Source organism: Sarcina sp. DSM 11001 (genome assembly GCF_900101015.1).
Classification (GTDB): domain Bacteria; phylum Bacillota; class Clostridia; order Lachnospirales; family Lachnospiraceae; genus CAG-791.
Genome location: NZ_FNFZ01000031.1, coordinates 1 through 42,294, shown reverse-complemented (window position 1 = coordinate 42,294; position 42,294 = coordinate 1). Strand labels below are relative to the sequence as shown.

Genomic DNA, 42,294 nt, shown 5'->3' with positions numbered 1-42,294 from the left:
AAAAACCAATCAGAAATCAGAGCGGCCGCACATTTTGGGCTTTCTGTCAACCCCCCTAAGGGGAAAATTTTTCGGATTTTTACGATTTTTTTGAAACTGCCGTGGATGGAAAAAGACGGGCATGCGGTGCCGCCGACATTTGAGCAAGGGTGGGACCGCAGCGTAGAGAAAACTGCCGGATTTGGTGGGTGGGCGAAAATGGAGGCGGCATAAGTACGCAGGACGAATAGCAAACTCGTGAATGAAGCCAGAAAATTTGGGGTGGCCCCCCTACGGGAAACCACCCCTATAAACTAACTGATTGACATTGGGTGTGACCTCTGGCAGTGTGACCGGAGGCATGAAGCTGCGCTTTTTGACTGTGGCGACAGATACTGCGGAGAAAAACGAACTAGACCTGCTGCGGGAATCTAAAAACGCTACTATCGTTGTCCTGCCTGACTCTCCTTATTATGAATCCCTGGAGAGCGCTATGAAGATCCGCAAGTATGTGAAACAACGGAATGTGACACAGCTTCCCAAGTCCATGCAGGATATTATCCGGGATCAGCAGGATGAGGCGAGCCGCTATGAAGTCTCTGCTATGGAGGAACTGAAAGCAGCTATTTCAAAGGCTTCCTTCTATGTGGATGGAGAACATCTTGAGATAAAAGGCGGTGATGCAAAGTCCCGCATTGACCAGGCTCTGGAATATCTTGTCACTCATGTTTACAGTGACTTGGATCTGATCGAGAGGAACACCGAGTCGGATACAGATATTATCGCCATCCTGACAGGGGAGGAATCCATGCTTCCCGGGGCAGAGCCGAACAGAAATGCAGCAGCCAAGGTGGAGGAATTCCTGATTATGCAGGACCGCAAAAACCTTCCCACCTCTATGTTTGATGTCCAAAGCCGTTATCAGGGAATCCCTTACGGATGGCGCGAGATTGATATTGCGGCTGTTGTCGCACTATTGATTATCCAACAGAAGGTCACTATTAAATATGGCGGAGCAACAATCCAGCCGACGGATCCTAAGCTTCCTGACATGTTACGTAAGCGTTCAGAGATTGGGAAAACCAGCATCTCTAAGCGGAAAACTCCTTCTCTGGTCAAAATGAAACAGGTCCGAGAACTTCTCAGGGAATACTTCGATGTCATGGATGTCCCTGATGATGAAGACGGACTAGTCGCATTTATAGTAAAGAAATTCGAGGAACAGAAGGAGCACTATGAGGCACTAAATGAGATGACAGACTCACATGCGAAAAGAAAAACGTGTAACTCGCTTGTAACGGGTCAAAAAAATGTCGGTTATCTCGGAGATTCCGATGCACGTGGAGACGGTATGTCTTTTGTCCAAACTCAATGAAACCCATCAGCACATCGAAGTGACAGTCGATATGGACGAAATGGATGTGACCGCAGCGGAGAGCAAGGCTACCTATGACGAGATCAGGGAATGGGTACAGGAGAACTATGGCTTCCATGTCACGAACCTGAATATCGCCCTGGTGAAGCGGAAACACGGCTTTGACCTGAGGGAAAACTTCAACAAGCCTAAGTCCCCGGACAGCCGGCAGCCTGGATGCCCGGAAAAGAAGGTGAGGGCGATTGAAGAGGCGCTGAGGCATTTTCAGATGGTGTGAGTGATAAAGTGCCCTAGTGGCTTTTTCAATTTGCTGTAATTGGCTGCGGGATTGAACAATACTGTTGTATTCAACTGGAACTAACGGGGTTTCCGTCATCAGGAGCAAAAACTGCTTCGAATGATGGGAACCCTTTTTGTATGTTGAATTTGTCCGGAATCTGTCCAGAAGCAGGTTCATGGCTGTGAGCTTATTGACAAACATATAGCTCTGTTGAATGTTATACAGTTTAAAAGGTTATATATTTTGACTAATTTCTGCGAATGCATCTAATTGCCGAAATTAATTGAAATTTTAGATGAATTAATATATACTTCAGGGCAGGAGGTGATGATTGTGATCGCGCTTAATGCAAACCAGAAATATTACACGACCAGCGAACTGAAAGAGATGGGCTGCTCTTATTATAAGATTGGTCAGATGGAAGAAAACGGACAGCTACGCCGCATTAATCGTACCACATATGAAAATCTTTCTTATGAAGGCGATGAAAATGATTTCATTAACGCAGCTGCTTATGTACCGAAAGGTGTGATCTGCCTGATGAGTGCCGCCAGATACTATGAGCTTACTAACTTCCTGCCGGATGTAATTGACGTGGCAATCGATCGGAAGAAAAAAGTCAGTACACTTCCTGACTGGCCGGAAATCAAAGTGTTCTATTTTGATCCTACACGTATGAATACTGGTGTTATAGAAATTACGGAAGGCGGCGACTCCTTCCAGATCTTTGATGTCGAAAAAACCGTTGTTGATATCATTTATTACCGCAATAAGATCGGTATTGAAGAAACGTCGGAAGTGCTGCGTAACTACCTGAAAAGACAGGACCGGCAAATTGACCGGCTTTATACTTATGCAAAAATGCTGCGGTGCGAATCTATTGTCAGAACTTATCTGGAGGTGCTTATTTCATGAACGCAGATTCTGTAAAAGCGAGGCTGAAGAACTTCGCTGTCAGCTCCGGGTGCACATTCCAGGAAGCGCTTGTTTATTATGGACTTGAGCGGACAATATATCGGATCTCAGTATCTCCATATGCTGATCATTTTGTCCTGAAAGGTGGCATTTTTCTGTATGCAATCTTTGATAAAAAGAATGAGCGTGCTAAGGCTTTTGATATCAAAGATATTGTTATAATTTAATTCCTCTTATCGGCGAAGTTCGCCATCCAAGCAGGAAGGGTAACATTTATCCGGACAGTATGGTTTTCAGTAGCAGCACGATATTCAGTGGTATCAACCTGTATTAAGTAAATGACATCTTCTGAATCACGGATGATTATCGCCTGAGGGGTAGGGTCGGAGATGGTAAGCCCTTCATCCTCTGCGACACAAAGCCAGTTACTGGCAGTATCAGTGATTGCGTCGCGCAGGAATTGTTTCTGTGTCTGGAAGGTCGTGTAGCGCGGGATCATTTGGGCGGCTCTGATTTCTGCATTAAGCTTGTCCAGATTTTCCTGTCCTCGTTTCTGTGCCCGGTATTCCTCTTCCGTAATCCTCACAGCTGCAGGGGAGAGGAGATCGACCTGATGAAGGTCTTCCCTCTGGCATAGATCCATGACATCCTTCAGCAGATATTTAAAATATTTTTTGGTCACATGGTGTTTGTAACCCGCACGGCAGTCGGTGTTACGTTCCATAAAGGACTGACGCTCGACATCTTTCATACGAATGCTGTTGAGCACCATATGGACATGGATGTTACCGCTTTTGTTGTGGCCTTCATCATGTGTACAGACGAGTACCTGATGCCCGGGAAAATTTCTGGCGGAAAATTCCATACCGAGTTCCTGTGCCCGTTCCACGGTCAGTCCTCATTCCGGTCCGTCGCGAGGATCGAAGCTCAGGATGTAATGGTGTGATTTGATTTCGTTCTTTATCTGGTTTTTGTGATATGCGGCATTGACCCGCTCACAGGCTTTGTCAAACGAGTATGCGGGTATTTGAAGTCATATAGTTCATCATTTAAGCTGTCACCTCAATTCGAATGAGAAATATGTATTTGCTTTTTCGAATAAAGATTACTACAGTCCGGACCTGTTTCCATCTGGGGCATGTTGAACGAAAGTTGCACGAAAAACATGTAAAAAGAAGGATATGGGGAAGCTGTATAGGTGCAGGAAGAAAAAAGAATGATAAGGAAAGGCCAAGAGCAGTACGCACGCATGATATAACTCTCGACAAAGAATATGTTCAGTGGATACATGATATTAAACAGCGATTCCGTAGTGCCCAGATTAAAGCGGCGGTAAAGGTGAATTCTGAACAACTTCTTTTCAACTGGCAGTTGGGCAGAGACCTCGTGATAAAACGCGCTGAAGAAAAATGGGGGAGGGGAGTTGTCGAACAGGTCAGCCTTGACCTTCAGGCGGCATTTCCAGAGGCAAAGGGATTCTCTGCTCGTAACTTATGGTTCATGAAACAGTGGTATACATTTTACTCATCAGCAGACAATGCAGTTCAGCTGATTTCAAATTTAGAAAATCAAATTGATACTACCAGCATAAAACTAAAGCAAGTTGCTTCAGTAATTCAGAAACAAAAACTGAAGCAGCTTGATTCAGAAATGCTGTTTCCTTTGATATTTGCGTATGTTCCATGGATGCATCATGTCTTAATCATGCAAAAATGTAAGTCAATTGAAGAAGCCTTGTTTTACATTCAAAGGACTGTCGAAGAGAGCTTGAGTCGGAATGCCCTTGATAACATTATTCGCGCTGATTTGTACCATTCATTGGGGACAGCAATTACGAATTATGATCAGCGCCTGCCAGAGCCGCAAGGGAAACTTGCGCAGGAATTGTTGAAAGGGAACTATGACCTGGGTTTCGTCTCTCTTCCTGAAGAATATGATGAGGAAGCTCTGGAAACTGCCATTGAGCAGAGGATGACCAGATTCCTGCTTGAGCTCGGCGAAGGCTGGGCTTTTGTAGGAAGACAGAAAGAAATCATCATCTCCGGGAAAACCAGAAAGATTGATTTGTTGTTTTATCATATCTACCTGCGATGCTATGTTGTGCTGGAACTGAAGGTTAAGCCTTTCGATCCGGAATACGCAGGGAAGTTGAATTTCTATGTAAATGCTGTAAACGAGTTCATCCGAAAGGATAGCGACAATCCGACGATCGGACTTCTGATCTGCAAGGATATGGATCGTACGGAGGTTCAGCTGGCGTTTCAGGGAATCACAACTCCAATGGGCGTGGCGACTTACGATAATGTGAAAATAAAGGAAATTCAGGAATACCTGCCTACTGCGGAGCAGATCCAGCAGCAGATTGAAATTGCAGAAGAGGAATACAGGATAAGTCTTAGCGAAAAGAAAGACAGATAATACTGAAAGGAAGCTATATGGGTCTGATTGAAATAGCCAGTGGGGATTCCGTCTGGCGCGGAATGGATTATTATGAAAACCATAAAGTGGTTTCCTGGAATAAATCCGGGGATTCAACATATGAAGGGGTTGTATCCGGAAGCAACGGGGAAAGCTATAAAGTTTACATTGATAAACTGCATCCCAGGAAATCCATTTGCAATTGTGCGTTTGCCGAAGGACGGCGGGTGGTATGCAAACATATGATTGCACTGTATTTCACCTCTGAACCAGAAGCTGCGAAAGATTTCCTGAAACAAGCAGAAGAATGGGAACGTGAGGAAGAGGAAAGAGTGAAACGGCATTACGAAGATTTGCGAAAGTATGTAAAAAGCCTTTCGAAAGCAGAACTGCAGGAACGTTTATATAACGCCCTTGTTGAACTTGAAGAACGTAGAAATCGATACTGGTAAAGCAGTGCTGCGGTGGATCGTTTTACACCTACTGTTCATGTGGAGTGCGTAGTATTGATGTTAAGGAAAAATACATAAAGCCGACAAGAGTGTTTGAACTGGAAGATGGTGTCGGCATTTATAGAAACAGGAGAAGATGAAGATGTGTACAGCAGCAACTTATTATGCAAAGGATCATTATTTCGGACGCAATCTGGATCTGGAATTTTCTTATCACGAAGAGATCACTATTGTGCCAAGAAACTATCCCTTTATCTTTCGCAAATGCGAGGGCATCAATCATCATTATGCAATGATCGGAACAGCGTTTGTTGTGGAGGGGTATCCGCTCTTCTATGATGCCGTAAATGAGAAAGGCCTTGGAATTGCTGGATTAAATTTTCCCGGGAACGCTGCTTATAAGGCAGAAGTTCCGGATGCGGACAATGTAGCACCATTTGAATTCATACCATGGATCCTCAGTCGCTGTGCCGATGTCGATGAGGCAAAGACACTTATTTCCCGGATGAATCCGGTAAATATAAGTTTTAGCCCGGAGCTTCCGTTAACGCCGTTGCATTGGATGATTGCGGATAAAAAAAGAACGATTGTAGTTGAACCTCTAAAAGATGGCATCAGAGTATACGATGATCCGGTGGGGGTCATGACCAACAATCCAACCTTTGATCAGCAGATGTTTCATCTCAGCAATTATATGCATTTGTCAAATAAACCTGTGACAAATACTTTCACCAAGGGTCTGGAGATTACGGAATACAGCCGTGGAATGGGCGCGATGGGAATGCCCGGTGATCTTTCCTCTGCATCAAGGTTTGTGAAGGCGGCGTTTACCCGCATGAATTCAGTTTCCGGCAATTCGGAGGAGGAAAGTGTAAGCCAGTTTTTCCACATTCTGGGGTCCGTAGAGCAACAAAGAGGCTGTGTTTGTCTAGGCGAAGGAAAATATGAGATAACCGTATATTCTTCCTGCTGTAACATGGATCGGGGAATTTACTATTACAGAACATATGAGAATTCTCAGATTACAGCCGTAGATATGCACAAAGAGGCAACAGACGGAGAAGCATTGATTCGGTATCCGATGATCAAAGAACAGCAGATACGATATCAAAACTGAAATCGAGAGATATTTCAGTTTGTAGACTTGTTCGGTATAACGGATTTTATCATAATCAATTCGGCTTTACCGTTGACATTCATAGCAACGGCTTCAGGCATGTCGAGACGGTCTGTTCGCTACATCGGACGAATGCCTAGAAATCCTTCTTTCCCGCGATGCCGACACGGATAATTCCAAGGGCACAAAGGCTGAAAAAGCCCGAGTTTATGCGGAATTTTACCATTCCGAGCAGAAAGAAAACTACATCGAGATACTCCAATTCACTCATTTTTCAAAGTTCTGGAATTTAAATCCGAGCAAGAAAAAAGGACCCAAAAAAGAGAAAATATCGAGTATCAGAGTTTCGGTAGTTTTGCACCTCGTATGCGGGAACACATCTAAAGGGAGTCCGTAATTTCTTCAACTGAATTATAAAAATGTGAAAAAAGCGTTTGTTTTCAAGGGTTTTTGAAAGCAGACGCTTTTATGTTTACAGGAAATCAGGAGGAGGAAAGGATTGATGACGAACGAAGAGAAGATGTATTCATTAGGAAGTTACGCATCAGGCGCGTGCAGTGGAATGGTCCGGATCTGTGATCTGCAGGAATTTTCCGATCATCCATTTAAGGTTGTAAAGGATGCCGCAATGTATGAACTCATGGAGAGCATCAGACTGGAAGGCGTGCTTGTACCGCTCTTGATCAGGCCGGCAGAACAGGATGGAAAATATGAAATCATAGCGGGACACAGACGTAAAATGGCGGCTGAATGGGCAGGCCTCACAGAAGTGCCGGCAATCGTCCGTAATCTGGATGATGATCAGGCTGTAATCGCAATGATTGACAGCAATCTGCAGAGAGAAAGGATCCTGCCGAGTGAAAAGGCATATGCTTATAAGATGCGTCTGGAAGCCATGAAACATTAGGGAAGTGGTAGCCTTTCCACTTGGCGCGTTTGATTTCTGCTTCCATACCGGATGAGATGCGGCTGCCAAATACCCAGACCTCAGCGCACTTGCTCATTAGGGCATTTCCGAAGAAAAGACTAAGCTCACGTTCATCCGGATTGTCATCATCAAGGAACTGCGGAAATAGCAGGTGCGGTGCGATAGGGATATATCCCTTGTCCACGGCATACCGACTGTAGCGTCTGGCGTTGGCTACGTTTGTCTCCACATCTCCTGAAAATGGAGAGCAGATGTAGACGATAGGCCGGAAAGCACGAAGGGACTGCTTTTCATTTGCAGCAATCCGGGAGTGTGCTTCACCTGCAGTTGGGTCAGGATAGCCTTCGCAATTGCGATAATCGTTGCTCACTCAAAGTCCTCCTTTCCGGGCAGACTTAAAGGCGTCCACCTCCAATTTCCACTGGAGATGAACGCCTGATTTGAGCGGATTAAAATAAAAAAACATCTAAGTTGTTGATATTATGTCGGAACCGACGTACAATAAGTCGGAACCGACACAAAGGAGGGTGTTATGAATTTTGACAGAGTTGCTATATTAGTTAAGAAAGCAGCCCTTGAGGCAGATAAGGTACAGGCTCCAATTTTACAGTCCTATGATCTGACAGTCGCGCAGTACAAATTCTTAAAGAAGCTTTATTATTCACCGAAGGACTCTGTGAGAGTTATGGATCTGGAAAACACTTTTTCCATGACACATTCCACAGCTATTGATATTCTGCAGGTACTTGAGAAAAAAGGTTACACGACGCGCATTGTAAATCCCAAAGATGCCAGAAGCAAAATCGTCTCACTAACGGATAAAGCATATGCCGAACAAAAGGAGCTGGAGGCATTAGGTGAGGAGATGGAGATTGCAGTCACTAAAAATCTGACGGAAAAGGAAAAAGAACAATTGATATTACTACTGAAGAAGCTGATCGGTGAATAAATGGAGGGAATGTCAAATGAAAATTATTACTATAGAAGAACACTACATGTCAGAGAAGGTCAATGACCGTTTTATGGAACTCAATCAGCCCAAGGATGAGGTACAAGCCAATCAGGAGGCATTTGTAAAGCTTTTCATGCAACAGGGCACAATCACAGATATCGGTGAGCGTCGTATCGCTTTTATGGATGAAAACGGTATTGATGCGCAGATCATTGGTTATGGTAACAATCAGCCGATGCACATCCATAAGGAAGATGAGGCAGTAGAGCTGTGCCGCTTAGCGAACGATGAGCTTTATGCAGCAACAAAAAAATATCCCGGACGCTTTTATGGCTATGCAACACTTCCGGTGGATGATGTGGAAGCCTCTGTCATCGAATTGGAAAGGTGCATAAAAGAGCTCGGATTTGTGGGTGTCATGATCAATGGCCCGTTTGATGGACATTTTCTGGACGAGGAACGTTTTTTCCCGATCTTTGAAAAAGCAGCAGAGCTTGATGTACCGGTCTATCTTCATCCGACAGAGGTTCCTGCAGAGCTTCGCAAATACTATTATGAAGGCAGCTGGAACGGCAGGACGGCAAACACCTTTGCGGGCTTTGGTATCGGATGGCATTACCATACTGCCATGCACCTGATGCGTTTTATCCTCTCAGGCATCTTTGATAAGCTGCCGGGGCTTAAGATGATCGTAGGCCACTGGGGCGAGTTACTTCCCTTTTATTTTGATCGCATGAATGCTTCGATGCCTCCGCAGATGACAGGCCTTTTGCATGACATCAAGTACTATTTTCGGAACAATGTCTATACTGATCCAAGCGGTATGTTCTTTAAGGACGATATGGATTTCTGCATGAAGGCCTTTGCACCGGATCACATCCTCTGGGCACAGGATTATCCATACGGCTTGAACGAAGCAAACTATGATACCAAGGCAAGTCTGGTGAAGACTTTCCTTGAGGAGCTTGACCTTGATGAAGAAACAAAAGAAAACATCGCACATCGCAATGCCGAAAAATTATTCAGACTGTAAAGGAGACTACAAACATGACTGAACAGAGCTTAAAGGAAATCAGCAACTTTATTGACGAGGCAAAGATCTACTACCTCGCAACCGTGGACGGCGATCAGCCGAAGAACAGACCTCTTGGCGGACATCACATCTATGATGGCAGGCTGATGTTTACCATCGGTGATCACAAGAACGTGTATAAACAGATGCAGGAAAATCCGAAGGTCGAGATCGTGGCATTTTCTAAGGGAAAGTGGCTGCGCTATATGACTGGTTTCTCAGCAGCAATCATGCATCCGATGTAAAAGAGAATACGGAGATTACGGCAACCGGTGTAGTGACCTATATCGGAACAGACATACACGGACTGCCTTCATTCCGTCTTTCTGATAGCGCAGATGGTAACTGCTATGTTCACGCTTGCCTTGCTTCATCGGGCGGATACGGGAATATCAAAGTCGGTGACGAGATTACTGTCAAAGGGAACTTCCATATACTCAGTGATGAATGGGGCGTCGTGCTGAAAAATTCAGTAGTGCTGTAAGGAGAAAGCATAGCTTAGGAGGGATTTCAAATGACAGATATCAAAAGACTGGGACTTGGCTGCATGGGCATGAATATGTCCAACAAAGAACGTTCCATAGAAACCATTCGTTATGCACTTAGGTCTGGTGTGACACTTCTAAATACCGGTGAATTCTATGGTGGTGGAGAGAGTGAAATGGTGCTTCGTGAAGCGCTCGCTGGTGTTTCAAGAGATCGTTATTTTCTCTCAGTCAAGTTTGGTGTGCTGCCGCAGCCGGGCGGTGGGATCTACGGACTGGATGTGAAGCCGTGGAACGTGAAAGCTCATCTCGCCTATTCCCTGCATCGGCTCGGTCTTGACTATGTGGATTTATATCAGCCTGCCCGGATGGATGAGAGTATTCCTGTGGAAGAGATCATCGGTGCCATTCAGGAATGCGTAGATGCCGGATATGTCAGAAACATCGGACTGACACAGCTCGCGCCGGAAAATCTGGAACGTGCTGCAAAGGTGAATCAGATCCATACGGTTGAACTTGCCTATTCACTTGCCAACCGAAATATCGAGACGAACGGCATTCTGGACGTGGCCAGAAAGCATAATATGAACATACTCGCTTTCAGCGTTCTGCAGCATGGACTCCTGTCGGATAATTCCAGTGCTGGAGCGGGAAGGCCGGGTATGCCGCAGGAAGTGAAAGAAGCTATTCTCTCTGGTATCCGTGAGATTGCAGGTGAGAAAAACACAAGCGTCGAAAATCTTTTGCAAGCGTACGTGTATGCTAAGAATCCCGACATGAGCATTCTGATTGGTACGACGAGAAAAGAGCATCTGCAGGATTCCATAAATGCTCTATCAGTTGAACTCTCTGCAGAGGATATTAAGTGGATAGAAACTGTATTCCCTGCCGAGCAGCTTCAAGGTATGGGGATGCGAAATTTCATTTTCCGAGACGGCAGAATGGAAATGTAATGTATGTAATTTAATAGTGGCAGCGCCTATCACGATGCAGATAGAAATAGACGAGGAGAAAGCGCAATGAAAGCAGCAATTCTGAATGGGTATCATAAAAACGAATGTGATCTTGAAATAAAAGATATTCCTGTTCCTGAAATCGGCAAGCAGGAAGTGCTTGTTAAGATTCATACTGCAGGTGTGAATCCACTGGATAATATGATCATCCACGGCGAGGTAAAGATGATCGTTCCATATAAATTTCCGTTGGTGATGGGAAATGAGTTCGTCGGTGTGATTGAGAAGACAGGAGCGAAAGTCAGCAAGTATTCTGTAGGTGACCGGGTTTACGGAAGGATGCCGCTTCAGAAGATCGGAGCATTTGCGGAATATGCTGCCATTGATCAGAATGCCATTGCGAAAGTGCCGGAGTATCTGAGTGATGAAGAAGCAGCCTGTGTTCCTCTGACGGCACTTACGGCGCTGCAGGCATTTGAACTTATGAAGCCAAAGGCTGGTGAGACTATCTTCATCTCCGGAGGCACCGGAAGCCTTGGTGCAATGGCGATTCCGGTTGCGAAAAGCTATGGATTGACTGTCATCACGAACGGAAGTGCTGCAAACAAAGAGCGTGTGGTTGCATTAGGTGTGGATCGATTTATCGATTATAAGACGGAGGATTATTCCGAAGTTCTGTCAGATGTAGATTATGTCTTAGATACACTTGGTGATCGGGAACTTCCGAAAGAATTCAGCATACTCAAACATGGCGGTAAGCTCGTGTCCCTGCGAGGTATGCCGAATGGAGAATTTGCTGTCCGCACTGGTATGCCTGCTTTCAAGAGACTGCTGCTCAAGGTGGCCGGAAGAAAATACGACCAGATGGCCGCAAAGAAGAATCAGAGCTACTACTTTATCTTTGTACATGAAGATGGCGCAGGATTGGAGCAGATATCTGACATATTTGCAGAGCGGCATATCGAAGCATCGGTTGATGAAGTGTTCTCTCTTGATGAGGTGAACGACGCACTGCAAAAGGTAGCTGCAGGAAAATCAAAGGGAAAGACCATCCTGAAAATAAATGAATAAAACAATTTAAGAAGAACAGCTCCCGGCCACCGGTGAAAAATCCGATGATCGGGAGCTTGCTTTTTGCCGGGATCAGGCTTTGACTTCCTGCCCGTTCTTGAAGGTGATGCGGATGTCATGGCGTAGCCGTTTTCGATGACCTCTTCCTTTGTCTCCAGCAGCTTGTTTGTCGCCCGGAGGAAGGCCGCCTGAATCTCCTCATCCGTCAGGTGGGGCGTGTGGCAGGTCTGGTCGCCATCGTACTTGTGATTGCAGCGCTAGATGACAGGTTGTTCTTCTCCCTCGTTTATTTTGATTTGACTTAGGCTTGATTTCTCAACAGATTCCCACGAACTGCACTGAAAACAGAACGGTATTTCTGCTGTTCAGAAGCCAGACAGGCGATCCAGTAGGTGGCATGGGCTTCCGGGTCGGTGATGGGCAGTGCAACCCTGTCCGGCGGCAGATAGCCGGCTTTCAGCATCTGGTCCGAATTAAAGAAAGGAAGGTTGGAGGCGTCAATCAGTTCCCCCAGGGCGTCCATGCTGTTCTGGATCAGCAGATCTGAGGCATTGAGCTTTTCCAGTGTGACGTCCATCCAGAAGCCCACATAGGCTGTCATCAGGATGCGGAGTCCCTTCAGCTCTTCAAAAGTGACACTGTCCTGCTTTGCCAGCGGATGGTCCTTTGTAATGGAGATATATAATTGTTCATCCAGATATCTCTGGCAGAACAGGTCCTTATCTTCTGGACAGTGATGCAGAACGACCATCTGATAAAGATGGCTTCGAAGACCGGCAAGCAGCTTTTCATCGTTACTCACAAGCTCAGTGGACAGTGTTTTTCCGGGAAGCTGTTCCTGCAGGGTCGGCATCAGGTCATTGATCGGGAACGGTGAACAGGAGCCGATGCTGATGGTCCGGAGGCTCCGGTCAAACGCCGTGACCCTTTCGATCATCTCCTGATTTGCTTCCAGAGCTCTTCTGGCATAGTCTGCCGCCAGTTTTCCCGTCTCATTCAGCGAAATCTTGCTGTTTTCCCTGATAAACAAGGATACTCCAAGCACATCCTCCAGCTTCTTCATGGAACGGCTTAAGGACGGCTGAGATATATGCAGTTCTTCAGATGCTTTTAAAAGCGTGCCGCAGCGGGCAACGGCTTCAAACTGTTCCAGCAGGTAGGATTCGATCAGCATGACATCATTTCCTCTCTTTTTTTATCTGTAGATATATACGTAATACGTATACAATTATAGATACAAAGCAGTGTACTTGCAAGGAAAATCAGGATAAAATGGCATCATCAACAAAGAAACAAGTTATAGCCCTCATGCAATGGGCAGAATCGAAAGGAGATACAGACCATGGAATACATCACACTGAATACCGGAGCAAAGATGCCGCTGGAGGGTTTCGGAGTTTTCCAGATCCCGGATGCTGCCGAATGCGAGCAGGTTGTTTACAATGCAATCAAAACAGGATACCGGCTGTTAGACACCGCTGCTTCCTATGGCAATGAAGAGGCACTTGGAAAAGGCGTGAAACGCGCCATCGCCGATGGTCTGGTGACCCGGGAGGAGCTTTTCATCACCACCAAGGTCTGGATCACCGACATGAAAACCGAAGATTCGGCTTATGAGGCAGTGAAGACATCTCTTCAGAAACTGGACATGCCGTACGTGGACCTGGTCCTGCTTCATCAGGCAATGGGCGATTACTTCGCGGCTTACAGAGGCATTACAAAAGCATATAAGGAAGGTCTCACGAAGGCAATCGGTGTTTACAATTTCTATCCTTTCGTACTGGTGAACCTGTGTGCCAACGTGGAAGTCATCCCCGCCGTCAATCAGGTGGAGCTGCATCCCTTCTTCCAGCAGGAAGATGCGCTGGCTGTCATGAAGGAATACGGCATTGCGCCACAGGCATGGGGTCCGCTCGCCGAAGGAAAGCACGGGATCTTCAAGGATCCGCTGCTGACTGAGATCGGCGCCAGGTACGGCAAGACGGCGGCACAGGTCGTCCTCCGCTGGAATACCCAGCGCGGCGTTTCGATCCTTCCCAAGTCCGTCCATGTGGAGCGCATGGAGCAGAACCTGGATATCTGGGATTTCTCCCTTACGGATGAAGAGATGGAGCAGATCAAGGAAAAAGACCTTGGCCACAGCGAGATCATCAACCATTTTGATCCCCAGCTTGTCAAGTGGCTGCTCAGCTACAAGGCATGATGACCGTACACAGAGAATTAGGAGCAGGATATGGCAAAAGAACTGGTAGTTTACTTCTCCGTCTATGGCACGGCAAAGATCGTGGCCGGGGAGATCGCGAAGCAGACCGGCGCGGATATCGCAGAGATTGAACCGACGGTGCCCTATGACAGCAACCGGGATCACTACAACGCGCTGGCAAGACTCGCAAAGAAAGAACATGACGAGGATCAGCGGCCGGCGATCAAGAACGAGATCGACATCGAAAGCTATGACAGGATCTACATCGGTTACCCTATGTGGTGGTACACCTTCCCGATGATCATCTACACCTTTTTCGATAAGTATGATTTTTCCGGGAAGACCATCATCCCCTTCAACACCCACATGGGATCCGGGGACGGCGGCACTTATGATACGATCCGTAAGCTTGAGCCGAAGGCAAAAGTACTGACAGGCCTTCCGGTAGAGATGCGGGACGCTGAGAACGGCCCGGCAAAGGCAGTTGAGAAGTGGCTGAAGAGTCTGAGTACCTTGAAAGAAACAGCATAAGCAGAGGAATAGAGCAATGAAGAAAAAACTGATTATATCCGCAATTCTCGCTGTGGTACTGCTGGCAGGCTGCGCGCAAAGTACGGCGGCGACTTCCCTGCAGACAGCGTCATCAGAGACCAATGCAGCTGCTTTGGTGAATGAAACGGCAGAAGGAACACAGGATATCCCGAATGCCGAAACTGACACAGCAGCCGCAGCAGAGAATTCTCAGGATGAAGACGGAACACTTCGTATTGCGAAGCAGGGCATGTTTTCCGCAGGTGGAACGGTCACCGATCCTGTGTCCGGCGAGTATGACGAAACAAAGAACTGGCAGGATCCCACCCGGGCCGGGAATACAATGCACGTGGATCACGCGAATGTCTTCTATCAGATACCGGAGAATGACAACGGCAATCCCATCGTTTTTCTGCATGGTGCAGGTCAGTCCCGCATGGGATGGATGACGACCCCGGATGGAAGAGAAGGCTGGTCGGATATCTTTTTGAAAGCAGGCCACAGCATCTTTCTTGTGGATCAGCCTCGCCGCGGAGAGGCAGGGCAGACCGCTGAAGGCCCGGTAGATACACTGGCCGGAGACCAGGCCTGGTATACACATTTCAGGATCGGACGCATTGCTCCGGAACGTTATGAAAACTCACAGTTTCCGGAAGGAGACGAAGCTCAGGATCAGTTCTTCCGTCAGATGACTCCGAATACGGGCGAATACGACCAGGAAATGATCGCTGAAGCGATGGATGCGGTTTTGAAAAAGGTTTACGAGATGACCGGGCATAAGTCCATCCTTGTGACCCACTCGCAGGGCGGACTGGTCGGATGGGATGTTTCCCTGGACTATGTTTCAGCCATTGTCGCCGTCGAACCCGGCATTGCGCCTGCGGAGCAGATGATGCCCGAAGCGTGGAACAAGTTCATGACACTGGAGAGCAAGGTTCCGGTCATCTTCTATTACGGCGATAACATCGATAACGGGCCGGAAGACATTGACTCTACGGCATTCTGGCAGATGTCCAGGAATACCTGCGTCGCATTTTCAGAGGCTTATAATGCCGCAGGCGGCGACGCTGCGGTCATTGACCTTCCGAAGGAAGGAATCTACGGAAACAGTCATTTCCTGTTCCAGGAGCTGAACAACAAAGAGATCGCGGACCATGTGGAAGCCTGGCTTGCAGAACGGGGTCTGACGAATCAGAAAAATTAAATGGAGAAGCCGGATGGTGTGCGGGATCTGTGTACGAGGCCCGCGCCCTTCCGGCTGAGCTAAGTTGTGAGGAAAAGATAATGAACACATTTACCTATAGTTATCCTGTAAAAGTCTATTTTGGTGAAAAGGCGGCGGCGAAAAACCTGGCAGTCGAACTTGCCAAAGTCGGGCCAAATGTTCTTCTGGCCTACGGCGGCGGTTCCATTAAAAAGAACGGCGTCTATGATGAATTGACGGGCATCCTGAAGGACACCGGGAAGACCGTGACAGAGTTCGCGGGAATCATGTCTAACCCGACCTATGCAAAAGTGCAGGAAGGCGCTTTTCTGGCAAAGGAAAAGAACATCGACTTCATCCTGGCTGTGGGAGGCGGCTCCGTCATCGACTGCTGTAAGATCGTCTCTGCCCAGGCAAAGCTGAACAAAGATATCTGGGAACTGGAATATACTGATCACAAGCAGCCGGCAGAGTTCATCTCCATGGGAGCCGTGGTCACGGCCTTCGGCACCGGTGCGGAGATGAACAACGGCGCAGTCATAACCAACGAGGAGAAGATGCTGAAATCCGCTCTCTGGGGCGCATTCTACAGCTTCGCGATCCTGGATCCCGCCTATACCATGACTATGCCGATGAAGCAGGTCATCTCCGGAGCCTTCGATTCCCTCTCTCACAGCATGGAAACTTACATGGGATCACCCAGGGAAGTGAACCTCTCTGACGAGATCAATGAAGCTGCCCAGAGAAACATCATCCGGAACATCCGTGCCACACTGAAGGATCCGCAGGATATCCAGACCAGAAGCGAACTCATCTGGGCTGCGGCCATGGCGGAAAACGGGATCTTCAAGATCGGCAAAGCGACCGACTTCCAGTGCCACATGTTGGAGCACCAGCTCGGTGCCTACACCGATTGCAACCACGGGCAGGGGCTGGCGGTGCTGCACCCGGTGCTTTACAGACATATGATGCCGGAGGCAAATCACCAGTTTGCCAGACTGGCTGTAGAAGTCTGGGGAATCGATCCGGTCGGAAAGACTGAGGAAGAGCTTGCTGAAGCGTTTGTCGAAGCGCTGGCAGACTTTATCAGGGAGATCGGCCTGCCGACGACATTCACTGAGATGAACATCACGGAAGATACAGATTACAGAGCTATCGCGGATTCGACGGTCCTGACTGGCGGATGCGCGAAGAAGTTCACACGGGAAGAATTACTGGAGGTACTTTTGGAATGCAGATAAAGAAGATCACATTCCTGGTTCTGGCGGCTGCGCTTTCGATTTCTCTTGCGGCCTGCGGCAATAGTCAGACAACAGCTGTAACATCGAGCCAGGATAAGCGGCAGGCGGAATCCACACAGATAGCGAACAGTTCAGAAGCGAAAGAAACAGAATCTGCTCAGACTGAAAACAAAACGGAGGACCAGCAGACAGAAACAGCTGCGGAAAATGAAAGCTCTGCGGGCAATAGCATCCTGATCCTTTATTTCTCGGCAGACAACACAAAGGATGTAGATGCCGTCAGCTCTGCAACGCCAATGGCGGACGGGATGGCCTCCGTGGAATGGATTGCAAATATCATCCATGACAATGTGGGCGGTGAACTGATCCCGATCATTCCCTCTGAAGATTATCCGCTTGAGTACGAAGCGCTTGCGGATTACGCAAAGAAAGAGCGCGATAACGGCGGCAGGCCGGCCTTTGAAAATTTAAGCATCGATCCGGCAAGCTATGATGTCGTATTTGTCGGATATCCGATCTGGTGGTATGAAATGCCGATGATCATGGATACCTTCTTTGATACATATGACTTCTCGGGAACAACAATCATTCCGTTCAATACCCATGCTGGAAGCCGTGATGGTGGCACTTACAGTGATATCAAAGAGATGGAGCCGAATGCGGCTGTTCTGGACGGACTTGCAGTTCTCGGAGAGGATGTCGGAAAAGACGGCACAAAAGAAGCTGTGATTTCATGGCTGCAGGGGCTGGACCTGGAATGACGTACTCACGCCGGAGCATTACGTGTTCTACCAGAAGATAGCTTCCAGTTTGTAAAGTCACACCAAGGCTCCCTCACTGCCATCACAGGCGGCGGGGAGCCTTGTTTTATGCTGCGATCTCAATTGTAATACCGGATTTGAAGTCGATACGTGCCTTTTAAGGGCGCATAATCCTGCCGCTGTTGCCATAGTAGATCTGTTCTTGTCCGATTATCTCATCGATCCCATCTTCTGTATTTTTCTGTATGCTATCTCTCTGCCCATTGGCCTCGTCCTTCAAAGCCAACAACCAGGACCATATACACGCAGCAAAACCAGTATGCCATCCATGAGAGCCTGACTGCTCTGAATTCATTATAGAAGGATATGGGCATGGGGGCAATACAGTTTAATCAATTTAGGCTTGTTCATAGCTTACTAGAGTGACTTTGATATGTTTTAAACTCGTGTTATAATTATAATCCACAAATACATCTAGGCTTAATTCATAGATATATCCGTTATTCAAAAGATAGTAAATCTGGGATACGGTGGAGTGCACGGAAAGTAATAATATCCTCAACCCTATAAACTTTTCTCAATACCAGGATTTAATTCAGGAAATCGAGGAAAAAGGACTGGAAAAAGTGGAGGATGAAGGAGTACGCCAAGAAGCAGAGAAGAATTTAAAAGTTCTCATAGAGGGATTTCTTTCTGAATTCTCAGATTATGAAATAATATACATGTAGTAGCTAAACAAAGCGCCTCAATTCTGAGGCGCCTTTTTTCAGATAAGGAGAAATGTGCAGATTATCTGGAACAGGCACAAAAAGAGGTGGAAGAGTTTAACTTGCAGGAAGAATAATGGAAGATTATTGTTACGCGGATCACTGCAATCTCAGCTTTTTTCGGTGTTTCCGGGATACCCGATGCGGGATCCCCTTTTTCACAATATATACTCGCCTTGCCAGCTTCATCAATGCCCGGTCGTTGTAGGAATCTGTGTAGAATTCATCGATCTTCCGGTCACCGTACAGGTCGCGGAAACGGACTGCTTTGTTCTCGCCGAAATTGAACCATGTGATCTTTTTCTCATCGACATCCACTTCAGTGCAAATGATCTGGTCCGTGTTCAGCCGGGAACGGATCCCGTCCAGCAGAAACGAGGGGCTGGCCGTCATGATCACATCCTCCGGCTCGATCAGAACCAGGAGGCGCCGGTTCAGCTTGTTTGCATGCGTTTCCCAGAAGCTGCTGATCAGATCCGATTCGTTTCCGGAATTTGTAAGAACATCGGCAAAAAAGTCGTTCCCCATGTTGTTTCAATGTAATTACTTAATATATGGAAATTTGGTATCATGTTAATAGGCCTTTACGCCTGTACAAAGAGGAAATCAGATAACAAGGTAGGCGCTGCTCTGTGAATGGGGACTAAATACTGTGGCAGTCTGGTAAATGAGGGGAAATGGACGCAGATATGGATATAAAAATTCTTCATCTTCTAGAAGGGGCAGATCAGGCCAAGGGCCTTGCGGTCGTGATCGATGTCTTCCGGGCTTTTTCTCTGGAATGTTATTTGTTTTCCAGAGGTGTGCAGAAAATATATGCTGTCGGCAGAGAAGAAACAGCCTGGGAGCTGAAACGGGAACATCCGGAATATATTATGGCCGGCGAACGGGGAGGTGTCATACTTCCTGGTTTTGACTTTGGCAATTCTCCGTCCCAGACAGAACATGCCGATTTTCTGGACAAGATCCTGATTCATACTACCAGTGCCGGAACGCAGGGACTGGTGCACACCTGTGCCGCAGGTGCCGGCGAAATTCTTACAGGCAGTCTGGTCAACGCCTCCGCGATTGCTTCGTATATAAAGGATAAGAATCCAGAACGTGTTTCGCTGGTCTGTATGGGTAATTCCGGAATCGCTCTGGCTCCGGAAGACGAACTCTGTGCCCGCTATATCAGGAGCCTCCTCCTTGGGGAACCATTTGAAATGGGGCCTGAGATCCTTTCTCTTGTCAATGAGCCTTCTGTTGCCAAGTTTTTTGACACCAGATGGAAAGATGTGTTTCCTGTGAAGGATCTGATTATGTGCCTGGAATATGACAGATTTCCATTTGTTCTGAAAGCTGATCAAATTAGCGAAGATGTTTTTGAGATTACCCGTGTTAATGTGCAGGACTTGAAGTGAGATATACAGTTGGAGTGAAGAATGAAGCAGTACATAGTAGATGCATTTACGAACAAGCCTTTTTCCGGGAATCCGGCAGCTGTCTGTGTGATGGAAAGCTGGCCGTCGGAAGAATCCATGATGAAGCTGGCTATGGAAAATAATCTTTCTGAAACGGCATTCATAGTCAGGGAAGATGCCGGGTATCATCTGCGCTGGTTTACACCGGGTACAGAGGTGGAACTCTGCGGTCATGCAACGTTGGCGTCGTCTTTCGTGATCCTGAATTATTATGAAACTGAAAGCGACACCGTAAGGTTTAACACTCTCAGCGGTGTGCTTACAGTCAGGAGAAAAGGCGGCCTGTATGAGATGAACTTCCCAACATACGAGCTTACTGAGATTCCGGTCACAGATGCGATGGAGCAGGCGTTCGGTTTCCGGCCGGTCAAGGCCGTGCTGGGACTGGATCTAATCTGCGTATTTGAGACGGAAGAGCAGGTAAGGCAGATGAATCCGGATCAGCTGCTCCTTATGGGTATTGAAGGCCGTATCCAGAATGCGACAGCAGCAGGAAAAGAAACTGATTGTGTTTCCCGGAGCTTTTGTCCGAAGCTTTCCGTTGCAGAGGACCCTGTCTGCGGCTCAGCACATTGTCAGATTGCGGATTACTGGTCGAAGGAGTTGAGAAGGAAGCGAATTTATGCATACCAGGCATCAAAGCGGGGTGGATATCTGCACTGTGAATTAATTGGGAATGGCAGGATTTCTATCAGCGGAGAAGCGGCCTTAGTAGCGGTTTCAGATATTATTGCTGAATTGTAATGTATTATATAGAAAAATGACTTATACAGGGACGGAGGAACATCATGATTGATCTTCACATGCATGTGATTCTTGCTTGATGGGATTGTAGAACCTGTTCTTCTGACGGTTGGGCAGCATCGCAGTCCAGTACTGCCCCTTCTCATCGCCAAAGATCCACCCGGAATAGTTTTTGCTCTCAAAGACAAAGATTCCCTTTTGAGTGATATAGAGCACATCAATCTCAGAGGTTTCTCCGTTATCTTTGGGGAGGTAGACATTTCTTAATATTTTGCCCTTACGGCCGAACAGCTTAACGAACTTCAGCTCCTGCTCAGTCAGTTTCTCACCATGCCTTCCGACCCATTGTTCATCGAAGATTGAATCAATGAACATGTCTATAAGACCTTTAGCCATGCATACCTCCATTTTTCTTAGACCTTATCTCAAACCAGCCAATATACATCTATTAGAAATTATACAAATCTATTGTGGGCGGAGCAAGTTACATCGTAATAGTGATACTGGCCAACATTAATTTTTTGCAGATTCTATCTACTGGGATATAATGAAAAGCGACAGGATGAACCGAACTATCGGGAAAGGGTCTTTGACCTGATCGATATAAGTTTTCTGGCGACAGCATTGGCCAAGAAGAAAAGGATGAGAAAGAATGAATCGAAAAACAATTAATCGTCTGCTTATTGTTGTTTTCGCAGCTTTTGTAACATGCATGCCAGCCGGATGTGCTGGGATAACAGGAAATTCAGCAGGTAAGGTGAAAGATCCGGCGGTGGAAACAGCCTATATTTCAGAAGTATTTCCGCTCGAACGAGAAGGGATCGATCTGCATCTGGAATGTATGAAGCAGGAAGGATCAAAGCCGGAGAAAAACATTCTTTTGATTCACGGTGTGACATATTCGTCTCATGAATTTGATATCAATTATCAGGATTATAGTCTTGTGCGAAAACTGGCCCAGGAAGGCTATTGTGTCTGGCGGCTGGATATTGCGGGATTCGGAATGTCTGAAGAGGTAGAAGATGGCTTTTTGCCGGACTCGGACTATGCCGCGGAAGACATTGCATCCGCAGTTGATCTTATCTCCTCGGAAACCGGGCAGGAAAAAATCGATGTATTGGGCTGGAGCTGGGGGACGGTAACAGTAAGCCGATTTGCAGCGAAGCACTCTGAGCATGTGAACAAACTCGTCCTGTATGCTCCCATATTATGCGGCATTGGAGAATATGCGGTTGAGGAGCCCTTCCATCACAATACATGGGAGCATGCGGCGGATGATTTCCAGCGCGCCGATGATGGTTCTTTTGATGCTTCCATCACAGACCCGGTCGTCATAGAGATGTGGTGCTCAAGCTGTTGGCATTATGATGGAGAACATAGTCCGAATGGAGGGAGAAAGGACGCCTGTGTATCAGCAGAGGAGAAGCTGATCGACCTGACACAAATCAAGGTACCAACACTTATTATTTGCGGAAGTAAAGACCCTTACCTGAATTATGATCTGGTCAACAAAGCTCTGGAAGATTTACCAGAGGATTCGGCGCTGGAAATAATTGATGGAGGATCACATGCTGTCCTGGTGGAAAAGCCCTACTACCATGATTTCCAGGACAGGCTGATCCGCTATCTGGAGAACTGAGATCAGGATGGCTGACCGGGGTGATTACAAAGGAATTATGCTGGACACAGCGGAGCGTTCCTACTCAGAAAAACGTCTGAAGCAGTCGAGGCTTGTATATCGGCTGCTGGGAAGTATCGGCAAGCCAAAGTCTTTTGACCGTTTTCGAATACAGGCGGCGTCCTGTTTGTCACACGACACATACCAGCTTCTGGATCATATTACCTGTCCGACTCTGGTAATCGGCGGAAAAGAAGATAAGATCGTAACCGGACAGGCATCTGTGGAGATAGCCGGGAGAATAGCTGATTGCAAACTGGTCCTGTATGACGGGCTTGGGCATGGCCTGTATGAGGAAGCGCCGGATGCGATCTAGGGACGGTCCTTTTGTTTCTGTCCCCCTGTACACAGCACGCAGCGATGGTTTCACAAACCTTACAGATTAGCCGCTCCGATCATGCCGGCGCTGCTGCCCAGTTCCGCAACCGCAATCTCAGGAATCATACCGTGCTGTCCGCCAAAGCAGTCTCTCTCCATCATCTCTCGGATGGGACCGGTCATCTCATCCGCATGCTCGGACAGTGCCCCTCCAAGAAGAATCAGCTGTGGCCGGAACATGTTGACGATGTTGACGACACCGATCCCCAGCATTTGCTCGGATATCTGGGACGGTCCTTTTGTTTCTGTCCCCCTGTTTTATGAAGCAGGGGGACAGAAACAAAAGGACCGTCCCAATGACATTAAGGTATGAAAACAGAAAGATTTAGTGTATTATTCAGGATAAGGTAAATTCAAACGGAACACAGCCAGTTCTCGGGTTTACGGCCAAAAATCAATATTTTTGGAAAAGGCAAACAGACAGTCTGGGGAGACTGCCTACTGAAAGGTGTTTATTTGTTTTGAGTTTATCGGTAGTTTAGTGTATCAGCCGACTGGCGTCGTAGGGTTCTTTTAAATTTACGACCCGGTCGGACTGGTACCAGATATCTGCATATCACGTCTGCAATATCCTCTACCCTGCCGTTTAAAAAACGGATACAACCCTTTTGTGTTTGAGAATGGTTCAGTACATAGGTGTATTTTTTTGTTTTTTTCTTAATATCCCCAACAGCGGATGCGACAAATGAGGAAAAATTATATAAGGTCAGCTTGGCATAGATCTCCTGAAAGAGGAAATCTCTTTTCAGGGAGTGGATATGGACCATGTTTCCTGCATATTTCAGATATCGATATGCCACCTCATGGTTCCACCGGAGGTTGTAAAGCTCTTTGATCGTCTGCAGTGGAAATGCATACTTTGGAAGATTCGTAACAATATACTCATAAGAATCTTCTCCGATAGGAAATTTCAGGACACGGAGCTGCAATGCATCAGTATCATCAGATCCAGGCTCGATAAAATCATAGTGACGGTTTTTTGGCAAACAATGATAATTCTGCAGCTGAGTATTCTTTTTAGTCCTTTTTCGTCCGATATGGACAGTTATGTTTTCGTCTTCAGTTGTGTTCTCCAGCCAGTGTTTCTGCCCTTTATATATAGATTTTGCAAAGCGTTCAGGAACACGGATCAGGAAAAGCTGCTTATTATGTATAGCATGGGCTAGGACGTTGTATGAAGCATAACCTCTGTCGGCAATAAAGATCTGTTTTCGGCCAGAATCCTTTTGCCTGCCCAGCAGTCTGCAGAATGCGTCTTTTTCGTCCATCTCCCTTATACCCTGAATCTCGGCATCCAGAAAGATATCATTTAACAGGTCAAAAAATGTATTCAGGTGTACCTGGTTTATGCCTTTACGTCCCTTGATACAGTTGATATGGCTGAAAGGATCAGAAGGATTATAAGGAAGATTGACTCGGGAACCATCTGCTCCAATGAGCTGATATCCGTTAAAAGTCTTCAGGTTCGCTGCTTTTTGGGTAAAATGCAGAAAAAGCTCACGAAAAGCTTCCGGCTTTAGCTGGTTACGGCGCTGGATCATGGCAGAAGCTGTAGGGAGTGTTTCCTTACCGAAGAAATCCAGCAGTTCGGTATCGGTATTTTCAGATCCGGCAGTCATAACAAAGAGTATGGTCTGAGTAAGTGTAATTTTTCTTGTCCTGGAAAAAGCTGTATCCGGGGATGAAAATAACTCCTTTTTCCGTGTCAAGAGAGTATGGATCGAAGAGATTAGTGACTCCCTGATATGGACAGGGGCAGTGGGACTAGACTGCATAGCGGTACCTCCAAAAAATGATGTATATAACGAGGCGCGCTACATATTTTTGTTACTTTGTCAAGCTTTTTTGTGAAAAAAAGCAAAAAAATCAGAGGGTATTTCACCTCTGATAGAACTTAGAAACTATTATTTTGGACACAGGGGGTGCTTAACTTAATGTCATTGGGACCGTCCCTGCGCTTCACGGGAAGGATTCTCTATTCGGGAAATATCTGATGACCTGTTTGAAAGGATGAGAGGCGGAAATACTTATAAAGAGGACTGCATTGTTCCCCGGGAGGATCTTCGCTACATGATGGTTCTGCACAAGGATAAGGACGGAAATATCCATCAGGGAGAAATGGTTGTGCACAAGCTGATCGCGGAAGATGTGCTGGAAATTTTTGAGAAGCTTTATGATGCCGGATATCCGATAGAGAGAATGGTGCTTCCGGATAACTATATGGCTGATGATGAGACAAAGTCTGCAGCGGCCAACGGGAACGAATACGGCATATGTGTTGAGCTATGAAGAATGTCGTTCAGTGATTGACCGGATGCGGTTTGGCGATGAATCAGGAAAATTCTGAAAAGTGTACGTTGCGGTCTTTGGATATGTTTGCGCGAACAGGCAGAGGAAATGGGTATCAATCCTGTTTCCTCGTGCCACGTAGAGACTGTAGTTTTGCTGACAAGAAATACATAAGGCAGAGATGCATATTCTGTTATCACCGCACAAAATACTGTTGACAAGATGGGAAAGCCCTGATATCGTGTAAGAAAATGGCGAAATATAATAAAAATAAGTGATATAAACCGCCAAAATACCAAATATAGGCGATTGTTTGGCGATTTATAGGCTTGTGGTGATAAACATGAAAATTATAGGAAGAAATCGGGAAAAAGATGTTCTTTCAAAGTGTCTTTCATCAAAACGACCGGAATTTGTTGTGGTTTACGGAAGACGCCGCGTGGGAAAAACATTTCTAATTAAAGAATACTTCAACGGACAATTTTCTTTTTATGCAACGGGTCTTTCTGACGAGAAAACTAAAGGTCAGTTAAAGGCATTCCATGCTAGTCTGCAGGTGTATGGCTGTACGGAGAAAAAGGTTCCGACGGACTGGTTTGAAGCTTTTGCCCGACTGCGGGCACTTCTTGAAACAAGGGATATTTATAGGGATCCGGTAAGTAACAGACGAGTTGTTTTTCTGGATGAACTTCCGTGGATGGATACGGCCAGATCAGATTTTAGAAGTGGTCTTGAGTATTTTTGGAACAGCTGGGCATCTTCTCAGGAGGATCTTTTGCTCATCGTCTGTGGATCAGCTACGTCATGGATAATAAAGCATATGCTGAAAGAGCGGAAAGGTTTTCATAATCGTGTTACCAGGCGGATCAGGCTCCTTCCTTTTACGCTGAAGGAGTGTAAGGAGCTTCTGGAGAACAACGATATCGTTATGACAAGGGCACAGATGATAGAGTGCTATATGGTTTTTGGCGGGATTCCTTATTATCTGAATTTAATTGATTCCCGCCTTTCTCTCGCGCAAAATATAGATGAACTTATGTTTGAGCCATATGGCGATCTGAAAGACGAATACACTGAACTGTTTTATTCTCTATTTAAAAAGCCGGAAAAGCATATGGCGATTATTAAAACTCTTGCTGAGGCGAAAAGCGGTAAAACGAGGCAGGAATTAACGGAAGTCAAAGCAATCGGAGGGGGGTCAGTCCTGACTGAAAATCTGCAGGAACTCGAACAGTGCGGATTTATCAGAAGATACACGAATTATACCAAACCTTTGAATGGAGCTTATTTCCAACTTGTTGATCCATTTGTATTATTCAGTCTGAGATTTTCGGAATCAGGGAAACAAAGTTCCTGGATGGAATACATACATTCTCCTTCCTACAATGCTTGGAGAGGAAACGCATTTGAAATCTGCTGTGTGAACCATGTTCCTGAAATCAAGGCAGCACTTGGAATCGCCGGCGTAGATACTATGGAATATGCATGGAGAAGTGAGACGTCGGAGCAGGGAGCGCAGATTGATCTCTTAATTGATCGTAAAGATGGTGTTATTAATCTGTGCGAGATGAAATTTACAGATGATGCTTTTGAAGTAGACAAAGTTGAATATGAAAAGCTTATAAACAGGTTAAGCATATTTCAGAAAGAAACTCAGCCCAGGAAGGCAATACATATGACGCTTGTTTCTGCGAATGGATTCTTAGATGGGAAATATGCCTCTGTGTTTCAGAATATAATAACCGGTGAGCAGTTATTCCAATGAGATGAGATGGTTTGGACAAAAATGCAAACGTCGAGACGGTAGTTTTGATGTCGAGAAAAACATAACGAGAGGCTGGAAAAGCCTGAAATAAAGGGATTTCCGCGATCCGGGGTCGACACGCTCCGGGGCTGCAAAGATCCCTTTTTGTGTTTGCGGAAACATATCGAGGCTTTGGTTTTCTGAGGGTTGTGGTACCACTTTTGCTTTTCGGCAGGGTGTGGACACGATTTTGCTTTTTGGAAGGTCATGGACATGATTATGTTATCAGAGAAAACGGTTTTACGCATTGCATCATTTTTGCGAATGTGGCATCCTGTACGCAACGCATCAATTAATGATCGAGGATGATAAAATGGATTGCAAAACCAAGATAAAAGAATTAAGAGAAAGTACAGGGATGAATCGTAAGGAGTTTTGCGACTTCTTTCAGATCCCATACCGCACAGTTACTGACTGGGAGAGAGATAACCGCCATGCTCCAGATTATGTTTTAAGGCTGTTGGAATACTATATTCGAATGGAAAGACTGAATAATAAGCATGACGATAAGTGCAATTCAGAATAATGATAAAGCGGTAGAAGGTATAAAACTGCCATTTTGTGGGGCTGAATAAGATACGGAAAGTGAAATGATAAAATAGGGAAAAGGAAGAGCAATGGACATAAAATACAGTATTGTCGATGGATCGGAAAAAATGAACATTGATGAAGTCATCCGCTTATGAAGCGAACCCAGGATTCCCTGGACAGCAGACAGGTGCTGTCTGTCATAGAACGTTATAGTACAGCACTGAATTCGTTGGATGCCTATGATCATCAAAGCCTGCTGCAGTATGGATGCCCTGAGAAAAAGGCTCCCGGAGACTGGCTGGAGGCATTTTCCAGGCTCCGCAAGCTGCTGGAGGGGGATTGTGCACAGAAAGATCCGGTGAGCGGAAGGCTGGTTGTCTTTCTGGACGAGTTACCTTGGATGGACACTGCCGGATCAGGTTTTAAAGGAGCGCTGGATTATTTTTGGAACAGCTGGGGATCTTCCAGAACAGATCTGCTGTTGATCGTCTGTGGCTCCGCCACATCATGGATCATCAAACACATCCTTGCAGATACGGGAGGACTGTACAACAGGGTGACCAGGACAACATAAATTAATCCCAAAACAGATTGTGATTTGGGAGAAAGAATAATATAATTGGGAGTAGAATTATTCTCCCAACAACGACAAATATCTCCCAAAAAAGGCATGGAATTGGGCGATAATAATATTCCTTGGGAGAAAGGAGTATTAGCCAATGAGACAATTTGATTATTCTTATCTTGCAGATAGGACTTGGGACAATGAAATAATATCTTATATTTCAAAGATACACGAGTATAAGGGAAAACAGGAATTGTATTTGCGCCAAAAACCTGTTGAGCTAAACAGGCTAATAGAAATCGCAAAAATACAGAGTACAGAGGCATCCAATAGGATTGAAGGTATTATTACTACTAATGCCAGATTGAAGCAGCTTGTGGCAGATAAGACAACTCCTAAAAATAGGGATGAGGAAGAAATCCTTGGTTACCGTAATGTGCTGAATCTTGTTCGTGAAAACTATGATGTTATACCGGTCCGCAGTAATTATATTCTCCAAATGCACAGAGATTTGTTGAAGTACACGAATCTAAATTATGGCGGGCAGTTTAAAACGACACCTAATGAAATTGACATGGTGCTTGAAAGTGGTGAAAAAGTAGTATTGTTTAAGCCGCTTGAACCATATGAGACTCCAGCTGCAGTCGATGCTATATGCGAAGAATATCAAAAAGCATTAGATAAAGAGTTGGTGGATGAGCTTATTCTTATACCGTGTTTCTTGCTGGATTTCTTGTGTATTCATCCGTTTAATGATGGCAATGGCCGTATGAGTAGATTGATGACCTTGCTATTGCTTTATCGCAGTGGATATATGATCGGACAGTATATCAGTATCGAAAAAGCTATTGCTGATACAAAAGAAGCATATTATGATGCACTTCAAAAGGCAGACAGAGGATGGCATGAAGGAACTAGCGATCCTAAACCATTTATCAAATATATGCTCAGTATCATCCTTTCTTGTTACAAGGAATTTGAAGCAAGAATATCTATTGCCCATGTGTCTGGAGCTAAGAGCACGTCATATGATGTTGTTAAGGCGTATGTAAGCGAGCGAATAGGCAAGTTCTCAAAACAGGAAGTTCTTGTTGGCTGCCCTAGCTTGGGAAGTTCCTCTGTAGAGTCAGCATTGAAGAAGCTTGTTGAGGATGGAACTTTGGTAAGGATTGGAGCGGGGCGAAAAACTCTTTATGCACGAGCAGAGTGATTTTATCAAGAATATATAGATGACCGGCAATCCTAAGCCGGGTATGGGTTCGGCAAACCAGGTCCTTGATAAGATCCCGGACAAAAATGCACATGTTGAGGTCGTACTTCATGCAGACGCTGCCGGCAGCGGAGCAGGCTTTTCGCGCTATCAGTACCATCTGGATGCTTTTGGGGAAGATCAATATATTGAACGAGATTGGTTTTATTTATTTTGTTAGTATTTATCTGGAAGTGCTTGTTTCGGTATGCTTATGGAATCAGCGAGGCGCTAATATATGTTACGGTATTGATGTTCCCGCTGTATACAACAGGATTGTTAAGTAAAATCAGGATAAGCAGATCCACAAGATGCTGTCACAGGGTTTTGGAGATCAGGCACCACCCCGGATGCCTGTGCATATGAAGAGTGGAGAACGTTTTTTCTGCTCTGAAGACCTCGCATTGAAATGGCGTAACAGTATGCCGTTCTCTGAAAAAGGTTATCCGAGGATCGTGTTTGCTCCAATGAGTAAGTGGGAAGGAATAGGAATTCCCGATGTGGTTTATGTTTTTGCAGACCCTGATCAAATATCTGCATTGGTAATTATGTTGGGGTCACACAATGGCGAGGCATTGAATACGCTGGCTCCGTTCGGCGCAGCCTGCCATTCTATTGTTTATGCAGTTGATCAAATTGTAAAAGAAAAACCAATGGCCATCATGGGTCTGTTTGACATATCTCAACGCCGGGAAGCTCTTGCAAACAGTCTTTCATTAACGATGCCGTATTCCTTATGGGAAGGTTTGTCAGATGATTTAGACAAAAGCTGTTTAACAACACATGCGTGGAAAGAAATTGAAAAGCGCTTGTAAGTCGGCAAATTTTATTTTTTGATTTGTTTCTCAATTGGAAACCTATAGAATGATTCCAGTTTGAGAAAGTCCATTTTTGAAGTGCATGATAACGACAGGCATCAAAACGAGGAATATGCCCAAAAGGCTGACCAGCAATATTAATAATCGTAAAGGTCAGTGGATATCGTGGTTCTACTGACTTTTTTTATTCCGCTAGCTCTGTCTGTAGTGTTCCGATTCAGTTGTAATATTCCATTATAAGAGTCCATTATTCTACCGTATTATTCCTATAATCCGAGATATATTATTCCGACAGAGCTGATATTATTCCGCTAAAGCAGTATAATACAATGTCAGATTGGAGGTGATGGCTTATCTTTATAACTGTAAAAGAAACTGCTGAAAAATGGGGTATTTCTGAAAGAAGGATCAGAGTACTGTGTTCCGAAGGTAAAATCCCCGGGGTATATCAATACAAGGCTGGATGCTTTTTTGAAAATATTGAAGGATTGAGGTGTGGTAAATCGTGGCTGCATGAAAAGTTTATGAACAGGTTGAGCACATTTCAGAAAGAGACACAGCCCGGGAAAGCAATACATATGACGCTGGTTTTATGCAAATGGATTTTAAAACGGGAAATATGCCTCTGTGTTTCAGAATGTAATAACTGGTGAACAGTTGTTTTAAAGGGATGAGATGAACTGCTGGCAAATCGAAACAGTTTCTTCGGATGCATTAAACTAGAGTGTAACAGGTCAACCACCGTAGACGATTTGGTCGTACATCCCTGAAAAAGGTCCGTTCGTCAGGAATTTCTCCATTTTCTCATCGGGGGGGTTATATTCATTCCATCAAAACTAAAAAAGATTCATTCGATGGAGGAGGAGTGGAGATGGAAAAAAGTTGTTTCTTAACGAAGAAAGTTGTTTCAGTTTTTTTGTTTTTTATGATTGTTATGTTCACATATCTTGCCACACCGGTTCAGGCGGCAGATGCATATCCGTACCGTAACGGGTCTTGGCTAAAGGCAGATTCCTGGGGATTTTATCAAAGAGAATGTACATCCTATGCATGCTGGAAAGTCAGGCAGGCACATGGAATAGATTTTAATAACAGTTATCGTCTCTCCAACGGCAATCGATGGGGAGATGCTGGAAATTGGGACAATGCTGCCAGAAAAATCAGACTTAGGGTCGATAATATACCAGCAAGAGGATGTATCGCTTACTGTGATCCCTATACCCATGGCTCCGGAAAATATGGACACGTTGCTTATGTCTACCTTGTCTCCGGAAATAAAGTTTATGTCCAGGATTACAACTGGGGAGGCACACACAAGTATGGAGATCGGATGCTCAATAAAACTGCCTTTAGCGGTTATATTCACTTTGAAGATCTGCAACATGTTTTTTATGTTAAATACAATGCGAACGGTGGAAAAGGCAACATGGCAAATTCCACTTTTACCTATGGAATTGGAGGAAAACTAAGGAAGAACACTTTTTCCAGGAGCGGATACAAATTCAATGGCTGGAACATTTATAGATATAGTGATAAGAAATGGTATTATACGAAAGGTGGAAAGACAGGGTGGTATCAGAAAGGAAAGCAGCCGTCCGGATACTATTTGACAATCTATAATGATCAGACAACGGTTAAATGGACAACTTCCAAGAATAAAGATACTGTCGAGATGTACGCAGTGTGGAAAAAGGCATCAAATGAGAAGCCTGCGCCTCCTAATGAGAGTCTGCCGGAAGGCGTTTATAAACTCAAACATGTCGGGACTGGGAAAATGATGAACTACGCATGGGGGTGGAAAGAATTTGCGTACAAACCGATTTTCCTTGATAAAAGAGATGGCTCTGTGGAACAAACCTTCCGATTTCGACCAGTCTCGAATGGAAAGTACGAAATTGATATCATGCATAAAGAAGGTGGTGTCATGAACGTCTGGACGTCGAAAACTGTTTCGGAAGGCAAAAAAATCGGTTCCTGGAGTAGGACATACGATGACACGCAGCGTTTTCTTGTCACATATGTTGGGAAAAACACCATTATCCTTCGTTCCGCTCAAAATAGCAATTTGGCTGTAGCACCGGACAAAAGCGCCAGGGGCTATCTGCAGTTGGTGAAATACAATAAGAACGATAAAAACCAGCAGTGGGTCATTGAAAAATAAATCCTGAGAGGCATTGAATGATAATATTGCAGGTGTGCTGATAAACCGCATACTTACGCGGGATTTTGAGCCTTCATCGTCATTTTGACAACAGTTTGACAACAAATATGTCACCAATTCCGGTCCGATAAGGACAGATTTGGTGCCGTCAGAGTTAATTAGGTGTTCCGCAAGGACACTTTCTAGGGAACTAGAAGGTGTCCTTTTTAGTGCGCCGGGCATGGCGCAGTTCTTGCCGATGAAAGGTACAGTGTAGATAATGAGCTTCTGAAGCTTTCGGCCGTCCAGAACCACTACAGCCTGATCAACCGCTCTTCTGGAAGATTCCGGTATTCTCGAATATTGCAGAGAAATATGGTGTCGGCCCGGCACAGATCCCTGTGGCCTGGGCGATTGCCAAGGGTACACTGCCGATTATCGGCGTGACCAAAGAAAACCAGGTACTGGATGCGGTCAAAGCAGCGAATGTCACACTGACAGCAGAAGAAACCGCAGAACTTGAAAAGGTGGCAGACAGCCTGGAACTGAATGTAATCCGTTTCTGGGAAAAGGAGATGAAATAAGATGAGCAAGAAAAATATCGGAGCAACACTTGCACTGTATCCCTGCCCAGTCATCGTTGTCGGGGCAATGGTAAATGATAAGCCGACTTGGACGCTTGTCGCTCATGCCGGAACTGTGGCGCACAGTCACCTGATGGTATCCCTTGTGCAGGCACATTACATCAATCAGGGCATCCGTGAGAATAAAAAACTTTCCGTCAACGTTGTCGATGAGTCCTGGTTGAAGGATGCGGATCGTATGGGGACGATCAGCGGCAATAAGGTTGACAAATCTGAAGCCTTTGCCTGGACGATGGGCGAAAACGGTGCTCCTCTGATTGATGAGGCGAAGGTCTCCATCGAGTGCGAGATGGACGGCAACTACGAGCTGGAGCAGTTCGATCATTTCATCTGCAAGATCCTGGCGACCTATGCGGATGAAACTGTGCTGAACGAACAGGGTAAGATCGACTACCATACATTTAAGCCGGTGCTCTTCGAGTTCCCGACCTGCGAGTACTTTGTGACTGGCGAAAAAGTCGGCAACTGCGGAAAGATGAATTGATCCGTGGAATAGAAAAAGCAGGGGACCTGGTGTCCTCTGCTTCGGGTATTTCCTGTATTTCAGCCGTTTCCGGTCCGGAAGTTGATCCTGTCTTTGATCTGACCGGGCCTCCGGCAGCAGCTGTGATGTCTGTTTCATCGATTCATATATCTTTCCTTCAGGAAGGCGATGTAAGGGTACTGCTGCGGAATGACCGTCGGCAGCACCCTTTCTTTCTGTCATTCAACAAAGTCAGAGCCTGATTCATCTATGGAGCTATAAGGATATACATTATTCTTATTCATATTTTCCAGTCTTGCGTCATCCTCAAAAGTAATGAAATATGAACGGAAATCTGTTTTCTCTTATTGATCGTTTCCCCTGGGGGTGAGCTCCAGTTCTATGGTTTTATCCTGTACTTCTTCTTCATAAAAGAAGACCATACTAACCGGTCCATTTACTATGCCCACAACACATATGATCAGTAGGACAAAGCACATTGCGATGCCTTCCAATACAGCAATTACCATTCCTTATATTCCTTCCTCCCATCATTTCTACAAGCTGGATTTGTCGACTCTATCTAGATCGTTTCAATTTCTATATCGCGCCCAAACACTTCATCAAACAGGATCGAAATGGATCCTTCGCTGCAAAATTCTCTGACGGAATAACCGAGATTCGGAGCTTTGTAAGAATCGTCTGCTCCAGCGTCTTTTAATGCCTGCAACACACTTCTGAGATCTTCGTGCAATTCCTCTGTAAAGATCCGATCTTTCCCTTCACGATGTTCCACATAATTGTATGATGGCAATATCTGCTTTGCCTGCAGTGCAAAACGGTTTAATCCTGAATTGCCATATGAATCAAGTGCTTTTACATCTGCTCCCATATCAAGCATCTTCTTTAGGACACCGAGAGCTTCAACTGATCTCTCTTTTGTTGAGAACTCCCTAAAGCCCATATATTTATCATCTTTATTCCACCTGCATGACATCACAGCACAGTTGATCGCATCATGAAGCACCGGAGTTCTCCATGCGTTGCAGCAGGTCTCATCCTCGATAAAGTTCACATCCGCACCCATATCCAGTAAATAGTTGGCAATTGCGGTATTTCCCGTTTTGAGCGCGACCTGCAAAGGCGATTGTCCGTCATCCTTCTTAGGCGGCTTCTTTGCAACACAATTTACCAGTCCAGGTTTCTTTTCAATGATTTGCCTTACCATTTCAAGGTCAGATGCTCTTATAGCAGTAAACAGTTTCTTCATCTCGCTTCACCTTCCTGAATTATGATTTATTTTTCTCTGGCAATTTCACAAATCATATCAAACTCTTTTTTATTTTGTCGAGGCAGGCAGGGATGTCCTAATGTATTACTTTTCTTATCATTTTTTTCTCTTCCAACCACTCTGTCGTCTTAGTCAAAAGGGAATTTATCTGTCCCATTCGTATGCCAGCTTTGGGCCTCCGTCAAATTGAATCAAACCGCAATACGCAAAGCCTTCCCTGCTGAGTATGTGCTGCATCACTTTGTTTTCTTCCTGTGTATCTACACGGATTGCGTCAATCTGGTTCGACAGGCAAAAATCTTTGATGAGTTGAAAAGCTTCATGCGACAGGCCACCGCCTCTGGCTTTGCTGCTGAAAGCCATTCGATGTACCACGGCATAAGGCTTTTCTGTTTTCCATGTACAAGATTAAGCACGTTTCGGTATCCCCGATTGTGACAGCCTTTGCCAGTTCGTCCAGGGAAGACCGGACATCTATAAACTGCTGTGCAAGAAGATAGGTGAGCTCACCCAGTGCCCGTTGGCGGCGAGAATCATCTGCCTCTCTTTTTTGTGATGCATCCGCTTCCTTCAGAAGCTCTGAGCCACACTGATAAACACTCTTTAAAAACAGAGGGAACTCTTCATCCTGCGACCATAGATATTTTCCACGAGCAATCGTAAAAAAGCCGATGGGCAACCCCTCCGTATCCTTTGCCCTGCAGTAGATCTCTCGCGGGTGATATGCATAGGGGTTGCAGGGTGCATCCCCTTTCCCTGTAGATTGGGCTGTTTTCTTTTGGAAATCCTGCCCGTCGGAAGATGCACGCGCTTCCTGGGAATTCCTTGTTTTCCTCCAGGAACGCTGAAGGAGGTTATATGCCTGGTTGATTATTCTGGCGTCATGTGGGGTGGTAAATGGTGCAGCCTGATGTTCCTGACTGTCTGTTTCACTTTCCCTGCAGGGCAAGTCAGAGCTCTGCGCGGAACGCCTTCTCACTTTATCGGGATGTACTTGCACGATCAGCTCCCGGTATCTTGTACGAATATGCTCTGGTCCTGTATTTTCAGGCAGGCCGAGAACACGATATGCTTCTGATTCCGTCAAGGTGATTCCTCCTGTATATCCCGATCTGTCGAGATTCCCAAATACTCGAAGCTGTAATATGGATAGTTCCACAGCCATAGACTTTTGCTTCCTTAACAACTCTGTCAAGGAGCTCCGTAGCGATTCCCAATCTCCCCATTGCTGCTCCTGCACAGACGAAAACCCAAAACATCAATATTCAGATGTCCAAATCATATCACATTCTTTCTATTCATCAAACTGGATTTCTTATAGGGCATGTCCGCCGGAGACTTTTATGATTTGCCCGTGAGCAGCCTTGGTGTTTTGGCAGCTGCATCCGTCGGAATGCTTATCTGCAGTAGATTTCTATTGCCTGATGAGTGAACTCCGCTGTCCCTTTCCCACCATAGCTGTCGATATTCTTTGTGAAATCTCCGCCACCGGCATACATCTTACCGAGACCATTTAAAATCTCTTTTGTACAGGTGTACATGTGCTCCGTAATATAATTCTGCAGTTTCTTTACCAGATTCTGGGCTTCCCCAGATGCCGGATCCGCGTTCCGGATCTGCCCGAATTCTCCAAAGATATCGATCATTCCCTGATAAATTATCTGATCCTCTTCCTTTGTCCGGCCTTTGGATTTTTCCTCGAATTCCTTATAAGCTGATGTTTTGCCCCAGGAAGCCTTTGCCTGAGCGGCATACTCATCTATTTTTCTTGTATCAAATGCGTCAAATTTCAATTTTTTCACCCCCAATAGTTTGATTCCCTTCGCAAGGTCGATCAGGTTCTCAATGTGCTCTTTCTTAAGCATCAGGAGTTCGATCTGCTGTTCCAAAGCTGTGCTCCTGTCAAAATCAGGACTGCTGATGATCTTTTTAATGTCCTTCAGGGGGAATTCCAGTTCCCTGAAAAGCAGGATCTGCTGCAAGGTCTCCAGTGCCGCATCGTCATACAGCCGGTAGCCTGCCTCCGTGTATTTCGCCGGATGAAACAGCCCGATTTTGTCATAATACTGCAGGGTGCGTATACTGACACCTGTCAGCTTGCTGACTTCGTTTACTGTCATCATAATCTACTGCCTCCTTGCTTCCGATAAGGCCACTATAAACTATGACGTAATGTAGGGGTCAATACTTTTCAGGAAATTTTTTTTTAAAATATGCAGGAATAAGTGTCACAAAAACTTCAAATGCCAGCGATTCCCATCAGGGCGGCGTCGACCAGGCTCTCAATGATTCCGGTACCGATCGTGATTCCCATGATATCGACTTCGATCAGGACCAGAAGAAAAATTATTAACCTACTTTGAAATACCTGCCCTCATTGATATAATGAATTTAAAAAAAACTGCGGAGGCATGACAGATGACGGATCAGGAATTACAGAAATAACAGCAGGAACTTCAGAAACAACGGGATCATGAGGCGGACCTTCAGAGACTCCGCGGATTCAGACCAATCGATGATACCTTTACGCGGTGCATTTATCAGGATAACATTCCGCTTGCGGAGATGACGCTAAGGATCATCACTGGAATCAATGACCTGGTACTTACTAAGGGCGAAACCCAAAAAGATTTCAAGAGACTTCTTGGTGCGAGATTTATCTGCCTGGATTACCACGGTGTGGACACGGAAGGCAGGCAATATGACCTCGAAGTTCAGAAGGCTGATTCCGGTGCCCGGCCGGAAAGAGCAAGATACCATTCAGCAGCCATGGACATTGAGGCGCTGAATACCAATCAGTTATTCGAGGAATTGCCGGAGACATATACTATTTTCGTGACGGAGAATGACATCTATGGCTTTGGAGATGGGATTTATCCTATCGAGAGGGTAATTGTAACACATGAGCAGTTATTCAACGACCGTGCACATATCCTTTATGTAAACGGCGCGTATAGAGGAAATGATCCACTGGGTGATTTGATGCATGATTTCTGCTGTAATGACCCGGATGACATGAAAAATGCGATGCTGGCTGAGGCCTCCAGATATTATAAAGAAAATCCAAAGGGGGTGGAAATTATGTGTAAAGCCATGGAAGAAATGAGAGAAGAGTCTTACCAGAGAGGTGTAGAGGCTGGAGGGGAACAAAAGGTTCTTGAGAACATTAAAAATATTATGGAAGGCCTGAAGTATACTGCGCAGCAGGCAATGGAGCTTCTGAAGATCCCTGCTGATGATCAGCCAAAGTATCTTGCCAAATTGTGAGACTCATCTGTTGTGAATCAGATTTCACGGCCTGTTCCTTATGACAGGTACCTGTCTGCTTTAACGATTTTAATGAAATACAATGATGTAGAATACCCGCATGTAGCGATCCTTACAAGGAAAGGTACTTGCGGGTGTTTTTATTCTCTTAGAATTTGTCCAAAGAGAAATCTGGATAAACCTATCCATATAATCTTTAACAGCCGCCTTAATAAAGCCCTCAATTCACTCATTGCCAAAGAAATACCCTCATTTGTTGCTCACATTGAACTTATGGGCATAGAAAAACGGCATGACTTCCATCTGATATTTCTGCAGGTACTGGTAGGACTGGTGGCGGCGGGGCCTTGTCTCTCTTAATGCACGCTTCAGACGGTAGACCACATACTGGTTGAGTCCTTCGCTCATCACTTTTCCTCCGCTGTTTTTTCGGTCTCCTCCACGTTATCATCCACAGTCTCTGCGTCAATGCCGGTTTCCTCCTCATTCATATCCCACTCAAGCTCTTCGCGGTAGGAATCGAGATCCAGCAGTGAATATTCTCTGTCAGAGATCTTTTTTAGCTTTTCCTGGGGCCGCTGTCGTCGATCAGGGCGATACCCTTTGAGCCGCGGTTGACCCACCGTCCCATGCGGTTGTTCCAGATCTCCATTTCCGCACAGGCCGTTGCGTCCGGACGCTGTGCGTGGATCAGCAGTGTCTCCGGGAAGTCATACCTGTACAGCGTTGCCGCCGTATCCAGGTACCCGGTCCAGGCCTGCACGGACCTGGATATTTCCGCGGCATGGCTTTCCGCCAAAGCGCGGATGTCATTGTAACGTGCTATTTGAAATCCTCCTCTTTGTGATATAGAAAAAGCGCCTGCGGTATAATACCGTAGGCGCGGATGATATCGGGAATACACATTCCCTGATATCGTTTCAGCCATATTTTGTGGCTTTATATCAGGGGAATCGTTCTTCCCTGCCTTGCAATAATTTCTTCAAATGTTTGCGGCTCATAATCCTGCCACATAGCACCGACATTGAAGGCTTCACAACGCAGCCCCTTTCGGCGGATGTCCTCTTTGATCCGCTCCTCCATGACAGATTCCTCCGTCTTATGCGTATGGCCGTGCAGCATGAAGGCCATATGCCGGGCTCCGTTATAGAAGGGTATAAAGTAGTGGCTCAGGATCAGGCGGCATTTGACACCATCAGCCATGATTACCATATCCTTGTAATCCGCCACCTCATGGAAGCAGCTTTCATAAGCTTCGCTGCGCTTATCATGATTGCCGAGCAAAAGAACTTTATGCCCTGCCTTAATCTGTGCGGCATATTCTGCGCTGCCCACATCTCCAAGACAGATGAAAGTATCACTTCTTGTCACTTTGTTATTGATGATCCGGATCTGTTCCTCCGGGGGGATCCAGTTCGGATCCATTAGAAGACAATCGTCATCATTCAAATGCAGGTCGGAGAGAAGATAAACGGATCCCTTTACCGACCAGTGCTGAAATATCTCATACAGTGTTTTGATCATCTTTTTCCTCTTGCTCCTTGATCAGTCTGTCAAACAGTGCATTGATCTGAAGAGCGGCATCCCGGGCAATATCTTCAGGTGACCGGTTCTCCATATCCACTTCGACTGCAAACAATCTGTTTGATTCCTCCAGTTTTCTTACTGCCATTTGTATATCGCTCCTTTCGTCATCGAACGCCATAGTATTCCCAGGCAACTGTGTCAATCACCATGAATTCCTGCGTCCCGATCGGATCTCCGGTGCTGTCCGTAGAGAGCACATCATATGAGAGGAGATTTCCTTTTCGCAAAATCGGTTGATAATCGACTTGTCGCCAAAGTGAACTGCTCTGAACCATTTGGAACCATCTTTATGAAAAGCTTCCGAGATGACCAGTTCATACCAGCAGACAGGCTCCGGGTATTTCTCCAGCCAGTACTGTTCATATTCTTCACGGTTCTTTACATCGCCCCACTCAAGCATATTCTCGTAAGAGCCAAAGTCTTCAATAGCGCCTCTTGGAATTGTGATCCAGATTGCCTTGGCTTCATTGTTCTTCCGCAGCGGAGCCAGATTCCGCAGTATCTCAAACAGCGGATCCATTGCTTTACACAAATCTTCTGACGGCGCAGCGGGATTCAGGAATCCCCACTCAAAACAATTCAGAAGGCTGTCTATATCCGGTGCCACCAGTTTATAATTATTCAATGAGATCACTCCTTCTTTCTGACACAAGCATTCTTTCAAAAGTAAACCCCGGCTCAGCGCGAATCTGCGATTAGCCGGGGGGTTCTCTACTTATGTGATCCTTACCTCCTCAGGATGCCATACATTCCTGGATCAGCATATAGTACCTGAACAGGCGCTCAGCACCTGAAGATACAATTATTACAGGATCATAACACCGGTTTCCGCAGATCAGTATATCCATCGGCACCTTCAGCAGATCGCTTAAGGCATAAAGATTATCCAATGTGGGCATACTCTACCCGTCAAGCCAGTGATAGACACTTTGTACGCATGCCAATGAGAGCGCGTCCCTTACGTCTTTTACCGTTACTCCGCGTTTCTCCATCAGCAGACGGATCTGCTGTCCTGTTTTTGTTTTATCAATAGCTGTTGACATCTCGATTCTTCTTTCTCTTCAGCGCCGAAGCCAAAGCCTCTGGCTCTATTATATTCGTTCCTGATAAGCTTGTCATTGAACTTGTCGTTCAATCATAACCAACAAAAACAGCAGCCAGACCAATCTCTAAGTCAGGTCAGCCCTGCATCACTTTTTTATCCTTTCAGGATCCCTCACTTAAAGGTCTCTTTGTACTTCTGCAAAACCGGACGGATTGGAGGGGAGATTTCCTCCATCTGGATTTCATCGACAGAGAAATACCGGATCTCTTCAATCTCTTCCTGCTGTGGCCTGATCTCTCCCCTGTAATCCCGGCATATATAGACAATTTCAACGTTGGAAACTTCATCCCCATTGGGATACACATAATGTGCTTCCGGCCCGGAGTTAATATAAAACAGCTCCAGTTCTCCGGCTGTAATGCCCATCTCTTCAAAGAGCTCCCGCCTGGCGCAGTCCTCAATTTTCTCGTCTATTTCAACCGCACCGCCGGAGTATCCCCACATGTGGTTGTCCGTTCTTCTTCCAAGAAGGAGCCTGCCTTCTGCATCCACACAGATAATGCTTGCAGCAGCCTGGATCAGAGTTCTGTGTCCTACGACCTGCCGCAGATCCATTATATATCCACTCATTTACTGATCCTGCCTTCCTTGTAGTGCTTCCGGCACAGTGAGACATATGTCTCATTGCCTCCAAGCATAATCTGTTCTCCGGTCCTCACGACCCTGCCGTCCTTGATCCTTGTGTTGTAGTGCGCCCGCCTGCCGCACCAGCAGACGGTGGGGACTTCCTCAATCTCGTCTGCAATCTCCATAAGTCTTTTTGATCCCTCAAAAAGATGGCCGGTAAAGTCTGTCCGCAATCCATAGCAAAGGACAGGGACGCCGAAGTCATCTACTATATCTGACAGCCGGTCCACCTGCTGAGCTGTCAGAAACTGAGCTTCATCGACAATGACCGCAGCATAGCTTTTCTTCTTGAGGCAGGCAAATGTCCGGCTTTCCGGCCTGTCCAGATACTCCAAAAATTCATCTACGTAAAGGCAGGGTTCTTGCAGGCCGATCCTGGATCGTATGATCCGCTCCCCGTCCCTGGTATCTGTCCTTGGTTTCAGCAGTACGGGTACCTGCCCTTTCTCTTTGTAATTGAACCAGACCATCAGTGCATTTGCAGTTTTTGAAGAGCCCATGGCTCCATATCTGAAGTAGAGTTTTGCCATAATTTACCTCTCATCCACCATCTCTGCGAAGCCTGTGTCCGCATCAATGTGATGCATTCCTGATTTGTTGAATGACCATGTTCTCCCTCACAAATCCCGATTCCTTATCCCGCTAATAAGCTAATAAGCTATTAGCATTATGTTAGAAAAAGCCACGTAATTACTTATTCTTCTTCGCAGGCTGCTCTCGCTCAAATTGCTTAATCAACAAAAACAGAACCCACAATCTCACAGAATTTCCCGGGTTGTTCTTTGACTGCCCAGTGTTTACATCCCTCAAATATCTCCACCCGGCTGCCCGGGTTTTCCTGCGCTGCTTTATAACACAGAAAACTAAGTTTTTACGTAGATAGCCTCCTGTAATCTGGTGCCTGAATATTAGAGCAAATTTACTCCCAGGCATGTCAGTAGATCGAG

General features: G+C 45.8%; 53 protein-coding genes and 1 pseudogene. 34 read left to right on the top strand and 20 right to left on the bottom strand.

Features of this window, described 5'->3' with window-relative positions:
* The 5 genes from BLT02_RS17315 to BLT02_RS14250 form a co-directional block, all read left to right on the top strand.
* A partial coding sequence (locus tag BLT02_RS17315; protein WP_175453861.1) for a hypothetical protein occupies positions 1–213 on the top strand: 213 nt, incomplete at its 5' end.
* Positions 214–340: 127 nt separating this feature from the next.
* Complete coding sequence (locus tag BLT02_RS14265; protein WP_242869829.1) at positions 341–1,354, top strand: hypothetical protein; 1,014 nt, start codon at positions 341–343, stop codon at positions 1,352–1,354.
* A complete protein-coding gene (locus BLT02_RS14260; protein WP_242869828.1) occupies positions 1,338–1,631 on the top strand; it encodes a 23S rRNA methyltransferase in 294 nt (97 codons plus the stop codon). The genes BLT02_RS14265 and BLT02_RS14260 overlap by 17 nt, the downstream gene beginning before the upstream one ends.
* Positions 1,632–1,961: 330 nt before the next feature.
* Positions 1,962–2,549, top strand: a complete 588-nt coding sequence (locus tag BLT02_RS14255; RefSeq protein ID WP_092996962.1) for a type IV toxin-antitoxin system AbiEi family antitoxin domain-containing protein — start codon at positions 1,962–1,964, stop codon at positions 2,547–2,549.
* Positions 2,546–2,776 carry a hypothetical protein gene (locus tag BLT02_RS14250; protein ID WP_092996959.1) on the top strand — a complete coding sequence of 77 codons (231 nt, stop codon included), beginning with the start codon at positions 2,546–2,548 and terminating at the stop codon, positions 2,774–2,776. The genes BLT02_RS14255 and BLT02_RS14250 overlap by 4 nt, the downstream gene beginning before the upstream one ends.
* Here the strand turns inward: BLT02_RS14250 and BLT02_RS14245 are convergent.
* Complete coding sequence (locus BLT02_RS14245; protein ID WP_092996956.1) at positions 2,773–3,438, bottom strand: relaxase/mobilization nuclease domain-containing protein; 666 nt, start codon at positions 3,436–3,438, stop codon at positions 2,773–2,775. The two genes, BLT02_RS14250 and BLT02_RS14245, sit on opposite strands and share 4 nt — an antisense overlap.
* 197 nt (positions 3,439–3,635) lie before the next feature.
* On the opposite strand from BLT02_RS14245, the gene BLT02_RS14240 reads away from it, so the two are divergent.
* From BLT02_RS14240 to BLT02_RS14225, 4 genes are all read left to right on the top strand, one after another.
* Positions 3,636–4,967, top strand: coding sequence for a PDDEXK nuclease domain-containing protein (locus tag BLT02_RS14240; RefSeq protein ID WP_242869827.1), 1,332 nt, complete (start codon positions 3,636–3,638; stop codon positions 4,965–4,967).
* A 17-nt stretch (positions 4,968–4,984) separates the two neighbouring features.
* Positions 4,985–5,419, top strand: a complete 435-nt coding sequence (locus BLT02_RS14235) for an SWIM zinc finger family protein (RefSeq protein ID WP_092996950.1) — start codon at positions 4,985–4,987, stop codon at positions 5,417–5,419.
* Between the two features lie 142 nt (positions 5,420–5,561).
* A complete protein-coding gene (gene bsh, locus BLT02_RS14230) occupies positions 5,562–6,536 on the top strand; it encodes a choloylglycine hydrolase (RefSeq protein WP_092996947.1) in 975 nt (324 codons plus the stop codon).
* Positions 6,537–7,038: 502 nt separating this feature from the next.
* Positions 7,039–7,443 carry a ParB/RepB/Spo0J family partition protein gene (locus BLT02_RS14225; RefSeq protein WP_092996944.1) on the top strand — a complete coding sequence of 135 codons (405 nt, stop codon included), beginning with the start codon at positions 7,039–7,041 and terminating at the stop codon, positions 7,441–7,443.
* A gap of 13 nt (positions 7,444–7,456) precedes the next feature.
* Here BLT02_RS14225 and BLT02_RS17955 read toward each other — a convergent pair.
* A pseudogene (locus BLT02_RS17955) lies at positions 7,457–7,834 on the bottom strand (DUF4406 domain-containing protein); the annotation flags it as partial.
* Positions 7,835–7,996: 162 nt separating this feature from the next.
* On the opposite strand from BLT02_RS17955, the gene BLT02_RS14215 reads away from it, so the two are divergent.
* The 5 genes from BLT02_RS14215 to BLT02_RS14190 all read left to right on the top strand — a co-directional run bounded on the left by BLT02_RS14215 (position 7,997) and on the right by BLT02_RS14190 (position 11,997).
* Entirely contained in the window at positions 7,997–8,413 is a 417-nt protein-coding gene (locus tag BLT02_RS14215) for a MarR family winged helix-turn-helix transcriptional regulator (protein WP_092996941.1), read from the top strand.
* Positions 8,406–9,449 carry an amidohydrolase family protein gene (locus BLT02_RS14210; RefSeq protein WP_139187651.1) on the top strand — a complete coding sequence of 348 codons (1,044 nt, stop codon included), beginning with the start codon at positions 8,406–8,408 and terminating at the stop codon, positions 9,447–9,449. Before BLT02_RS14215 ends, BLT02_RS14210 begins: the two co-directional genes overlap by 8 nt.
* Positions 9,450–9,463: 14 nt before the next feature.
* Positions 9,464–9,733 (top strand): pyridoxamine 5'-phosphate oxidase family protein, encoded by a 270-nt coding sequence (locus BLT02_RS14205; protein ID WP_092996935.1) that lies wholly within the window; start codon positions 9,464–9,466, stop codon positions 9,731–9,733.
* A gap of 269 nt (positions 9,734–10,002) precedes the next feature.
* Complete coding sequence (locus tag BLT02_RS14195) at positions 10,003–10,926, top strand: aldo/keto reductase (protein WP_092996930.1); 924 nt, start codon at positions 10,003–10,005, stop codon at positions 10,924–10,926.
* Positions 10,927–10,992: 66 nt separating this feature from the next.
* Positions 10,993–11,997, top strand: a complete 1,005-nt coding sequence (locus BLT02_RS14190) for an NADP-dependent oxidoreductase (protein WP_092996927.1) — start codon at positions 10,993–10,995, stop codon at positions 11,995–11,997.
* Positions 11,998–12,298: 301 nt separating this feature from the next.
* On the opposite strand, the gene BLT02_RS14185 is transcribed toward BLT02_RS14190, so the two are convergent.
* Positions 12,299–13,171 carry a LysR family transcriptional regulator gene (locus tag BLT02_RS14185; RefSeq protein WP_092996924.1) on the bottom strand — a complete coding sequence of 291 codons (873 nt, stop codon included), beginning with the start codon at positions 13,169–13,171 and terminating at the stop codon, positions 12,299–12,301.
* A gap of 168 nt (positions 13,172–13,339) precedes the next feature.
* Here BLT02_RS14185 and BLT02_RS14180 point away from each other — a divergent pair, with 168 nt between their 5' ends.
* The 5 genes from BLT02_RS14180 to BLT02_RS14160 all read left to right on the top strand — a co-directional run bounded on the left by BLT02_RS14180 (position 13,340) and on the right by BLT02_RS14160 (position 17,937).
* A complete protein-coding gene (locus BLT02_RS14180) occupies positions 13,340–14,200 on the top strand; it encodes an aldo/keto reductase (protein ID WP_092996921.1) in 861 nt (286 codons plus the stop codon).
* Between the two features lie 30 nt (positions 14,201–14,230).
* Positions 14,231–14,731, top strand: coding sequence for a flavodoxin (locus tag BLT02_RS14175; RefSeq protein ID WP_092996918.1), 501 nt, complete (start codon positions 14,231–14,233; stop codon positions 14,729–14,731).
* A 16-nt stretch (positions 14,732–14,747) separates the two neighbouring features.
* Positions 14,748–15,935, top strand: a complete 1,188-nt coding sequence (locus tag BLT02_RS14170) for an alpha/beta hydrolase (protein WP_092996915.1) — start codon at positions 14,748–14,750, stop codon at positions 15,933–15,935.
* Between the two features lie 80 nt (positions 15,936–16,015).
* Positions 16,016–17,176 carry an iron-containing alcohol dehydrogenase gene (locus tag BLT02_RS14165; protein ID WP_092996912.1) on the top strand — a complete coding sequence of 387 codons (1,161 nt, stop codon included), beginning with the start codon at positions 16,016–16,018 and terminating at the stop codon, positions 17,174–17,176.
* On the top strand, positions 17,167–17,937 hold the full coding sequence (locus tag BLT02_RS14160; protein WP_175453860.1) for a flavodoxin: 771 nt from the start codon (positions 17,167–17,169) through the stop codon (positions 17,935–17,937). Before BLT02_RS14165 ends, BLT02_RS14160 begins: the two co-directional genes overlap by 10 nt.
* Before the next feature lie 866 nt (positions 17,938–18,803).
* Here BLT02_RS14160 and BLT02_RS14150 read toward each other — a convergent pair.
* Positions 18,804–19,232, bottom strand: coding sequence for a haloacid dehalogenase-like hydrolase (locus BLT02_RS14150; RefSeq protein ID WP_092996903.1), 429 nt, complete (start codon positions 19,230–19,232; stop codon positions 18,804–18,806).
* Positions 19,233–19,393: 161 nt separating this feature from the next.
* Between BLT02_RS14150 and BLT02_RS14145 the strand changes: the two genes are divergently transcribed.
* Complete coding sequence (locus tag BLT02_RS14145) at positions 19,394–20,107, top strand: 2-phosphosulfolactate phosphatase (protein ID WP_092996970.1); 714 nt, start codon at positions 19,394–19,396, stop codon at positions 20,105–20,107.
* A 21-nt stretch (positions 20,108–20,128) separates the two neighbouring features.
* Positions 20,129–20,911 (top strand): PhzF family phenazine biosynthesis protein, encoded by a 783-nt coding sequence (locus BLT02_RS14140; RefSeq protein ID WP_092996900.1) that lies wholly within the window; start codon positions 20,129–20,131, stop codon positions 20,909–20,911.
* 42 nt (positions 20,912–20,953) lie between these two features.
* Here the strand turns inward: BLT02_RS14140 and BLT02_RS14135 are convergent, their stop codons facing one another.
* On the bottom strand, positions 20,954–21,307 hold the full coding sequence (locus BLT02_RS14135; protein WP_175453851.1) for a nuclease-related domain-containing protein: 354 nt from the start codon (positions 21,305–21,307) through the stop codon (positions 20,954–20,956).
* A gap of 361 nt (positions 21,308–21,668) precedes the next feature.
* On the opposite strand from BLT02_RS14135, the gene BLT02_RS14130 reads away from it, so the two are divergent.
* Together BLT02_RS14130 and BLT02_RS17310 are read left to right on the top strand one after the other, a co-directional pair.
* On the top strand, positions 21,669–22,550 hold the full coding sequence (locus BLT02_RS14130; RefSeq protein WP_175453858.1) for an alpha/beta hydrolase: 882 nt from the start codon (positions 21,669–21,671) through the stop codon (positions 22,548–22,550).
* A 166-nt stretch (positions 22,551–22,716) separates the two neighbouring features.
* On the top strand, positions 22,717–22,905 hold the full coding sequence (locus BLT02_RS17310; RefSeq protein ID WP_175453857.1) for an alpha/beta fold hydrolase: 189 nt from the start codon (positions 22,717–22,719) through the stop codon (positions 22,903–22,905).
* A gap of 59 nt (positions 22,906–22,964) precedes the next feature.
* On the opposite strand, the gene BLT02_RS14120 is transcribed toward BLT02_RS17310, so the two are convergent.
* Entirely contained in the window at positions 22,965–23,192 is a 228-nt protein-coding gene (locus BLT02_RS14120; RefSeq protein ID WP_278277422.1) for an ROK family protein, read from the bottom strand.
* 242 nt (positions 23,193–23,434) lie between these two features.
* On the bottom strand, positions 23,435–24,742 hold the full coding sequence (locus BLT02_RS14115) for an IS4 family transposase (RefSeq protein WP_092996888.1): 1,308 nt from the start codon (positions 24,740–24,742) through the stop codon (positions 23,435–23,437).
* Positions 24,743–25,037: 295 nt separating this feature from the next.
* Between BLT02_RS14115 and BLT02_RS14110 the strand changes: the two genes are divergently transcribed.
* From BLT02_RS14110 to BLT02_RS14065, 10 genes are all read left to right on the top strand, one after another.
* Positions 25,038–25,256, top strand: a complete 219-nt coding sequence (locus tag BLT02_RS14110) for a hypothetical protein (protein WP_139187649.1) — start codon at positions 25,038–25,040, stop codon at positions 25,254–25,256.
* Positions 25,257–25,569: 313 nt separating this feature from the next.
* The gene (locus tag BLT02_RS14105) at positions 25,570–27,021 is read left to right on the top strand and encodes an AAA family ATPase (RefSeq protein ID WP_092996882.1); all 1,452 of its coding nucleotides are present in this window, start codon (positions 25,570–25,572) and stop codon (positions 27,019–27,021) included.
* Between the two features lie 352 nt (positions 27,022–27,373).
* Entirely contained in the window at positions 27,374–27,586 is a 213-nt protein-coding gene (locus BLT02_RS17950; protein ID WP_092996967.1) for a helix-turn-helix domain-containing protein, read from the top strand.
* Positions 27,587–27,742: 156 nt separating this feature from the next.
* Entirely contained in the window at positions 27,743–28,165 is a 423-nt protein-coding gene (locus tag BLT02_RS14095; RefSeq protein ID WP_092996879.1) for an ATP-binding protein, read from the top strand.
* A 145-nt stretch (positions 28,166–28,310) separates the two neighbouring features.
* The gene (locus tag BLT02_RS14090) at positions 28,311–29,366 is read left to right on the top strand and encodes a Fic family protein (protein ID WP_092996876.1); all 1,056 of its coding nucleotides are present in this window, start codon (positions 28,311–28,313) and stop codon (positions 29,364–29,366) included.
* 19 nt (positions 29,367–29,385) lie between these two features.
* Positions 29,386–29,586 carry a hypothetical protein gene (locus tag BLT02_RS16915; RefSeq protein WP_139187645.1) on the top strand — a complete coding sequence of 67 codons (201 nt, stop codon included), beginning with the start codon at positions 29,386–29,388 and terminating at the stop codon, positions 29,584–29,586.
* 181 nt (positions 29,587–29,767) lie between these two features.
* Positions 29,768–30,220, top strand: coding sequence for a DUF169 domain-containing protein (locus BLT02_RS14080; RefSeq protein WP_175453855.1), 453 nt, complete (start codon positions 29,768–29,770; stop codon positions 30,218–30,220).
* A gap of 874 nt (positions 30,221–31,094) precedes the next feature.
* Complete coding sequence (locus tag BLT02_RS14075) at positions 31,095–32,384, top strand: CHAP domain-containing protein (protein WP_092996866.1); 1,290 nt, start codon at positions 31,095–31,097, stop codon at positions 32,382–32,384.
* Between the two features lie 380 nt (positions 32,385–32,764).
* Positions 32,765–32,947, top strand: a complete 183-nt coding sequence (locus tag BLT02_RS14070; RefSeq protein ID WP_242869825.1) for an aldo/keto reductase — start codon at positions 32,765–32,767, stop codon at positions 32,945–32,947.
* A 1-nt stretch (position 32,948) separates the two neighbouring features.
* Positions 32,949–33,491: a flavin reductase family protein gene (locus BLT02_RS14065; protein ID WP_092996860.1), complete on the top strand. Its 543-nt coding sequence runs from the start codon at positions 32,949–32,951 to the stop codon at positions 33,489–33,491.
* Positions 33,492–33,835: 344 nt separating this feature from the next.
* Here the strand turns inward: BLT02_RS14065 and BLT02_RS17580 are convergent, their stop codons facing one another.
* From BLT02_RS17580 to BLT02_RS14045, 4 genes are all read right to left on the bottom strand, one after another.
* The gene (locus BLT02_RS17580) at positions 33,836–34,000 is read right to left on the bottom strand and encodes a hypothetical protein (RefSeq protein WP_207649418.1); all 165 of its coding nucleotides are present in this window, start codon (positions 33,998–34,000) and stop codon (positions 33,836–33,838) included.
* A gap of 53 nt (positions 34,001–34,053) precedes the next feature.
* The gene (locus BLT02_RS14055; RefSeq protein WP_092996854.1) at positions 34,054–34,740 is read right to left on the bottom strand and encodes an ankyrin repeat domain-containing protein; all 687 of its coding nucleotides are present in this window, start codon (positions 34,738–34,740) and stop codon (positions 34,054–34,056) included.
* A 340-nt stretch (positions 34,741–35,080) separates the two neighbouring features.
* Complete coding sequence (locus tag BLT02_RS14050) at positions 35,081–35,926, bottom strand: DnaJ domain-containing protein (protein WP_092996851.1); 846 nt, start codon at positions 35,924–35,926, stop codon at positions 35,081–35,083.
* A gap of 232 nt (positions 35,927–36,158) precedes the next feature.
* A complete protein-coding gene (locus BLT02_RS14045) occupies positions 36,159–36,884 on the bottom strand; it encodes a MerR family transcriptional regulator (protein WP_092996848.1) in 726 nt (241 codons plus the stop codon).
* A gap of 442 nt (positions 36,885–37,326) precedes the next feature.
* Here BLT02_RS14045 and BLT02_RS14040 point away from each other — a divergent pair, with 442 nt between their 5' ends.
* Positions 37,327–38,028: a hypothetical protein gene (locus BLT02_RS14040; protein ID WP_242869823.1), complete on the top strand. Its 702-nt coding sequence runs from the start codon at positions 37,327–37,329 to the stop codon at positions 38,026–38,028.
* Between the two features lie 249 nt (positions 38,029–38,277).
* On the opposite strand, the gene BLT02_RS17305 is transcribed toward BLT02_RS14040, so the two are convergent.
* From BLT02_RS17305 to BLT02_RS17575, 9 genes are all read right to left on the bottom strand, one after another.
* Positions 38,278–38,436, bottom strand: coding sequence for a hypothetical protein (locus BLT02_RS17305; RefSeq protein ID WP_175453854.1), 159 nt, complete (start codon positions 38,434–38,436; stop codon positions 38,278–38,280).
* 151 nt (positions 38,437–38,587) lie between these two features.
* On the bottom strand, positions 38,588–38,956 hold the full coding sequence (locus BLT02_RS14035; protein ID WP_139187641.1) for a hypothetical protein: 369 nt from the start codon (positions 38,954–38,956) through the stop codon (positions 38,588–38,590).
* 11 nt (positions 38,957–38,967) lie between these two features.
* Positions 38,968–39,552, bottom strand: a complete 585-nt coding sequence (locus tag BLT02_RS14030) for a metallophosphoesterase family protein (RefSeq protein WP_092996839.1) — start codon at positions 39,550–39,552, stop codon at positions 38,968–38,970.
* Positions 39,533–39,700, bottom strand: a complete 168-nt coding sequence (locus BLT02_RS17300; RefSeq protein ID WP_175453853.1) for a hypothetical protein — start codon at positions 39,698–39,700, stop codon at positions 39,533–39,535. Before BLT02_RS17300 ends, BLT02_RS14030 begins: the two co-directional genes overlap by 20 nt.
* A gap of 57 nt (positions 39,701–39,757) precedes the next feature.
* Entirely contained in the window at positions 39,758–40,240 is a 483-nt protein-coding gene (locus BLT02_RS14025) for a hypothetical protein (protein ID WP_092996836.1), read from the bottom strand.
* 277 nt (positions 40,241–40,517) lie between these two features.
* Entirely contained in the window at positions 40,518–40,658 is a 141-nt protein-coding gene (locus tag BLT02_RS17295) for a hypothetical protein (RefSeq protein WP_175453852.1), read from the bottom strand.
* A 173-nt stretch (positions 40,659–40,831) separates the two neighbouring features.
* Positions 40,832–41,290: an NUDIX hydrolase gene (locus BLT02_RS14015; protein ID WP_092996833.1), complete on the bottom strand. Its 459-nt coding sequence runs from the start codon at positions 41,288–41,290 to the stop codon at positions 40,832–40,834.
* Positions 41,287–41,877 carry a thymidine kinase gene (locus tag BLT02_RS14010; RefSeq protein WP_092996828.1) on the bottom strand — a complete coding sequence of 197 codons (591 nt, stop codon included), beginning with the start codon at positions 41,875–41,877 and terminating at the stop codon, positions 41,287–41,289. The genes BLT02_RS14015 and BLT02_RS14010 overlap by 4 nt, the downstream gene beginning before the upstream one ends.
* A gap of 160 nt (positions 41,878–42,037) precedes the next feature.
* On the bottom strand, positions 42,038–42,294 hold a 257-nt coding region (locus tag BLT02_RS17575), incomplete at its 5' end, for a hypothetical protein (RefSeq protein ID WP_207649417.1).

Coding starts and splice junctions, on each gene's coding strand:
- BLT02_RS14265 (WP_242869829.1), top strand. CDS start 341: ATGAAGCTGCGCTTTTTGACTGTGGCGACAGATACTGCGGAGAAAAAC.
- BLT02_RS14255 (WP_092996962.1), top strand. CDS start 1,962: ATGATTGTGATCGCGCTTAATGCAAACCAGAAATATTACACGACCAGC.
- BLT02_RS14250 (WP_092996959.1), top strand. CDS start 2,546: ATGAACGCAGATTCTGTAAAAGCGAGGCTGAAGAACTTCGCTGTCAGC.
- BLT02_RS14235 (WP_092996950.1), top strand. CDS start 4,985: ATGGGTCTGATTGAAATAGCCAGTGGGGATTCCGTCTGGCGCGGAATG.
- bsh (WP_092996947.1), top strand. CDS start 5,562: ATGTGTACAGCAGCAACTTATTATGCAAAGGATCATTATTTCGGACGC.
- BLT02_RS14225 (WP_092996944.1), top strand. CDS start 7,039: ATGACGAACGAAGAGAAGATGTATTCATTAGGAAGTTACGCATCAGGC.
- BLT02_RS14215 (WP_092996941.1), top strand. CDS start 7,997: ATGAATTTTGACAGAGTTGCTATATTAGTTAAGAAAGCAGCCCTTGAG.
- BLT02_RS14205 (WP_092996935.1), top strand. CDS start 9,464: ATGACTGAACAGAGCTTAAAGGAAATCAGCAACTTTATTGACGAGGCA.
- BLT02_RS14195 (WP_092996930.1), top strand. CDS start 10,003: ATGACAGATATCAAAAGACTGGGACTTGGCTGCATGGGCATGAATATG.
- BLT02_RS14190 (WP_092996927.1), top strand. CDS start 10,993: ATGAAAGCAGCAATTCTGAATGGGTATCATAAAAACGAATGTGATCTT.
- BLT02_RS14185 (WP_092996924.1), bottom strand. CDS start 13,171: ATGCTGATCGAATCCTACCTGCTGGAACAGTTTGAAGCCGTTGCCCGC.
- BLT02_RS14180 (WP_092996921.1), top strand. CDS start 13,340: ATGGAATACATCACACTGAATACCGGAGCAAAGATGCCGCTGGAGGGT.
- BLT02_RS14175 (WP_092996918.1), top strand. CDS start 14,231: ATGGCAAAAGAACTGGTAGTTTACTTCTCCGTCTATGGCACGGCAAAG.
- BLT02_RS14170 (WP_092996915.1), top strand. CDS start 14,748: ATGAAGAAAAAACTGATTATATCCGCAATTCTCGCTGTGGTACTGCTG.
- BLT02_RS14165 (WP_092996912.1), top strand. CDS start 16,016: ATGAACACATTTACCTATAGTTATCCTGTAAAAGTCTATTTTGGTGAA.
- BLT02_RS14160 (WP_175453860.1), top strand. CDS start 17,167: ATGCAGATAAAGAAGATCACATTCCTGGTTCTGGCGGCTGCGCTTTCG.
- BLT02_RS14150 (WP_092996903.1), bottom strand. CDS start 19,232: ATGGGGAACGACTTTTTTGCCGATGTTCTTACAAATTCCGGAAACGAA.
- BLT02_RS14145 (WP_092996970.1), top strand. CDS start 19,394: ATGGATATAAAAATTCTTCATCTTCTAGAAGGGGCAGATCAGGCCAAG.
- BLT02_RS14140 (WP_092996900.1), top strand. CDS start 20,129: ATGAAGCAGTACATAGTAGATGCATTTACGAACAAGCCTTTTTCCGGG.
- BLT02_RS14135 (WP_175453851.1), bottom strand. CDS start 21,307: ATGGCTAAAGGTCTTATAGACATGTTCATTGATTCAATCTTCGATGAA.
- BLT02_RS14115 (WP_092996888.1), bottom strand. CDS start 24,742: ATGCAGTCTAGTCCCACTGCCCCTGTCCATATCAGGGAGTCACTAATC.
- BLT02_RS14110 (WP_139187649.1), top strand. CDS start 25,038: ATGATGGTTCTGCACAAGGATAAGGACGGAAATATCCATCAGGGAGAA.
- BLT02_RS17950 (WP_092996967.1), top strand. CDS start 27,374: ATGGATTGCAAAACCAAGATAAAAGAATTAAGAGAAAGTACAGGGATG.
- BLT02_RS14095 (WP_092996879.1), top strand. CDS start 27,743: ATGAAGCGAACCCAGGATTCCCTGGACAGCAGACAGGTGCTGTCTGTC.
- BLT02_RS14090 (WP_092996876.1), top strand. CDS start 28,311: ATGAGACAATTTGATTATTCTTATCTTGCAGATAGGACTTGGGACAAT.
- BLT02_RS16915 (WP_139187645.1), top strand. CDS start 29,386: ATGACCGGCAATCCTAAGCCGGGTATGGGTTCGGCAAACCAGGTCCTT.
- BLT02_RS14080 (WP_175453855.1), top strand. CDS start 29,768: ATGAAGAGTGGAGAACGTTTTTTCTGCTCTGAAGACCTCGCATTGAAA.
- BLT02_RS14075 (WP_092996866.1), top strand. CDS start 31,095: ATGGAAAAAAGTTGTTTCTTAACGAAGAAAGTTGTTTCAGTTTTTTTG.
- BLT02_RS14065 (WP_092996860.1), top strand. CDS start 32,949: ATGAGCAAGAAAAATATCGGAGCAACACTTGCACTGTATCCCTGCCCA.
- BLT02_RS17580 (WP_207649418.1), bottom strand. CDS start 34,000: ATGGTAATTGCTGTATTGGAAGGCATCGCAATGTGCTTTGTCCTACTG.
- BLT02_RS14055 (WP_092996854.1), bottom strand. CDS start 34,740: ATGAAGAAACTGTTTACTGCTATAAGAGCATCTGACCTTGAAATGGTA.
- BLT02_RS14050 (WP_092996851.1), bottom strand. CDS start 35,926: ATGGCTGTGGAACTATCCATATTACAGCTTCGAGTATTTGGGAATCTC.
- BLT02_RS14045 (WP_092996848.1), bottom strand. CDS start 36,884: ATGATGACAGTAAACGAAGTCAGCAAGCTGACAGGTGTCAGTATACGC.
- BLT02_RS14040 (WP_242869823.1), top strand. CDS start 37,327: ATGACGCTAAGGATCATCACTGGAATCAATGACCTGGTACTTACTAAG.
- BLT02_RS17305 (WP_175453854.1), bottom strand. CDS start 38,436: ATGAGCGAAGGACTCAACCAGTATGTGGTCTACCGTCTGAAGCGTGCA.
- BLT02_RS14035 (WP_139187641.1), bottom strand. CDS start 38,956: ATGGCTGAAACGATATCAGGGAATGTGTATTCCCGATATCATCCGCGC.
- BLT02_RS14030 (WP_092996839.1), bottom strand. CDS start 39,552: ATGATCAAAACACTGTATGAGATATTTCAGCACTGGTCGGTAAAGGGA.
- BLT02_RS17300 (WP_175453853.1), bottom strand. CDS start 39,700: ATGGCAGTAAGAAAACTGGAGGAATCAAACAGATTGTTTGCAGTCGAA.
- BLT02_RS17295 (WP_175453852.1), bottom strand. CDS start 40,658: ATGTCAACAGCTATTGATAAAACAAAAACAGGACAGCAGATCCGTCTG.
- BLT02_RS14015 (WP_092996833.1), bottom strand. CDS start 41,290: ATGAGTGGATATATAATGGATCTGCGGCAGGTCGTAGGACACAGAACT.
- BLT02_RS14010 (WP_092996828.1), bottom strand. CDS start 41,877: ATGGCAAAACTCTACTTCAGATATGGAGCCATGGGCTCTTCAAAAACT.